Source organism: Acidobacteriota bacterium, from assembly GCA_018001935.1.
Taxonomy (GTDB): domain Bacteria; phylum Acidobacteriota; class JAAYUB01; order JAAYUB01; family JAAYUB01; genus JAGNHB01.
The window spans coordinates 1-57,671 of sequence record JAGNHB010000034.1; the positions used below are offsets into that span (position 1 = coordinate 1).

The window sequence follows — 57,671 nt, forward strand, 5'->3', positions numbered from 1 at the left end:
TTCTGTGATGTTACAGAACCGAACCCTCTTCGACATCAACCGAATGAATGGAAAGAACATCCAGGCAGATAAATCGTCGGGTACCACCCGACAATTTAGTGCTTGACATTACGTGGGAAGTCCAAAGGCAGCTCGAAGATGCGCTGCCGCACTCCGGGGTCACCGGCGGCGACCGCCGCGGGAACCGCTGCTGCTGCCGGAGCTCTTGCGGGAACCGCCGCTGCCGGCCCGGCTGCTCCAGGAATCGTAGCTCTTCGTGCGCTGGGTGGAAGTGGCGCGGGCCTGCTGGTCGCGCTGAAGCTGCTGGGAGTTCCGGGACCAGTTCGAGGACGCCGACGACCGGCCGGACGCACTCCCGGCGGTTGTTGCCTGGGCCCGGCCGGAGGCGGTCGACGTCGTGCCGGCGGACGTCGCCTGGCGCGTCGAGGACGAAGTCGACGTCGTGCCGGCGGACTTCCCCTGGCGCGTCGAGGACGAAGTCGACGTCGTGCCGGCGGATTTCCCCTGGGGCGTCGGCTTGTCGACGGAGTTCCACGACCCGTTGTCGTACGACTGCCACCCGTCGTCGGTCTTCTTGTAGACGTTCCCGTCGTGGGTGGCGTACAGGTCGTCGTTGCGGGTCTGCCGCACGGTGGTGGTGCCGTGGTCCGTGGAGATCCCCACGCCCTTTCCCCCCTGGGAGGTCTCGTAGCCGGCGATGGTGCCCCGGGAGTCGGAGTAGTGGCCGGTCCGGGCCCACTCGTCCCCCTTGGTCACCACCGACTGCCCCCAGTTGGCGTAGGGGGTGGACCGCTGGTAGGTGGCTCCCCCGCGTCCCGTGGTGGGGTTGTAGCCCCGGGCGGCGTAGGCCGCCTGGCCGCCGGGCCCGTAGGCGGCCGCTTTCTGGCCCCAGGCACCGGTGTAGGGGTTGTAGGCCTCGGCGTAACCGCGCCCGCCGTAAGGGCCGTAGGCGGCCGCCCCGCGGGCGTAGGTCCCGGTGTAGGGGTTGTAGGCGGCGGCGTAACCGCAACCTCCGTAGGGCCCGTAGGCGACGGCCCCGCGGGCGTAGGTCCCGGTGTAGGGGTTGTAGGCGGCCGCGCACCCGTAGGAGTACGGGCGGGGGTAGTAGACCGGGTAATGGATGCCCGGCGGGTAGTACCAGTAGGGCGGGTAATGGTAGCCCGTGCCGTACACGACGCAGGCCCCGAGGATGAACGCCCCCATGTAGCCGGCGGTGTAGCCCACGGTGACGGTGCTCGGCGTGGACTCGTACACCGTGACGTAGGTGACGTTGTACTTGGGGTTGCTGGGCGGGATGGTGTAGATCTCCTTCGGCACGCTGTCGGCCACGGTCCAGGGCCCCTTGGGGTCGGCGGCCGTGAACCAGACCGCCTGGTAGCAGGTGTAGTAGCGGGACCCCACCTTGATCACGTCGAAGGCGGTGTTCACGGCGTAAGCCAGGGTGGTCCCCTCGATGGTCTTGAACTGCGGTTCGCCGGAGTAGACGACGTCGACTTTCACCTCGCTGCGCTTGACTTCCACCTTGTGGGGGGCTTGGGCCAGCATGAGGGCTTCCCGGGCCTCGGGCGTCCCCGGCACCGACGCGCGGACGGCGGCCCGGGGGTGGTTGGCGGGGATCTTGGCGAAGTCCGCCGGGAGCTTGTCGCTGGCGAAGGTCCAGGGGCCCTGCGGGGAAGCGGCGCGGAACCAGCGCCCCGAGACCAGGAAGTACCAGGACTTGTCCACGGTGTACACGAAGAGGTCGTTCTCGGTGTTGGACACCCACTGGAGCTTCGTGCCCGTGACGGGCTTGAGGACCGGCGCCCCCTTGAGCAGGATCAGTTCGGCCGGCTTGACGCTGACGTAGACGAGGGGCATTTTCGCCTTGGTGGTGGTCCGGCCGGGCAGGTTTTTCTGGACGTCCGCCCAGTTGCTCTCCTTCGGGAGGCTCCAGAGCCCCTTGGGCAGCTTGCCGGCGGGGGCCCAGGGGCCCGTGGGGGCGGGAGCCTGGTACCAGGTGTCGGTGTTGAGCAAGTAATAGTTCGGCTTACCTTCTTCCTGGAAGAGGTCCCAGTTGGTGTTCACGGCGAAGAGCAGGCCGGTGTCCTTGACGGGGGTGAAGACCGGGTCGCCGTCGAAGAGGACCAGCACCGCCGGGGTCTGGCTGTAGAGGATGACCGGCGGGTCCGGCTGCACGGGGATGGTCCGAACCTCCGGCGCCGGCGCCGCGGGGGCGGGCGCGTCGGCGGGTTCCGTGCCGGCCGGGACGACGTAGGCCAGGACCTCGTCCAGGGAGAGCTTCATCGGCGCCGACTGGACGAGCCCGGTCAGGAGCGTGGACAGCTTCCGGGCGGTGTCCTCGTCCGCGGACGGGAAGTTCACCCGGACGACCTTCTGGTTGTAGACCACCACGGTCCGCTTGGACAGGTCGGTCGTGGTCTCGGCCGTCATCTGCACGGCGGCGGGGATGCCCGCCTTCGCGCCGGGCAGCCAGATCTCCACGGCCACGCGGAAATCCAGCTTGACATAGAAATCCCACTGGTCCACCTGGGGTTGGTGGATCACCACCCGGGTCCCGTCGGGCGCGGTCCGGATCCGGGGCCACCCGGTGTCCCGCGATCCCTGGGCCAGGGCGGTCAGGCCGGCGGCAAACGCCAGGCAGACAATCATCACGGTTTTTGTTTTCATGGGTCCTCCCGCGGTCACTGCCGCTGGTAGTTGTAGTTCTCGATCTTCGCCGAGACCTTCTTCGCCGGGACGTCGATGGTGAGCCGGGCCACGTACTGGGGCCCGCCCTGCACCTGGCCGAATTCCGCGGTGGCCTTGACGGCGTCGCCCTCGAGCTTCGTCTCGAAGACGAAGCGGCGCGGGACCTTGGTTTCCTTGTCGAGCCAGTAGACGGCCCGGTCTCCCGGGTTGATGAAGCCGCCGGCCGAAACCTGGACGGTGCCGTCCGGGGAGGGGCTCAGGGCGGCCTTGGCGTAGAAGTCCAGCATGGTGCCCGGGGAGGGCGCCATGTAGTTCTTCACCAATTCGGCCAGCTTCGCGGCCCACTCCTTGAAGTCCTCGATCTTGTTCGCCTTGATCCGGCCGCGGAGGCCCCGGCCTTTCGGTTCCTCCTGCGGCGCGCTGAGCAGGGTCTTCTGGGGCTTGCCGTCCGCGTCGAAGCGCATCTGGTAGAGCTGGGCCGGCTTGGGCTCGCCCTTGAGGGTGACCTCCACCCGCATCTGCCAGGAATACTGACGCATGACGGTCGCATTCTGCTTGGCGTTGGCGGCGTACTGGCCGGCCATGGCCGCCGGGTCCGGCGACTGGGCCGCTACCAGCCCGATGGACGCGCCCAGGATCGCCGCGACGAGGTTGGTCCGCATTGCTCGTAAGAAGAAGGTCGTCGTTGATTTCATCTCATTACCTCCTGAAAAGTAGGAAGAGGGGGACGCAACGGTTTTTGACGGCGCTTCCCGATCCAGGCCCCGGATCCGGGTCGCATTCATGCGTTCCCCTCCTCCCGGTCACTGCCTCTCGTACTTGAAGTTCTCGATCTTGGCCGACACCTTTTTCGCCGGCACGTCGATCACCAGCCGGGCGGCGTATTGCGGCCCGTTCGGCGCCTGCCCGAAATCCACTTTCCCGCTGACGGCATCCCCGTCCAGAACGGTCTGGAACTCGTAGCGGACCGGGGCCTTCGTCTCCGCGTCGACCCAGAAGGTGACCTTGTCGCTCGGTTGGATGAAGGCGCTCCCCGAGGCCTGGATCCGGCCGTCGGGGCTTTTCGCGTAGGCGGCGCCGATGTAGAAGTCCATCATCTTGCCCGGACTGGGCGCCAGGTAATCCTGTACCAGGTCGACCAGTTTTTCAGCCCACTCCTTCGCGTCGTTGGAGGGTTTCTTCTGGGAGGGTGCGGTCAAAAGGGTTTTCTGCAGCTTTCCGTCGAGGTCGTAGCGCATCTGGAAGAGCAGGGCCGGCTTGGTTTCACCCTTGAGGGTGATCTCCACCCGCATCTGCCAGGTGAACTGCCGCGTCAGGGCGGCGTTCTCCCGCGCCTTGGCCGCGTACTGGCCGGCCATGGCCGCCGGGTCCGCCCCCTGGGCCGCCACCAGCCCGATAAACGCACCCAGGATCGCCGCGACGAGGCTGATCCGCCATGCTCGTGAAAAGATGATCGCCTTGGATTTCATTTGATTTATTCTCCTTGTTTGACACGGCCGAAAAGCCCGGATTCGGATCTCACGGAGGCACAGAGGCACGGAGAAGAATCATAAGGATTGTTGATTCTGTTAAATACGATTTGCATTTCTCCGTGCCTCCGTGCCTCTGCGAGAGAAAAGGTCTTTTACGATGGCGTCAACTTTCATTCGACTTCCCGGCGCTTCTTGCCCTTTCGATGGTTTCGATCCCCGTCGAATCCGAGATGGTGTCGAACCGGATCTCGGGCTTTTCGAGGGACAACTCCAAAATCATGAGCAGGTTGCGGTACTCTTCCGAGCGGAGGTGAAGGTCCAGGCTCTCCTGGGCCCTCCAGACCTGTTCGAGCACCAGGACGTTCCTTTCCCGCAGGTCCCCCAGCAGGTTGCATTTGAGACAATTCGGGTCGTCCCGGCACAGCTCCACGACCCACCCGAGGATTTTCATGACTTCGCCGTTCTTTTCGGGGGGGATGGTCATCCGGATGCTCGCTAGAATCATGGGCTTCTCCAGTTCGTGTGCGGCGGTCGGTTCACGGGTGATCTTGAAGTTCGGGGTGGCATAAAGGCCTTTTTTCGATCAAAAACAAGTCGCTTCGGGCGCAGCGCGACACTCCGGGCCGCGCACGTTTTTCCCGCGGCACGATCGTCCATCGCCCGGAGGGCGATGGTACGCGGACGCAGCGCGGCGCTCCGGGCCGCGCCCGTGTGTCCCGCGGCACGTTCGATCTTTCTGGATGGTTTCTCCCCGCATCACGCCAGGTGATTGCGAAACGCATGCCAGAGGGAAGCCGAAGCGCCCATGGCCTGTCAACTGCCGTTGGGTAATGGGTTATGCCTGGAAATGGCGGGACAGTCAAAACCGGGAGGGGCAGGGTGATGTGTCGAAATATAGACAGAAGACGTTATTTCGACATTGGCTTGTTGGATCGCCGGATCCCCAGTTTTTTCATTTTCGAGAGGAGGGTGGTCCGTTTGAGCCCGAGGGCCTCGGCGGCGCCGCCGGGCCCGGCGATGCGCCAGCCGGTCTTCTCCAGCACGGCTGCCACGTGTGTTCGTTCCATCTCCTGGAGGTTGCCGGGGGCCTCGGCTTCCGGGGAGGCGCTCCGGGGCAGGTGAACCTCCAGGACCTTCCCGTTGCTCAGGATCATGGCGTGTTCGATCAGGTTTCTCAGCTCCCGGACGTTGCCCGGCCAGGGATAGGCCTGCAGGTCCTGCAGGGTCTTCCGGGGGATGCTCTCGATCTCCTTCCCCATCCGCTTCTGGAATTCCTTGACGATCGAGCGGACCAGGGACGGAATGTCCTCGGGGCGCTCACGGAGGGGGGGGATCACGATGGGGAACACGTTCAGCCGGTAGTAAAGGTCCCGCCGGAATTTTCCGTCCTTCACGTCCTGTTCCAGGTCCCGGTTGGTGGCGGCGATGATGCGCACGTCGACGCGCACCGGCTTGGTCGAGCCCAACCGCTCGAAGCTGCCTTCCTCCAGGACCCGGAGCAGCTTGCTCTGGAGTTCGAGGGGGATTTCACCGATCTCGTCGAGGAAGAGCGTGGAGCCGTCCGCCAGCTCGAAACGACCGACCATCCGCGTCAGGGCGCCCGTGTAGGCCCCCTTTTCCCGGCCGAACAGTTCGCATTCCATCAGCGTGGGCGGCAGGGCGGCGCAGTTGACCGTCACCAGCGGACGGTCTTTCCGGGAACTCAGGCCGTGGATGGCCCGGGCCGCCAGTTCCTTCCCGGTCCCGGTCTCGCCCAGGAGGAGGACCGTGGAGCCGGTCCGGGCCACCTGCTCCACCTTGCTCAGGACCTTCCGGATGGCGGCGCTTTGCCCCACGATCTCCGCGTGCTCGCCCAGGAGCCTGATCTCCTCCTTCAGGTAGACGTTCTCTCGTTCGAGCCGCTGCTGGAGGGCGCCGATCTCGTCGAGTTGCGCCTTGATCTGCAACTCGACTTCCTTTTGTTTCGTGATGTCGAGCGACAAACCCATCAGGCGCACCGGCTCTCCGGCCGCTTTCAGGTATCGCTGCCCGTGGGCGGCGATCCAGCGGAGGGTCCCGTCGGGCAGCAGGATGCGGTAATCGCACCGGAGCCGCTCCCCGGACTGCAGGGCCTGCTGCACCTCCCGATCGACCCGCTCCCGGTCCTCGGGGTGGATCACCCGGAAGTAACTCGCGTAGCGGACCTCCTCGTCCGGGGCGAATTGAAACAACTCCCGGCTCTGGGGCGAAACCCAGACCTTTTGGGAGTCGACCTCCAGGATCCACAGGCCGGCCCCCACGGCCTCCGTCGCCAGGCTCAGGCGCGCCTCGCTCTCGCGCAGCGCCGTTTCGGCCTTCTTGCGCACGAGGGCCTGGGTGAACATCTGGGCGACCAGTTGAAGCCGTTGGACGACAAGCTCCGGCCAGGTGCGCTCCTCCCGCATGGTGTTGAAGGACAAGGCCCCGATGATCGGGCCTCCCCCGGCCGACAGCGGGAACGTCAACGAGGTCTTGATGCCGAAGTGTCGCCAGACCTCCCGGTCCCGGGCCGCCTCGGGCGGGAGCGCCTCAAGGGAGGGGACGACGACGGTCCGGCCGGCCTCCACTTGTTGCTGGCACCAGGGGAAATACTCGTGGGTATTCATGGGGTCGGGAGGCGGCGGGCCGCCGAGGGGGCGATAGAGGTGCGTCATCGTTCCGATGCCCGGCGTTTCCGCCTTCCACTGCCAGAGCGCCGAAAGGTCCAGTCCCAGGCACTCGCAGACCCGGCGCTGCGCCTCGACGATCTCGCCGTCCACCTGGTCCGCCGGCAAATCGACGAAATGCGCCGAGGTCTCGGCCAGGAGCCGCTCGAACCGGAGCTGCCCCTCCAGTTCCAGTTGGTTCTCCCGACGTACCAGGGCATTGGCGAAGACCTCCCCCAGCAGGCGCAGCCGGGGGATGTACGCTTCCGGCCAAACCTGTTGCCGGCGGGTGTGGATGATGACGATGGTCCGGGAAACCCTGCCGCCGACCGCCACAGGGATGTTGAGCACGGATTGGTTCCCGATGGCCGCGTGAGACTGCCGGTCCCTCAGGGCATCCGCGGGGTAGTCCTCCAGGCGGCGGACGTTGATGGGCCGGCCCTGGATCAGTTGACCGTAGCTCCACGGGAACAGGTCGGCCAGGTCGATCTCCCCCGAAACCGGCTCGATGCTCTCTCCGTAGGCGGCATGCGTGACCCTGGCCCTGGCCATGTCTTGCCGGATATCAATCAGGCCGCACCGGTCGACCTGGAAAAACGCGAGGATTTCCCCCAGGGCCTGGTTGATTTCGCTGTCGACCTGATCGAAAGGGACGGCCAGGAAACGGGCGGAAAGGTCCGACACCAGGAGTTCGAAACGCAGACGGTCTCCCAGGACCTTTTCGGCCCGACTGCGGGCGAAGGCGTTGGCGAACATCCGCGCGATGATCTCGAAGCTCTTCACGGCCGTTTCCGTCCAGCGCCGTTGCCCGCGGATGAGCGAGAAGGACAGCATGCCCGTCACGGGCCCTTCGCCGACGGACAGCGGCACGACCACGATGGACCGGGCGTCGATGGCGCGAAAACTGTCCCGGTCGCGGCCCGCCTCCGGCGGGAGGTCGGCCAGGTCCTCGACGACGAGCGTCTCCCCGCCGAGGACCTTCCCCAGCGTCCACGGGAAGCGGTCGCCCACGTCGATCCGCTCGGGGTCCTGCGGGCTTTCCGGAAGGCGGTTCATCTTGACCAGCATGATCCCCGGCTCTCCCTCGAGGGCTTGCCAGAGCGTGGAACGGTCGAGGTGGAGGATTTCGCAGATGCGGCGCTGGACGTCTTCGACTTTGCCGTCGATCCGGTCGGCGGGGAGGTTGATGAAACAGGAGGAGATTTCGGACAGCAGTTGCATGAACCGCTGCCGCTCCTCCAGGCCCTCCAGGGTAATCACGGATCGAGGTTCTGCTGCTTCAAGGGCAAACTGCTTGCTCTGATTACGACCCCTGTTCATCGCCTCGCCTTCTCCGGATCAAGCGCAACCCAAGCGTTTCATTGTCAATCCGATTCATCTTATAATAAAGTTCAGAAAAAAAATCAATCCTGACGACCCCGCAAAAAGGCCTCATCCGGCAATCGTGCAGATGAACAGCAGCCGGTTTGCGGGGTTTCTTCCTTGGCGGTGCCAAGGTCTTCGGCCCGGAGGGTCGGAAACAGCCTGGGTCCGACTGTTGCCACAAAGCAAGAACAAACCCTCCGGACAGGTTGTCGGCGATCTCTCGAGACGGCGGCCGGGAGGGGTATTTGCGGCCAAGGCGGTCTGTCTTTGCGAGCGTGGCGCCTTGGCGAGAGCCTATCCGGATCTTGATCTCGCAAAGGCGCAAAGATCGCAAAGAAAACCGGATAGCCAAGGACGCGGCCAAGGGGTACGAAAGCCCTGCGGGCAATCGTTTCGTGATGGGCAGGATGGGATCGACGGTTGACCCACACCGTGGAGCGGAAAACGTATCATCGGCCAGTCAGCGTTCCATCTTTCCCCGCGGCGACTTGCCTGAGGTCGAGACGACCCGTTCGTGTGGTTCGTGGTTCTTTTTCCGGTTCATCCGGGTTGGGGTGTGTAATGTTGATGGCCTTATTCCGGTAGCAGCCCATCCTTTCGAATCTGCTTGCCCACGGCAGCCACCAGCTTCTTCACCTCTTTCCGGATGTCCCCCTGGTCGGTGGTCCGGCTGGCGCCGGCCCAGAGAAGCTTGTCCTCCTCGATGGAATAGACGAGGGTCTCCAGCGACACGACGGTCTGGGAGTAGACGTATCCGGGGGTGCCGACCACCGCCCAACTGTAGTTCCAGTAGCCCCAGAAGGAGGGGTAATAGGGACGTGCGTACCAGGTGGTCCCCGGGACGTAGTTGATCTCCTCCTCCTTTCCCGCCAGCCGGACCATGATGGCGTAGGTGATCCCGACCCTTTTCAGAAACGCCTTGGCGTTCTCCGTGTTCCGGGTCAGCTCGACGGGAAGGACGGTGTATCCGGCGACCCCGTCCACCCCGCGGCTGCGCAACTCGGTCGCCAGGGTCTCCTCCGGCCCCTGCCGCATGGATTCGTCGGCGCTGACCACGAAGACCGCCACCTTTTTGCCGGCCAGCTGCACCTGGCCCGCCAGCGGGCTCTTCCAGCTTTTCAGGACCCGGGTCGAGCCTGCCGGCACCGTGCCGATGGACAGAACAGCCGTCACGATCGTCCAGGCCAATCGATGAGAAATCAGTCGAATCGGTTTCCGAATCATGGGTATCTCCTTTGCGGGTTGTCCTTGAGGGTCGGGGTCAGGGATCCGGTTTCCCCGCGTGGTTCTCCAGGAACCGGATCAGGAGACCCTGGAAGTTCTGCCGGCCTACAGGCCGAGGGCGGACACCAAGGCCGTGAAGCCGCTGAAGTCGAGTTGCTGGAAGCCGTCGGAGAGGGCCTGGGCGGGGGTGGGGTGGACCTCCACCATCAGGCCGTCGGCCCCCGCGGCCAGCGCCGCCTTCCCGCAGGGTGGGAGGATGTCGGTCCGTCCGAGGGCGTGGCTGAGGTCGACGATGACCGGCAGGGCGGTTTCCTGCTTGAGCAGCGGGACGGCCCCGAGGTCCAGGGTGTTGCGGGTCAGCCGCTCGAAGGTCCGGATGCCCCGCTCACAGAGGACGACGGCGCTGTTGCCCCCCGCCAGGATGTACTCCGCGGAGAGGAGCAGTTCGTCCAGCGTGGCCATGAAGCCGCGCTTGAGGAGAACGGGTTTGCCGATCCTGCCGATGGCCTTGAGCAGCTCGGTGTTGTACATGTTCCGGGCCCCGACCTGGAGCATGTCGGCGTGGGCGGCCACCAGGTCGAGAGTGGCGGTGTCCAGCACCTCGGTGACGGTGGCGAAGCCGTGCCGGTCGGCCACGGCGCGCAGGATCTTCAGGCCTTCCTCGCGGAGCCCCTGGAAGGAGTAGGGGCTGGTGCGGGGCTTGAAGGCGCCCCCCCGGAGCATCCGCACCGCGGGGAAGCGCTTGAGGAAGACGGCGATCTCCTCCATCTGCGCTTCGGACTCCACCGAGCAGGGCCCGGCGATGAGCACGGGGGCCCCGGCGCCGAACACGGCGGGCCCCACCCGGATCCCGCCCGACGGGAGGAGGTTGGGCCGGTAGACCTGCATCGCCTGCCGGCGGTTCGTCTCCATCAGGTCGAGGGAGGCGCGGAAGATGGCGGAGAAGATCTCCCGGATCCCCGCCGGGTCGAAGGGGGCGCAGCCGGCGGCCAGGAGGGTGCGAAGCATCTCCTCCTCCCGGCCGGGGTCGTAGCCGTCGAGGCCCTGACCGGACTTGACCCGGTCGATCTCCAGCACCAGCCGGGCGCGCTCCTGCAACAGGGTCAGCAGGTCGGCGTTGACCCGGTCGATCCGTTCGCGGAGTTCCTCCAGGGGGCATCGGCTCACGGCTTCCCCCGCGGGGGGCGTGATCGGCGCCCGCCCTTTTCCCGGCCGGGAGTCGTCATTTCGACCCCTTCCCGCCGGCGGCCTCGACCAACTCCTCCAGCTGTTTCCGGAGACCGTCCATCTCCTCGCCGTACCTGGCCCAGTTCCCCTGGCGGAGGAAGTCCTGGGCGCGGTCGTAGCGCTCGCGGGCGGCCCGGGCGAGGGCGGCGACCTCCGCCGCGGGGCCTGTCGGCGGCGCGGACGGCGGCGGGGTTGCGGCAGGGGTCCCGGCCGGCCCCGCGGGGGGGGCGCTCGCCGCGGCAGCCGGCGCCGCCCCGCCGAACACCTTGTTCAGCGCCTCCTCCAGGGTGGTTTCCATGGACACCCGGTTGCCGTAGGTGACGATGACCCGCTTGAGTTCCGGGAGCTTGCCGCTGGTGGCCTGGAGGTAGATGGGCTGGATGTAGACCACGTCGTCCCGGACCGGGATGACCAGGAGGTTCCCGCGGCTCACGCTGGACCCCTGCTGGTTCCACAGGGTCAGCTGCTGCGAGATCACCGGGTCCTGGTCGATGCGGGCCGAGACCTGCATCGGCCCGTAGGTGAGGGCCTGCTTGGGGAACTTGTAGACCCGCATCTTCCCGTAGTGCTCCCCGTCGGAGCGCGCGCAGAGCCAGGCGATCATGTTGTCGCGCTTGTTGGGGGTGTAGGGCACCATGAGGATGAACTCCTCGCGCTCCGCGTCGGGGAGCCGGATCATGGCGTGGTAGCTCTCCATGCGGGTGACCTTGTCCGTCGCCTTCTCGTTGGCGATGTTCCAGAGGTCCTCCTTGTTGTAGAAGACGTTGGGGTCCTCCATGTGGTAGGCCTCCAGGATGGCGGCCTGGATGTCGAAGAGGTCCTGGGGGTACCGCAGGTGCCGCCGGAGGGTTTCGGGCATTTTGGCCAGGGGTTTGAAGAGCGCCGGGTAGATGCGGGCGTAGAGACGGACGACGGGGTCGTTCGCCTCGTTGATCAGGTAGAAGTCCGTCTTCCCGTTGTAGGCGTCGATGACCACCTTGACCGAGTTGCGGATGTAGTTCACCCGGCCCGCGAAGGGCTTCGCGTAGGGGTAGCCCTCGCAGGTGGTGTAGGCGTCGCAGATCCAGTAGAGCCGGCCGTCCTCGGCGACGAGGTAGGGGTCGTCGTCGTACTGGAGGAAGGGGGCGATCCGGCGGACCCGTTCCTTGATGTTGCGGTGGTACAGGATCCGGCTGCCGGGCGCGATGTAGCCCGAGAAAAGGATGTTGATGTCCGCCTGGTCGATGGCGAAGATGAGGCGGCGGAAGAAGGACCCGATGGAGACGCCGGCGTTTTCCCGGTAGGTGGTGAACTGGTTGCTGTCCCCCACGGGGTAGTCGAATTCCTGGATGTTGGCGCCGCGCACGATCACCGCGTTGTCCGTCTTCTCGCCGAAGTAGATCTCGGGGCGGTCCACCTTCAGGCCCGCGGTGGAGACGGGGGGGATGTCCTTGAGGAAGAACTCGGGAAGGCCTTCCTTCGTCACGACGTTCACCGGGCTCATGGTGACCCCGTAGCCGTGGGTGTAGACGAACTTGAGGTTCACCCAGGTGGCGGCGTTGCCGGGGAGCTTCCCCTGGTCGAGTTCGCGGGCCGCGAGCATCACCTGGCGGTAGTCGCCGCTCGGGAGCCGGTAGCGGTCGATGTCCACGTCCGGGAAATTGTAGTAGAGACGGATCACCTGGAGCTGGTCCAGGGTGCTGGCCAGGGGCCGGTAGTCCCAGAGCATGACGTTCTTCATGGTGGGCGTGTCGATCCGGACGTCCTCGGCGGTGAGGTCTCCCTTGGGGACGAAGGCCTTCTCCTCGATCTTGTCGAGGTCGTAGGCCCGCCGGGTGAACTCCAGGTTGTGCCGGATGTAGTTCGTTTCCTTGCTCTGCTCCATGGGGTCGACCACGAACTTCTGGATGATCGACGGGTAGATGACCGAAACGAGGTGGGCCAGGAGGAAGAGCCCCCCCAGCACGATCACCCCCTTCTTCCGGATCAGGTCGAAACCGAGGGCGACGGCGCCCACGGCGGCCAGGGCCGTGATCAGCGCCAGGGCCGTGGTCATGGGGAGCTGGGCGTGGACGTCGGTGTACCCGGCGCCGTAGAAGCTCCCGGAACGGGTGGAATTGAGGATGTCGTAGCGTCCGAGCCAGTACCCCCAGGCCATCAGGCCGAGGAAGACGGCGCCGAGCACCCCGGCGTGGCGGCGGATCCCGGCCTCGAACTCCGGCGGGCCGCCGTCGAAGCGGATCTTCTGCTTCAGGAAGCCCAGGGCGAGCACCCCGACCAGGGTGAAGGCCGTCAGCGTCATCAACCACTGGCGGACCGCCTGGATGAAGGGGAGCGAGAACAGGTAAAACCCCAGGTCGTGGCCGAAGACGGGGTCCTTCAGGCCGAAGGCTTCCGCGTTCAGATAGACCAGGGCCTCCTTCCAGGTCGACCCCAGCCCTCCGGCCATGAAAATGCCCAGGATCACGGCGACCACCTTGGCGGCCAGCGGGATGAAGCGGTCCACGGTGTCCACGACCTCCTGGATGCGGGGGTCGTCGAAGCGCTTGCCGGGCAGGCGGGCGAGGTGGCGCACGTTGAAGAAGAAAAAAGCCAGGGTGAACAAAAAACCCGCGAACCAGAGGAAGTACTGGGCCTTGTAGCTGGTCCAGAACACGCTCTCGTAGCCGAGTTCCCCGAACCACCACAAGTCGGTGATGAACCCCGACAAGAGGCCCGTCAGGACCAGGAGGAGTACCACCAGGACGCCGGCGCCGATCAACCAGTACTTGACTTTCATGTTTTACTCCCTTCCGGTCCGAGCCGGACCAAGTTCTCAGGGTAACGAAAAAGCCGGGTCATTGCAAGGCCCATCACCGGGCCGTCCGGCTTCAGATGCGGTTCGAAGGGCCGAAGAGGGCCGCGTGGCAGCGCTCCGCCGCCCCCTGCCGGGAACGGGTGACGGATTCAGCCCGTCGGCCGAGGGCGGCGCCGGCGGCGGGGTCCGCCAGCAGCCGGCGCAGGGCCGCTTCCAGCGCGGGGGCGTCGGGGACGACGACCACGGCGTCCTCTTCGCGGAAGGCGTCCAGGATCTCCCGGAAGTTCTCCATGGACGGTCCCACCAGAACGGGTTTCCCGGCGGCGGCGGGCTCGAGGATGTTGTGCCCGCCTCTCGGCGCCAGGCTGCCGCCGACGAAGACCAGGTCAGCGGTGAAGTAGAGGCGGGAGAGTTCCCCGATGGTGTCGAGAACGACCACCCGGGCGGACGGGACGGCGGCGTCGGGGAGCCGGGAGCGCCGGGCCGTGGGGAACCCGGCGTCCGCGAAGAGCCGGGCCACGGCCTCGAAGCGTTCGGGGTGCCGGGGGGCCACCACCCACCGCAGGCGCGGGAAGTCGTCGGCCAGGCGGCGAAAAGGCCCCAGGAGGAGGGCTTCCTCGCCTTCCGTGGTGCTGCCGCACAGCATCACCCGGGGGTCAGGCTCCCCGAACGCGTCGCGCACCCGGGCCGCGAGGGCGTCGTCGGGCACCACGGCCTTCAGGGCGTCGAACTTGAGGTTGCCGCTGACCCGGACGGTTTCGGGGCGCGCGCCGAGGGCGACGAAGCGCTCGGCGTCCCGGGGGGACTGGGCCAGGATCGCGTCCAGCTGCCGGAGGAACGGGGCCATGAAGGGCCGGACGCGCCGGTAGCGCGGATAAGCGCGGTCGGAAATGCGCCCGTTGACGACGGCCACGGGGACGCCCCGGCGGGCGGCGAGGGTGATAAGGTTGGGCCAGAGTTCGGTCTCGGCGATCACGAGCCGGGAGGGGCGCAGCCGGTCCAGCACGCGGCGGACGGCCCCGGGGAGGTCGAAGGGGCAGGCGAGGAGGCGCACCCGGTCGCCGTAGGCCTTCCGCGCGGCTTCACGGCCCGTGGCCGTGGTGGTGGAGAGGTAGATGACGCGACGAGCCGGGTCCGCCTCGATCCGGGCGATGAGGGGGCCCACCATTAGGGCCTCCCCGACGCTGACGGCGTGGATCCAGACCGACTCGACCCCCTCGGGGGGCGGCTCGGGCAGTTTCCGGCCGAGGCGTGCGGCCACGTCGGGGAACGGCTTCCCCCGCACCACCCGCCGGTAGAGGAACCAGGGGAAGAGCAGGGGAAAGGTCAGGTAAAGAAGGACGTTGTAAATGAAGCGGACCGTGCGCAAACGGGTCTCCCCGGCCTACAGCGTCATCGTCCGGGCGGCACGGGTGAGGGTTTCCACCGCCTCCCCCATCCCGCTGGCGGTCCCGACGGCCAGTTTCTCCAGGACATTGAAGAACTTGAGGCACGTCGTGCAGGCCCGGATCTCGGCGCCCCGCTCTTCCATCCCGCGGAGGGCGTCGAGGACGGGAGAACCCTCCAGGGCCAGCTTCACCCCGGCGTTCATGAGCAGCACCACGGCGGGGAGACGCTCCGCGGCGGCCAGGGTTCGGAGGCAATTGACCATCAGGACCCGTCCGAGTTCCTCGTTGCCGCTTCCCAGGGCGTCGGTGGTGATCAGCAGGACCTGCCCGCCGCCGTCATCGTTCTTGGATTCCATTGTTTTTCCCTCCCTGTTTATCGTGAACCAAGTCTATCGGTATCGGGATCGGTATCGGGACCCCTACCGCAACCGGTATCCCAATCGCTGCAATCGCAATCCCAATCGCCCCCGCCTTCTCCCCCCCCCCCCGTCACCCTGACCGTCGCCACTCCGCCCGGCTTCCAAACGGCTGCGAAAAAGCTCCCGAGGCCGCCCCGGGTCGTGGGGGGCCGCGCGGCCCGGTCCTCAGCCCAGGGAGTCCCGCATGCACGCCGCGGTTCGTGCGACGACCTCCGCGGCCCGGGCGGCTTCTTCATGGGTGTTGAAGCGGGAAAAGGAAAACCGGACCGTCCCGTGCAGGATCTCGGGGGGGTACCCCATGGCGTCCAGCACGGCCGAGGGGGCGACGGAACCCGAGTGGCAGGCCGAACCGGCGGAAGCCGCCACGCCCTCGATGTCGAGGGCGATGACCAGGGCGTCCCCGTGCACGCCCGGGAACGCGACGCTGCTGACGTGGGGCGACCGGGGCGCCCCCTGAACGTTGACGACGGCCCAGGGGCACTGCCGGGTCAACGCCGCCTCGAAGGCGTCGCGGATACCGCCGATGGTCCCCCCGAAGGCGGGCAGCGACTCCGCGGCCAGACGGCAGGCTTCGCCGAGGCCGACGATGCCGGGCACGTTCTCGGTCCCGGGGCGGTACCCCTTCTCCTGCTCGCCGCCGAAGAGGGCGGGCTGGAGGGTGCTGCCCGGGCGGATGTACAGGGCGCCGACCCCCTTGGGCCCGTGAAACTTGTGGGCCGAGAGCGCCAGGAAGTCGACGCCGAGGGCGGCCACGTCCACGGGGACCTTCCCCACGCTCTGGACGGCATCGGTGAGGAAGAGGGCCCCCCGCCGCCGGGCGGCTTCCGCCATGGGCCCCACGGGCTGGAGGGTCCCGATCTCGTTGTTGACATGCATGACGCAGGCGAGGACGGTGTCCTCCCTCAGGGCGGCCGCGAAGCCGTCGACGGGCACGACCCCGTCGGGCCCCGGGGCGAGGGCGGTGACCTCGAACCCCCTGGACTCCAGGTGCGCCAGGGTCTTGCGGACAGCCGGGTGCTCGAGGCGCGTGGTGACGACGTGGCGCCGTTCGCCCGCGACGGCGGCGGCGCCCAGGATGGCCAGGTTGTCGGCTTCCGTGCCGCTGCCGGTGAAGAAGATCGTTCCCGCTTCGGCGCCGATCAGGGTGGCGACGTGGCGCCGTGCCTGCTCCACGGCGGCCCGGGCCTGCTGGCCGAGGCCGTGCAGGGAGGAGGGGTTCCCGAAACGCTCGGAGAGGTAGGGCAGCATGGCCTCGACCACCCGGGGGTCCGGGCGCGTGGTGGCGGCGTTGTCGAGATAGATGGACATAACAGGTAATTAGCCTTTTAGACTGAAGGTGTTTAGGTTACAGGGAACGCGGTGCCCGGATTGCCGCCGGCGCCGTCAGCGTCGGGTGGATCAAGGCCCAGGGGCGGCATCCCCGCGAAAAGTGCCATCGCCCTCCTGGCGATGGCTCAAACAAAGGCCCTGAAAACACTTTCCCGTTCGGATATTCGGTCTTTGCGAATCCATCAAGGGTGAATCTCCACATTGCCTCGCCCTACCCCTAAACCCCTAAACCCCTAAACCCCTAAACCCCTACAGCCTTTACTTGCACCCCGCCTTGTCCGCCACGGCCTGGACGGACGGGTTCCCGGGGGCGAGGGAAAGGGCGACGGCGATGCTGCGGCAGGCCTCTCGCGCCATCCCGGCCGAGACGTCGAACTCCGCCAGCAGGAGCCACAGGGAGGGGTCCATGGCCGCCTCCGCCATTTTCTTCAGTGCGGTCCGCCCGGCGGCCTTGTCGGCGTCCAGGGTGATGAAGACCGCGTCCCCGCGTTTGGGGGGGACCATCTGGCCCAGGGTGCGGACTTTCCAGAAGTAACTGCCGCCCGGCTGGAGGATTCCCGGGGAGACCTGGACCTCGGCGGAGTGCACCTCCGTGTCCAGGATGGTCTGCCCCATCTCGTCCTCGATCTCGACCCGGTACTTCTCGACGCCGGTCACGGGGCGAAAACTGAGGATCGCGTTGTCGGCGGGGATGCAGTCTCCGCCGGCGGGGCGGAGGTCCTGGATGGCAAACTCCTCGACCCGCGCGCCCCGGATCCGGGTGGCGGCGTGGTGGCGCCCCGCCTCCGTGGCGATGGGGGCCACGGCGGCTCGGACCGCGACGGGGGCGAGGGGCTTCACCTGGGCCTTGTCGCCCGAGAAGCCGCTCTTGAGGGCGACGACCCGGCAGGGGCCGGTCAGTTCGCAGCGGTTCCCGTCGATGAAGACGACGACGGCCCGGGCCCCGGCCGGCAGCTGGAGGGCGTCTCCCTCGGTCAAGCGGGAGAAGATGGCGGCCTCCGCCGGTTGTTCCCCGGACCGTTCAAGGGTGGCGGCGCCCTGGAGGAAAGTGATCATGGCCGTGGGCCCGGTGGGGCCGCCCTTTGCCAGGGCGGGCACGGAGACGGCGACCAGCGCGAAGGCGATCGATACCAACCGTTTCCTCATTTCAGACCTCCTTGATGACCGTCTCCGTACCGGCGTCGGCGGCTCGCGAGGCCGTGCCGGGAACGCATAAGGCCAGGGGGATGACCGACCGGCCGGCAGGCAGGGCGGACGGAAAAAAGACCCGGTAAACCAGGGCAGCCGCTGCGGACGCCAGCACACCGACCCACGTCGCCGCCACTCCGAGCAACCCCAGGTCGAGGCGGAAAAGGGTGACGGCAACGACACCCACCATTATAACAACGAGAAGAAGAAGGGACAAGATCGAAGACTTCCGGGCCGGCATCAGGACCGCCAGGGCGGAGAGAAGGCAGAAAAACCCGGCGAGCGCCGTGGCGCCGAAGCCCCTGAGCGGCCGCGGGGCGGTGCCGGAAGCCAGGGTTTCCATCTGGAGGGCCTGCAGGACGACCCCTGTCGTCTCCCCTGCGCCGCCGCCGCCGGGGGGCACCCGGAAGATCCGGTCGCTGGACCCGGTGAAGTCGGCCCCCACCAGGACAACCCGGTCCCGGAAACGCCCGGGGTTCTCCCTGACCTCCCGGGCGACGTCCTTCCACGACAGCGTCGGGATCATCCGCTGATCGATGGTGAAGTCGATCAGGCAGGGGGCGTCGGCCTCCGGCCGTTTCCCCGCGAACTGGGCCATCCGGCAGGCGAGGGACGGCCTGCGGACGCCGCGGCGGTCGATGAAACGGGGCGTCATGCGGCGAAAGACCCCGTCACTGTCGGGTTCGATGTTCACGAAGGCGAAGATCCGGTCCTCCCACCCCGGGTAGCGGTCGTTCAGGGCGGCGCAGACCAGGGGGTCGTTCCGGAACACCTCGGGCCCGATCACCCGGTCGCCCTGGGAGAAGGACGCCAGCACCACCCGGTCGGGGTAGCGGAAGACCAGGTCCGTGAATGCCGTCCTTCCCCACTGGTCGGGAAGGAGGATGTCCACGGCGATTCCCCGGGCCCCGGCGTCCAGGATCGCGGTCATGACCTTGCCGGCCTCCTCGCCTTTTTCCGGGAGGGGTGTGGGGTCCGCCTCGAGGGTGGCGTCGTCGAAGAGGACGAGCTGGACGGGAACGGCCGGGGAGCGGGGGGACGCCAGGCTGAAACGGAGGTCCACCAGGGGGTTCTCCAGTTTGCGGCAGAAGGGGGTCTCGACGAGGTGGAGCCAGCCCCACGCCCCCACGAGGGCCACGATCAGGGCTGCGAGCGCGCGGCGCGGGTAGGCCCGGGCTTTCCAGAGCCTCTGCTGAGCGGCCCGGAACGACGCGCGGAGGGCCTCGACGGCGGCGGTCGCCGTGGGGGGGCGTTCCGCGGGGCTCTTCTGGAGCGCATGGAGCAGGGGGGCGTCCATCTCCGGGGGAACGGCGGAGACCGTCGAGGGGGACAGGGGGTCGCCCATGATCTTCCGGGTGATCACCTCGAGGACGTTTCCGGCGAACGGGGGTTGGCCCGTGAAGAGTTCGTAGGCGATGACCCCGAAGGAGTAGATGTCCGAGGAAACCGAGTGCAGGCCGCTGACCGACTCGGGCGCCATGTAGCCGGGTGTGCCGATGCAGGAGTCGGACCGGGTGGTGTCGCCGTCGGGGAAACCCGGCCGGGCAAAGAGGCTGTCGGGCAGGCTGAAGGCTCCTGCGGGGTGAGTGTCGAGGTCGTGGATGTCCCCGCCGCGGGGCGGGGCTCCACCGGTGCCCGGCGACGACGCGTCCTGACGGGGTTCGGAATCCGGGGACAGGATCTTGGCCAGCCCGAAGTCGAGGACCTTGACCTGCACGCTTTCCCCGTTGCCGTCGGGATTGACGAAGATGTTCGAGGGCTTGAGGTCCCGGTGGAGGATCCCCTGGGCATGGGCGTAGTCGAGGGCCGACGCCACGTGCCCCAGGATCTCCATGGCCGCCTCGGGGGTCGGGGGGGGCAGCCGGTTCAGCGGTTGACCTTCCAGGTACTCCATGACCAGGTAGGGGAGGCCCCCGGAACGGGGGTCGATGCCGAAGTCGGTGACGGTCACGATGTCGGGGTGGGCGAGTTTGCCCAGGGCCAGGGCCTCGGTGCGGAACCGGCGGAAGGTTTCGTCGTCGCCGGGGTTGACCCGGCGACTGATGAGCTTGACGGCGAAGTCCTTCCCCACGTGGAGGTGTCTCGCCCGGTAGACGACGCCCATTCCGCCGTGCCCGAGCCGCTGCTGGAGGAGGTACTTCCCGTCGATGCAGGGCGAGCCCTCCTGGCTCGGCTCGAGGGTGTCGCCATGGTCGGGGCACCCGAGGTGGGTGTCCGGGAAACAGGCCCCGCATCGCTTGCATTCTTTCATGGGGCGCTGCCTCGACCGCCCCGGTCACGGACTCGCGAGGTCCGGAACGGGGATCGGCCGTCGCGTCAGGAACTCGGAGGCCAGCCGGCCGGCGGGAACGAAGCTGTACCCTTTCGCGCGCATCCGGTCGATGACCTCGTTGAGCTGCTCCCAGGGGTAGTCCCCCCGGCGCTGGCTCCCGACGTGCATCAGGATGATGGCGCCGTTGGCCCCCCCCTGCCGGCCCAGGTCGAAGCCGATGATGCGGTCCCGGATCTGGTTGGCCGAAAGGTAGCGGCGGGAGGCGGGGTCGGAGACCCAGTCCAGGGTGTCCATGGAGCGGCCCCGGCCGGGGTCGTTCGTCCAGGAGACGTGGATGTAGCCCAGCTCGCCGGCCCAGCCCTCGAGGGTCGGGTTTGTCTCCCCGTAGGGGGCGCGCCAGAGTTTCGCCATCCTCACGCCCGTGATCCGGTGGAAGATCGCCTCGTTTTCCGTCAGCAGGCGGTGGAAACGCGCCCGCGTCATCCCGGGGACCAGGTCGTGGCGCCGGTTCCGGGTGAAGGTGGTGAGGTGGATGTGTTCCCACAGGTGGTTCCCGACCTCGTGGCCGGCGTGGACGATCCGGCGCACCGTGTCGGGGTGGGCGCGGAGGAAGGGCCCCGAGAGGAAAAAGGTCGCCCGGATTTGGCGGGATGCCAGCGCGGCCAGGATGGGGTCGACCCCCCGGTTGTCCCAGCTCCCGTCGAAGGTCAGGCTGATCTCGGAGATGTCCCTGCGACCGCGGACCATGCCGTGGATCCCGTTGGCCTCGGGGGCCCCGTTCTCGACCGCCTCGACGACCTGCTCCGAAAACGCCACGGGGAGGTCCTCCGGCTCCGGGCGCACGGCAAGGTCCCCGGCACTGGCCCGGCGCGAGTGCCCGAGTCCGGTGCCGCCGGCTGGGGCCCCGTTGTCCGGGGCGATTTTCCCGGGCGGTTTCGGGGCGGTCGCTTCGGGTGCGGGCGGGACCGTTTCGGGCGACGGGGCCGGGTGCGGTTCCGGGGCCGGGGGGCGAATGGGCGTTCGACCGGCCTCCGGCGGCGTTTCCGGCAAACCGGCGTTCGTGGGCGGCGTCCCCGGCGCCGTTGACGGGGCCGGGGCCTGGCCGATCAGGGCGAAGAGCAGGCCGACCGCGACCGCCACGGTGAGCACGGCCAAGGCCGCCAGGGCCTTCCGGGTCCGGGGTCGGATGCGGGGCCCTTCGGCATTTCCGGCGGACCGGCAAGGCGGGGGGGCCGGGGGACGGGCGAGCCGGTGTTCGCGCTCCGTGCCGGAAAGGTGGATCCAGGTCCTGAAACAGGGAAGGGAACAGTAGGTGAACGGTTCGAAGGGGCGGCGGTCACCGGGCCGGAGGGGTTTCCCGCAGGTCGCGCAGCGGTGGGAGTCTCCGCCCACCCTCATGACACCGGCCCGGGGTTCGAGGCCCCGTACTGCTCCGCGAGGCGGAGAAGCTCCGGGACGGCACGGGTGGCCTTTTCGACGGTCTCTTCCTTGTTCATCCCGAAGAAACGGCCGTTTCGGAAGACGAAGTCTCCGTTGATCATCACGGTTTCCACGTTGGCGGGCGTGCAGGCCCGGACCAGGGCGTTGGCGGGGTTGGCGGCGAACCCCGCGTGGAACACGTTGGGTTTCAAGATGACCAGGTCCGCCCTTTTGCCGATCTCCAGGGACCCGGTCACGGCGTCCATCCCCAGGGCGCGGGCCCCGTCCGCGGTGGCCATCCGGAGGATGTCGGCGGGCTCGAGGGCCTCGGTTCCCTTCCGCTGTGACTGGAGGGCGTAAGCCAGCCGCATCTCCCCGAAGATGTCGAGGTTCTCGCTGCCGGGGACGCCGTCCGAACCAAGGGTCACCCGGATGCCGTCCCGGACCATCTCGGTGATCATGGCCACCCCGGCCCCCAGGCTCAGGTTGGAGGTCGGGCAGTGGAGGACGTGAACACCCTCCTTCGCCATCAGGGCCATCTCCTCGTCGTCCACCCACACGCCGTGGGCCAGGAACAGCCGGTTCCCGGGCACGCCCTGGGAGAGGAGCGCGGCGATGGTCCGGCGACCGGTCTTCTCCATGCATCGGTGGACGTCTTCCGGGAACTCGGCCCCGTGCATGACGATGGGCACGTTCTGGTCCCGGGCGAGTTCCAGCGCCAGCCGGAAGGCCGAGTCGCCGTCGGCGGGGATGGCCTGGGGAGCCACTGCGAAACGGAGCCGCCCGTCCTCCTTGCCGTCCCACTGCTTGATCAGGCGGAGACAATCCTTGATGGCCGCCGCCGGCTTCTCCCGGAGCGGGAAGGGGAGACCGGGGGAGTCCTCGGGCATGCTCCGGGCGACCACCGCCCGGAGACCGAGGGTGCGCATGGCCTCGAACACCGGGTCCATGTGCCGGGCGGGTTCCATGGTCATCACGGAGGTGGTCCCGCAGGCGATGAGTTCCATGCCGGCGATCATGGCGCCCAGGTAGGCGGTCTCGGTCGTCAGCGCCGCCTCGAGGGCGGTCAGCGTGCGCCGGAGGCCGGCGCCGTGTCGACGCCAGGCGGGGAGGCCGCGGAAAATGGTCCGGCAGAGGTGAACGTGGGTCTGGACGAACCCCGGGCAGACGATCCGCCCGTCGAGTTGGACCACGTTGGACAGGGAGGTGTCGTACTTGCCGATGCCGGTGATCTTCCCCTCCTCGATGAGGATGTCGCCCTGCCAGGTCTCCTGCCGGGCGTTCATCGTGAGGATCTGGGCGTTCTTCAGAATGGTCAGTCGATCTTCCGGGTTCCCTTTCATCGATGCCTCGGTGGACGCAGTCCGAGTCCATTATACTACGGCTTCCGCACTGCATAGCAAAAAATGGTGGTTCGGGCGGGCACCCCGAACGGAACCACGGACCAGCATGGGGAGCATTTCGCGACCGCGTCAATTTTGATGCGTTCGCAAAAAAATCCTTTTCTCTCACAGAGGCACGGAGGCACGGAGAAATGCAAATCGTATTTAATAGAATCAACAATTCTTATGATTCTTCCCCGTGCCTCTGTGCCTCTGTGAGATCAGAATCCGGGCTTTTTGCGAGGATGTCAATTATAATAGGGAAGATGACGGAAGGATTCGATGACGACCGCTACGACGAGCCCGTGGAAACCCGCCGGGGCTGCGGGGGGTGCCTGCTCGCCTTCCTGGCGTTCCTGGCGGGCGTCGCCGTTGGGGGGGTGGCGCTCTTCCTGGCCCTGACCAGCCCCACGGCCGTCAAGCAGGCGGAACGGCTGGGGATCGTGAAGCCGATCCGGGACAACCTGGCGAAGACGGCCCCCGACCCCCTCACGGCCTCCGCGGTGCCGGCCTCCCCGTCGGAGCCCGCCGCGGTGACCGGCACGGAGCCGCGGCGGTGCTCCCGGGAAGGCGTGGACGTGACCTGGCAGGTCCGGGCCCCGCAGGGGGGCGGGCCGCCCATCGTGGCCTGCCGCGTGGTCAACGGGGCGGGCCGCACCCTTCGGGGTCTGGTCCTGGAAGTGTCGGCCCCGACGCCGGACGGGGTCTTCGTGGAGTACGTGGACGCCGTCACCGCCGACGGCCCCGCGTTCCGCGGCCCCCTGTCCCCGGAGAAGGCCCGGGAGGTTGCGTTCCCTCTCGGCCGGGCGCCGGCGCCGACCCCGCCCGCGGCCGTGGTGGTCACGATCCGGTCCGCGGTGTTCGCGGAGACCGGGCGGGGGCGGGCGTCCGGCGGGCCGGCCAGGCCGGCCCCGTGAAGGGCGGGGCGGCGAGAGGCTCGGGGCGCACCGGCCCATCGCCGGCGGGGTGATGGCCGGCAGCCGGAGGAACCCTTTGGATGCGCCCGCAAAAGGCGAATATCGAATAGAAGGCGTTTGCAAAACCGTTGCTTGAGCCATCACCCGGAAGGCGGGGGGGGCTTTTCACGGGGATGACATCCTGGACAGGAGGGAAAGCCATGATCCGAACCATCGTTGTGTTGCTGGGGGTCCTGACGTTCACCTTCCCGGTCGCGGGAAGCGGGTCTGTGCCGGAGAGCGGGATGAAGCAGTACGTATACATCCTGCGGCTCGTGCCGCGCCTGCTGGACGACCAGGCCTGGACCGACAAGGACAACGCCATTGTCGGAAGCCACTTCGAGCACCTCAGGCGTCTGACCCTGGAGGGGACCGTCATCCTGGCGGGCCGCACCCTGGAGGCCACCCCCCTGGGCATCGTCGTGTTCGAGGCCCCGTCGGACGCGGAGGCGAGGAAAATCATGGAGAGCGACCCCGCCGTCGCCGGGGGGATCATGACCGGGGAGGTCCACCCGTTCCGGGTCGCCCTGCTCAAGGGCCTGGAGCCGCCCGTCGCCAAGGCGCCGCGGGAGGAGCCGAACAAGGGGAAGCCCCGATGAACCCCTGAAAAAGTGCGGCCCCACCCGAGGATTCTCTTTCGGAGCGCTTTGAACTTCCGCTATAATGAGGGTCGCGGGAGTTCAGTTTAGCGATGAAAAAGTTTGTTCTGCTATCACTTCTGTGCCTCTGGAGCAGCTCGCAGGCGGTGGGTGCAGCGGTGCGGGACTGCGCGGGCAGCAAGGGCGTGAACATCCTCCTCGTGGACAACTCCCGGTCCGTTCCCCACATGGACCCCACGAAGGACCGCGTCCAGGTGCTCCGCGAGATCCTCGAGCACCTGCGGGGTTACGAGAACCGGATCATCCTGTTCGGCGGGACGCGGGAGATCCTGGTGGACCACCCGGAAGCCTTCCGCAACGACGCCCTGCACACCGACTTCTACGGCGCCCTCGAGGAGGCGGTCCGGATCCGGCAGGAGTACCCCCAGGAGTGCGTCGCCCGTTTCATCCTCATCACGGACGGGATCCTGGACCCCGGCAAGGAGGACTACCCGGGACAGCGGTTCACCCACCCCGACCAGGTGAAGTCGTTTTCCCGCTCCCAGACCCTCGACCTGCTCGAGAAGGCCGGCATCCCGGTCTACTTCATCCTGCTGGGCAGCAACGCGGACATGGAGCTGATCCGGGACATGTCCATCCACGCCAACGGGTACCTCCGGGCCAGTCCGCTGATGGAAAACGCCTCGGCCTTCCTGGGGAACAACGGTTCCCTGTTCAAGCGTTTCATCTTCGTTCACCAGCCGGCGGACGGGATCAAGGGGGTCAACCGGATCCTCGACACGGTGGTCAGCGAGAACCGGCCCTACATCGAAACCTTCCTGTACTGTTTCCCCTTCGCCCTGCTGCTCGCGCTGATCATCCTCGCCATCCGGATTTTCCCCGCCCCCGGCGACACCGAGGAAATCCTGCTCTCCGAGGGCACCCAGGTCTTCATCGGGGCGGACACCGACGACCCCTCCGTCATCGCCAACCCCGCCCACCTGAACCGCAAGCGGGGGCTCGTGTGCGTGTCCAAGACCGCCAGTGCCCACGCCAGCATAGTTCTGCAGCGCCGCCATTTCAACTTCACCTCCCGGGGGCTGGTGGGCCTCGACAAGCTCGACCCCATCTCCCGCCGCCTCCTGGACGAGGACATCACCAAGCTTGGCGAGCGCCTCAAGCAGATGGAGGCGAGCGGGAGGGACGACGAGGTGATCGTCGCCACCGACCTCCGCTACTACTGCTCCAACCTGGAACTCGACAACATCCGGGCCATCCTGCAGGCACGGGAGTCCGACCGGATGGACATCGACTGCAAGGAGTTCCTCCTGGCGAAGGTCTACATCTCCCTCGCCCCCGACCTGCTGGAGGAATTCACCGAGTACAAGGTTTTCCTGACGATCCCGGCGAAGAACATCATCCGGTCCCAGGTCAAGCCCGGGCAAAAGTACCCCGTGGGGCCTTACGTCATGCGCGTCGTCTCGGTGGCCATCGACTCCAGGTTCGATGCCCGGGTGAAGCTGGCCTATCACCGGGCCCCTTCCGCCTTCGGCCTGAAACGGCTCATCCCCGTGCCGGTCCAGAAGGTTCTCCGGCTCCGGCGTTCGAGGAAGAACGTCTTCAATCCCTCCTGAGGCGCACGGGTGGCCGAATGAGCTCGACTCCGACAGCTTCCGCCGGGCCCCGGGTCAACTACCTGCGCGTCTCCGTGACGGACCGCTGCAATTTCCGTTGCCAGTACTGCATGCCGCCGGAAGGGGTCCCCGCCCTTCGGCACGAGGACGTCCTCCGTTACGAGGAGATCCTGCGGATCGCCCGTCTGGCCCTGCGCCTCGGGGTCGACAAGTTCCGGGTCACCGGCGGCGAGCCCCTGGTCCGGAAGGGGATCGTGGGGTTCGTGCAGTCCCTCGGGGAGGTGGGCGGGGTCCGCGATCTGGGCATGACCACCAACGGCGCGCTCCTCGCCCGCTTCGCCGGCCCCCTGCGCGACGCCGGGCTGAGGAGGGTCAACGTGAGCCTCGACACCCTCCGGCCCGAGCGGTTCCGCGACCTGACCCGGGGAGGCCGGCTGGAGGACACCCTGGAGGGGGTCCGGGAGGCGGCGCGCGCCGGGCTGGTTCCCGTCAAGCTCAACGTGGTGCTGCTGAGGGGCTTCAACGACGACGAGGTGCCCGACTTCGCCGCGCTGGCGTGCCGGGAGGACGTCCAGGTCCGCTTCATCGAGTTCATGCCGGTGGGCGAGGCGGGGAACCAGCGGGGGGCGGGGGAGCGCAGCGTCCCCAACGGGGAGGTGATGGCGGCGATCGCGGCGCGCTACGCTCTCGAAGGCCCCGAGGAGGGCCCCGGCGACACGTCGACCGCCCGCACCTACCGCCTCCCGGGGGGGCGGGGAAAGGTGGGTTTCATCAGCCCGCTGTCCAGCCACTTCTGCGCCTGGTGCAACCGGCTCCGCCTGACCCCGGACGGCCGGTTGCGGGCGTGCCTTCTTCACGACGGCGACATCGACCTCCGCGCTCTGCTGCGGGGAGGGGCTTCCGACGACGGCCTCCTGGCGGCCCTGCGGGAGGCCGTGGCCCACAAGCACCGGATCGTCGACGGGTTTCGGGCGGGGTCCTGCCTCCGGAAGTGCACGTCCAGCATGTCCCGGATCGGGGGCTGAGCATGGATTTCCTGCTGGGCGCCCTCCGGGAGGCCTTCCGACTGCTGACGTCCGCGGACCCGGACCTCTGGTCGGCCGTCCGGATCTCCCTGACGGTGAGCCTGGCGGCCATCCTGCTGTCCGCCTCCCTCTGCGTTCCCCTGGCCTGGGGGCTCGTCAACGGGCGCTTCCCCGGCCGGCGGGTGCTGCTGTCGGTTTTTCAGACCCTCATGGCCGTCCCGACGGTGGTGGTGGGGCTCTTCACCTTCACGCTCCTGAGCCGCCAAGGGCCCCTGGGCACGCTGGACCTGCTCTTCACGCCGACGGCCATGACCCTTGCCGAGACCTTCCTGGTGACCCCGCTGATGGTCTCCCTGGCGGCTTCCGCCTTCGCCCAGATCGACGCCCGCTTCGGGGAGGAGGCCTGGTCGCTGGGCGTCCGCGGGCCCCGCCGCCTGGCCCTGATGCTCAACGAGGCGAGAGGGGCGCTGGCGGTGGCCGTGTTCACGGGCCTGGGGCGGGCGATCTCCGAGGTGGGTTGCGCCATGATGGTGGGCGGCAACATCCGCGGCATCACCCGCAACATCACCACCACCATCGCCCTCGAGACGTCCAAGGGCGAGTTCGCCCTGGGCCTGGCCCTCGGGATCGTCCTCCTGGTCGTCGCCCTGCTGCTCAACGTCGCCGTTCGCCTCGTCGCGCGCGGCGGGGGGAGGGGTGCGTGGAAATCCGCCTGAACGACGTGATGATCCGCCGCGATGGCCGGGACCTTTTCCGGGTGGAGCGCCTGCGCCTCGAGCCGGGGTGTGCGGTGGCGGTCCTCGGGGAGAACGGGACGGGGAAGACCACCTTCCTGAGGGTCCTGGCCGGCCTCTCGGCCGACTTCACCGGGGAGGTCCTCTACGACGGCGAGCCGCACGGGGCCTACTTCTCCCCCGGCAACCGACCCTCCCGGGTCCTCCTGCTCCAGCAGAACCCGGTCATGTTCCGGATGGGGGTCGCGGCGAACCTCGTGCTGGGGGCGCCGGCGGCCGGCCTGTCGCGGGAGGATGCCTTGAAGCGGGCGGGGAAGGTCCTGGAGTCCCTTCGGATCGGACACCTCGCGTCGCGTCCGGCCCCCCGGCTGTCGGGGGGGGAGACCCGACTGGCCGCCCTGGCCAGGGCCCTTCTGCCGGAACCGGAGGTCCTGCTGCTGGACGAGCCCCTGGCCGGCATCGACGAGGACAACCGCAACCGCGTCGAAACGGCCCTCCGGGCGCGGGGAGCGGAACCGGGGCGGACCACCCTCTTCTCCACGCACCGGGAGGAGGAGGCCCTGCGGCTTGCCGATCGTCTCTACCGCATCCTGGACGGCCGCCTGGCGGAGTATCACCCCGTCAACGTGTTCCGGGGGGAGTCCTCCCGCCGGGACGACGGCTGGTTCTTCCGCTCCGGGGCCCTCGAGATCGAGATGACCCCACCCGAGGGGAGCCCTTCCATGGTCCACGTCCCGCCGGGGGAGATCGTGCTGGCGGAGGCGGCGGTGGCCACGAGCGCCCGCAACCGGCTGCAGGGCACGGTGGTGTCCATCGTGCTGGCCGGTTCCGACGCGGACGTGACCCTGGACTGCAGCGGGGCCGCCCTCACGGCCCGCATCTCCCTCCGCTCGCTCCGGGAGCGCGGCTGGGGCGTCGGCGACCGGTTGATCGCCGCCTTCAAGGTCCACGCCGTCCGTCCGCTCTGAGAAGGCGCCCCCGCCGGGAGGGCCTCCCCGATGCGTTCCCGCGTATTTTGTCCAACCTTGACGGTGATTCTTCCCGGTTTCAGGGGGGGATTTCTCCGATACCCCGGAACAGGGGATTTATACATTGGCAATTAAGGGAATTCGGGGAGGGGCGGGATTTCACGCGGTCCCAGGCCTCCCCGGTTGCGCCGTCGCGAAACGGGGGACGGGCAGGCGGGCGGGGCGGGAAAAGACAGGATGGACAGGATTTACAGGATTAACGCGATACGCCTCCGACCCCGAAGGGGTCAAACGTGTTGAGCCCGCAAAAAAGTCGCGAAAGGGAGATTTCCCGCGAATCACACGAATATACGCGAATTTATAACACGAATAATATCTATTGATTGTTGATTTCTGATTCGCGTTCATTCGCGTGATTCGCGGGTAAAATGCGACTGTTTGCGGGGGTGTCAAACGTGAATAGAAAGGGGCGACAAGCAACACCCCGACCCCGAAGGGGTCGATCGTGAATAGAACACGACGAGGACCGACCCCCCCGACCCCGAAGGGGTCGAACGTGAATAGGAAAAGGCGCCAAGCGATCGACCCGACCCCGAAGGGGTCGAATGTGCGTAGCGGGGGCGGCGGGGTCGCCGTCCAATCGACCAGAAACCGCATTTCGCAACCTCTTTTTTCTTGGCATGTTGCGAATTTGTTTCTGGAGAGAGGGCGATTCAAATTCGACCCCTTCGGGGTCGGGGGGGTGGAAGGGCGTTTTTTCTATTCACGTTCGACCCCTTCGGGGTCGGACGGCGGGGTGGCGCGCACATTCTATTCACGTTCGACCCCTTCGGGGTCAGGCGGTGTGTGTGGCTCTCTTCCATTCACCTTCGACCTCCTCCGGGGGGGCGGGGGGACGGCGGCGTGCCCCGCCGCGCCGCTCCGGCGGCCTGCGCGGTCCGGGGAAAGCGGCGCTCCGGAAGCCCGGGCCCCCGCCCACTTTCGTCTTGACAGCCTCCCGCCTCCCCGGCACAATCAAGGTGAGGCAAACGGGATGGGGCCGCAAGAAGTACCCTCACCCTCCGGGTGATGTCTCAGAAAAAGTCCTTGCAGACGCTTTTTGTCTGCCTTCCGGTTTTTTGCGAGCCCGTCAAACTCGTTTGCACCGGCCCGGCGGAACGCCGCAAGGGATACCCGAAGCTGGAAGGAGGCCCCATGAAAGTCCGGGAGATCATGAGCATCGACGTGGTGACCGTGGACCGTGACGCCACGGTGAACGACATCGCCCGCCTGATGGACCAGGGAGGGCTCAGCGGCATTCCGGTCGTGGACGGGGCGGGAAACCTGGTCGGCCTGGTGACCGAAACCGACCTGATCGTCCGTAACACCCGCCTCGAGTTGCCGGTTTTCATCCAGATCCTCGACGGCATCATCCCCCTCGAGACGCCCCGGCACTACCAGAGACGGCTCAAGCACATGCTGGGGACCGTGGCCACCGACGTCATGTCGGAAGAGGTGATCGTGGCCGAGCCCGACGACGAGGTGGAGCACCTGGCGGAGATCATGGTCCGGAAACGGTGCAACCCCGTGCCCGTGGTGGAAGACGGGAGACTCGTCGGCATCGTCAGCCGGGCCGACCTGATCCGCATGATGGCCCGGGAATTGAACACCGCTGCCGAGGAAACCGGCCCCCTCGAAACGTGACGTCCGGCGCCGTCCACCCGGCGCGGACCCCGGCGCCGACTGACCCGGCGGTGTCACGAACCCCTTTTCGCCCCTTCTCCTCTCTTTTCCCGGCGACCGCCGGGTTGTGAAAGCTGAATCAATCCGTCCCGCCGATCGTACACTCATCATGGCCCGTCGCCGCTCATCCGCCTGCCGCCACGACCAGCGGGGGGCGCGGCGTAGAACCGACATCATCGGGAAACAGGAGGATGCTGTCATGAAGAGGATTTCCGGCTGGATGGTTCCGCTGGTACTGCTGGCGGGCACGACCCTGGTGCTTGCCGATGACGTGGCGGGGCTTCCCCTTCACGTCCAGAGACTCGGCGACACGGCCATCCGTGTCTGGCTCGGCGATCACATCTCGTCCACCGCCGTCGTGGCGATCCCCACGGCGCAAGGGATCGTGGTGATCGACACCCTGGGCAACCCGGTCCTCGACCGGGAAGTCCGCAAGGTCATCGCCCGCGAGTTGAAAAGAAACGATTTCAAGTACCTGATCAACACTCACGACCACATCGATCACACGGGCGGGAACGGTGTCTATGCCGACTGTGTCATCATCGGTCACGAGCGTTGCGGGGACGCGGTCAAGGCCGCCCTGGAGCGACGGAAGGAAGCCCTGAAGTGGTACGAGCAGCGGCTGCCCGAGCTGGAGAAGGAAGCGGCCGCCAAGCCCGCCGACTCGCCGGAAGGGAAGCGGCTCCGCGAGGAACTCGTCGTCGACCGGCTGCTCTTTGACGCCATGAAATCCGGGGAGGTGCCGCCGGTCCCCACGAAGACCTTCACGGACCGGATGACGCTCGACCTGGGCGACGAGAAACTGGAACTGTACTACATCGGCGGGATGCACTCGGCCTCCGACATCGCGATCTTCGTGCCCCGCCAGGGCTTGCTGATGACCGGCGACACCATGGCGGACATCTGGCTGACGGACACGCCCGGCTGCCTGCAGTCCTTCATGGTCCGCCCCGGCATCCCCCACGACTTCCCCCTCCTGCTGGAGAACTGGACCCTTCTGCTGGCGAAGAAGGACCAGATCAAGGATTACGTCCCCGGCCACTGGAACGGCGACCTGAGCGCGAAGGGGTTCGAGGACCGGGTCAACTACGTCCGGGTCCTGTGGGAGGGCATCAACCGGGACGTGAAGGCGGGGAAGGACCTCGACGCCCTGATGGCGGAATACGACCTCCGGACGAAGTTTCCCGGCCTGGTGAACAGCCCGGGGCTCATCCCCCGGGCCCACAACACCTCCCTCATGGCCATCTGGTGCCTGCTGACCGGGAGCACCTCGGCCGCGAACCGCGTGTACGAGCTGGCCTGCGCCGGGGCCGCCCCGGACGCTTTCCGGGAAGTGGTCGCGGACCGGGGGCGGAAACCCTCCAGGTACTACTTCCTGGAGATGGAGTTCAACGCCCAGGGCTACCGGCTGCTCCAGGAGAACAAGCCGAAGGAGGCCGTCACGGTCTTCCGCCTGACCTCGGAGCTTTACCCCGGGTCCTGGAACGCCTGGGACAGCCTGGCGGAAGGGTGCCTGAAAGCCGGAGACACCGACCAGGCGGTGAAGTTCTACGAGAAGTCGGTGGAGCTCAACCCCAACAACCAGAACGGCAAGGACGCGCTGCAGAAAATACGGTCAGCCAGTCGCTGACGCGGTTCCCACGGTCCGTCCCGGCCCGGGTGGAAGGCGGATGGGCAAGTGGTGCGGGGTTTGGGTCCGCGCCGGGACGGCGCGTACGAACGTCGAGGTTCCCACGGGCCGTCCCGGCCTGGGTGGAAGGGGCATGAGAAAGACGAACGGAGAGTACAACCCCCCGGTGACGACCTGCGGCCCGGTCAGGCCTTCGGAGCGGGTCCCGGTCCTGGACATCGTCCGGGGGTTCGCCATCTTCGGGATCCTGCTGATCAACGTCCAGTTCTACAGCCACCCCGTCCGGGCGATCTTCGACCTGCGGGGCGGCACGCTGAGCCCGACGGATGGCTGGGTTATCTCCATCACGAGCTTCCTCGTGTCCGAGAAGTTCTTCTCGATCCTGGCCCTGCTGTTCGGGATCGGCATGGCCATCACCTTCGATCGGGCCCGGGAGCGGAACGGGCCGTTCCTGTCGCTCTATCTCCGCCGGCTGGCGGGGCTGTTCCTCATCGGGATCAGCCACGCCCTGCTGTTCTACGCCGGGGACTACATCGGCAACTATGCCCTCCTGGGCGTCGTCCTGCTGGCCTTCTGCTACCTCCGCCCCGCCGTGGTCCTGACGGCGGGCCTGGCGGTGCTGCTGGTGCCCGTGCTCATGATGGCGCCGTACGTTCTTCAGCGACCGGCGGCCGGCCCGCCGGCCCGGGCGGAGCAGGTCCAGAAACGGGAGAAGATGCGGCAGGAGCGCACGCGGCAGTACATCCAGGAAAATGTGCAGGTCTACGGGCGCGGCAGCGTGACGGAGATCTTCAGGTTGCGCTATCAGGAAACGATTTCCCAGTACCAGTCCCTGCTGTACGTCGGCTGGAAACTGCTGGCGATGCTGCTGCTGGGCCTCTGGTGCTGGAAGAAGGGCCTCGTGAGGTCGCTGAAGGAGCACCTGGGGCTGGTCCGCCGGGCGATGTGGGTTTCGCTGACTGTCGGCCTGGCGGGAAACGCCCTGAGCCTGTACGGCATCCTGTCTCCGTCCCGGGCGGGGCCTGTTCTGGGACTGCTGGAGATTTTCGGCCAGGAGATCGGGGCCCCCGCGCTGGGCCTTTTCTATGCCGCGGGGATCGTCCTGCTGCACTACGGAGGCCGCTGGAAAACCGTTCTGGGATGGTTCGCCCCGGTGGGGCGCACGGCCATGAGCAACTACATTTTCCAGTCGGTGGTGTGCACCACCCTGTTCTACGCCTACGGCTTCGGTCTGTATTACCGGACGAGCTACGCGGTGAACCTGCTCCTGGCGGTGGCCCTGTTCGGCGCGCAGATCGTCCTCAGCCGCCTCTGGCTCCGCCGCTTCGACTACGGCCCGCTCGAGTGGCTTCTGCGGGCCTTCATGTACCGGGGGGGCGGGGTCGCCGTCCATTCGACCATGAACCGAATTTCGTAACCTTCGCTTTCTGAATATGATGCGTTCGCAAAAAGCCCTTTTCTCTCACAGAGGCACGGAGGCACGGAGAAATGCAAATCGGATTATTGGAATCAACAATCCTTATGATCCTTCTCCGTGCCTCCGTGAGATCACAATCAGGACATTTCACGAGGGCATCAGTATTTATATCTATCTGAATCTATAGGAGTTGGCTGCTGTCTGGCACTTGTTCTCCTCCTTTGCGAGCTTGGCACCTTGGCGAGATCAGGATCCGGATCGGCTCTCGCCAAGTTAAAACCCGCCACAACCCGGGCCTCAGGCTGGAAGGGCCCTGCCCGGGAATGCACTGAGCCAATCAAGAGAATTGCCCTTGTCCCGGAGAGGGTCCGCTTGAGGATCGCCGGAAACCGTCGGACCGGTGATGGTTGCCCCGTTCTTCGCCAGCGGCTTGGTCCGACCGTATCCTGCCGGTGGCTGGAAGACCGTATCGGGGTGATTCGGGACCGAGGGGTGCGCGAGCGCGATCAATGTGTTTCCCAGCTTGTGGTCTGTGCCGTTTTCCGTGGCTGACGAAATTCCCCGGGAGATAAAAAAAGAGGGAAAGAAATCCGGGTTCCGGTGTCAATCTCTTTGACCTTCTGATCCGGGGGCCCGAATGAAAAGACGCACCCTCCTTCTCCTGACCCTTCTCACGGCGGGCCTTTTTCTGTGGGTCCGCCAAGGGACGCCGTTCCCGTTCCTGCCCGAACCCCGGCTGCCCTCCTTGCCCCCGGTCCCGGACAAGGTGTGGGAGGAGACGGCGAAACAGTTGGGGAGAGAGGACTTCGACCCCGCGTGCGGCACGCTGAAGCTCATCCACGCATCGGCCCGGGAGGGGCGGCGGTGGGGGGAGGCGGTGCGTGCCCTGGTGGCCCTCCGGACGGCCGAGGCCGTGAGGTACCGGATGGGGTTCGCCGAGCAGGTCTGCCGCCTCGGCCGGGACGCCGCCGCGGCCCCGGACGGGATGCGCCCCCTCCTGCGGCTGGTGGTGCTCAACTGGCACCAGTCCAGGCTCCTGGAGGTGTTCCAGGACCAACGGAGGGAATCGCCGGGCCGGCGCTTCACCGGCGAAGACCCCCTCGCCTGGGGGCCGGCCCGCTTCTATCGGCACGTTCTCCGGCTGCAGGACGAGCTGCTCCGGGACGAGGACCTGCTCAAGCGCCAGAAGACGGTCGATTACCTCGCCTTTCTTGGCGAGCGCAACGTCGATCCCCGGCTCCTGCCCACCCTGTTCGACGTGGCGGCGTCCCACCTCTTGGCGTTCCACCAGTCGGAATTCACGGTGGCGGCTTACCCCGAGGACCCGGTGGAGGTCCCGGCGGACTCCGACGCCCTGGGCCCGGTGGATCGCTTCCTGTCCTTCGTCCCCCGGGTGACCGATCCGAGCTCCCCGCGGTTCCGGGCCCTCTCCCTCTTCCAGGGACTTCTCCGCTTCCATGCCCGGGGCGGGAACACGGAAGCCGTCTGGAACTACGACCTCCAGCGCCTGAAGTACCTGCGCCAGACGGCGGAGGGGAGCGGTCTCGTCGCGCGTTACCTGGAGCAGTTGAGACGTCTGGTTGCCGTCTCCCGGGGGAAAATCCGGCAGAGGGCCTCCTATTGCCTCGGGAAGGAGCTTTACGACCTGGGCCGTTACGACGAGAGCTTCCGGGCGGCCCGGGCCGGCGACCCCGGATCCTCCAAAGACCGGCCCGGCGGCTGCGAATGCCTGGCCCTCCGGTGCCGGATGCTCGAACCCCGCTGCAAGCTGATGGTGGACCACGTCTGCGCCGCGGACGGCCCCGCCCGTTTCCGGGTGGAACACTGGAACCTGGAGCGTCTACACTTCCGGATCTACCGTGACCGGTCCGCACGGCGGCTGAAGGCGATCGACACGTCGCTGTCCTTCGAGGAGTACCAGGCCCTGTTGCGTCGTCCCCCCGAACGGGCCTGGAGCGTCGACCTCCCCGCGCGCCGGCGTGTGGGCCCCGTCCGGTGCGAGGTGGAGACCTCCGCCCTTCCCCCCGGCCCCTGGCTGCTCTTCGCCTCCACGGACCCGGACTTCCGGGGTGAAAGCGGCATGCCCCTCCGGGCGGAGTTCCAGGTGAGCCGTTTCGTCCTGTTGAGCCGGGACCTGGGCGGCACGGTGGACGGGTACGCCCTCGATATCGGGACCGGGGCGCCCCTGGCCGGGGTGCGGATCGACGCGGTGACGCCGCAGGGCGCCGAGGCCGGCCGGTTCCCGAACCCGGTGGTCACGGACGCCGGGGGGTATTTCGCCTTCCCTGTCCTGCCGCCCGCCAGACCCGTTTCCCACGGCGCCGGCGACCGGGTGGGGGTCCTCCTCCACGCCCGGGCGACGGACGGTTCGGAACTGGTGCAGCTCCAGTCCTGCACCGTTTGCCGCCCGCGCACCCTTCCCCGGAACGTGCCCCGGACCCTCCTCTTCACCGACCGGGGTCTCTACCGTCCCGGGCAGACCGTCCGGTTCAAGGGGATCTGCGTCCACGCCGACCCCGTCGACGGGTCGTACCGGGTCCTCCCGGGGCGGTCAGTGTCGGTCCGCCTCGAGAGCGGCGGGAGCGGGCCCCTCGCAACGCGGTCCTTCCGGACGAACCGGTTCGGGTCCTTCTCCGGCGGGTTCGACATTCCCCCCCACCAGGCGGCGGGGCCGCTATGGTTGGTCTCGTCGGACCCCGCCGGGGAGGTTCGTCTCGCCCTGGACGCGGACCGTCCTCCCACCCTGCGGGTCGAACTGGGGCCCCCCGGCCAGACACGCCTCGGTGAAACCGTCACGGTGCCGGGCCGGGCCGTCTTCCTCTCCGGGGCGCCCGTTGCCGGCGCGTCCGTGCGGTACCGGGTGTTTCGCCTGGATCCCCTCCTTCGGGAGCCCCTGCGTCCCCATCGGCTCGAGAAATCCGACCCGGGAGTGGAAATCGCCCGGGGCGAAGCGAAGACCGACGGATCGGGGTCGTTTCGCGTCCTGTTCCGGGCGGTCCCCGACCATCGGTTGCAGCGGAAGCGGCTGAAATTCTTCCTGTACCGGATTATCGCCGAGGTCACGGCGGGCTCGGGCGAGACCCGGGACGGCGAATGCCGGGTCCGGGTGGAACGGGTGGGCGTGGCGGCGGCCGTGGCGGTGGACGCGCTCCAGGAGACGGGAAAACCGGTCCGTATCACGGTGAGTCTCCGGGATGCCGGGGCAGAACCGGTCCGGGCGGCGGGGACCCTGCGGGTCTCCCTGCTGCGGGCCCCGGCGCGGCCGGTCCCCGCCGAACTCACCGATCTTCCGGAGAGCTTCGAGCCGGAGTTCATCGGCGAGGAGCGGACCGCCCCCGACACCCTGGAAACCGCCGACTGGACCCGCTGGCCTTCGGGGCCGGCGGTGGTCTCCCGGCGCTTTTCGACCGGCACGGACGGGGTGCACGCGGCGGCCGTTGCGCTGCCGCCGGGGGTCTACCGCGCCGAGGTCCGGCTCAAGGACGCGTTCGACGGCCCGGTGACCTCCCGGGCGACCTTCGTCGTGATCGACCCGGCGGCGGCCCGGTGCGCGATCCCCACCCCGTTTCTCGTGGCCGCCGGTCCCCTGCGGGTGGAGGCGGGGCAGACCTTCCGCGCCGTCTGCGCCACCGGTTTCGACCGGGGGCCGCTGCTCGTGGAGGTCCTGCGGGATCACCGGCGCGTCCGGGCCGACTGGCTCGACCCCGGGCGGACCCAGCACGTGGTGGAGTACCCGGTGGGGGCGGCCGACCGGGGCGGGTTCCACTTCCGGGTGACCCTGGTCCGGGACGGGCGGGCTTACCAGGTGGACCGCCGGGTGGACGTTCCCTGGACCGACCGCAAGCTGGATCTTCGGTGGGAACGGTTCCGTCCGGACCTTCAGCCCGGCGGGGCGGAGACCTGGACGCTGAGGATCCGCCGCCCTGCGGGGGCCTCGAAGGACACCGAGATGCTCGCCGTCCTCTGTGACGCCTCCCGGGACCAGTGGGGCGGGCTTCCCCCCCACTCCCTGGCCGACCCGGCGAGCCTGCTGCGTTCCGAGGCTTCGTCTCTCGCCGGGGGGTACTCCAATTTCCTCGACGTGAGCGAGTTCCCGGGCCCGAAACACCACCGGGGCCTGCCCTGGGAACGGATCGCCTGCTGGCTTCCCGGTTTCGGCGAGTTGCGGTGGATCGACCCCCGGGCGGCCCGTCCCGCGGATGTCGTTTACGTTCCGGCCGCAGAACGGCCTTCCGCTTCGGCCGGCCTTCCCACCCGGGTCGTCGACCCCTTGGGGGCCTCCGGGGCTTCGGCCGGGGAAGACGACCCTTTTCCTGCCGGCCTTGCCCCGCGGACGGGTAGAGAGCCCCTGGCAGCCGTTCCCGACCGCACGGTGTTCGGCGAGACGGCCGTTTTCCTCCCCCACCTCGTCCCGGGGCCCGACGGCGTGGTGACGATCCCCCTCCGGATGCCCCGTTCCCACACGCTTTGGCGATTTCTCGGCCTCGCTCACGGGCCCGACCTGTCCTCCGGTCTCCTGGAGGGCACGGCGGTTACCGCGAAACCGCTCATGGTCCAGATCCTGCCCCCGGGGTTCCTCCGGGTCGGCGACGAGCTGGAGATGACGGTGTCCGTCACCAATGCCGGGTCGGCGACCCTGTCGGGGCAGTTGGGCTTCTCCCACGGTTGTTCGGGGCAAGCGGCCCCCCGGGAGGTCTACCCCTTCGCCGGGACGTCCCGCCGGCCTTTCACGCTCCGGCCAGGGCAGACCCGGACCTTCGCCTGGCGGCTGAGGGTACCTGTCGGTGCGGCCGTGCTCCGGTGCCGGGCGAGGGCCATCGCCGGGGCGCTTTCCGACGGCGAGGAGCGGTCGATTCCCGTCCTGCCGGACCGGGTGGACGTGCTGGAGTCGGCGGCCCTGTGCCTCGACGCGCGCGCGGGGCGGACCGTGGCGTGGGAACGCACCCTCTCCCCGACCTTCCAGCCGGTGAGCCTGACCGTGTCCGGAACGTCGAACCCCGCCTGGTGGGCCGTCCGCCTGATCCGCTTCCACGATCAGCCCGGCAAGGACCCCGTCGAAGTGCTGTTCCAGAAGGCGATGGCCTGGCAACTGACCCGGGGCATCCCGGCGTTGGGCCCCCATGTCCGGAGGTGGCTCGGGTCGGCGTCCCCGCCGGACCGTCTCAGCCTTCACCAGGACCTGAAACCCTGTCCCCTTTCCCGGACCCCCTGGGTTTCCGATGCCGCCCTGGACGCCCGTATCGCCCGGGACCTGGCCCTGTTGGCGGATAAAGCGGCCTTGCGGGTCGAGCTGCGTCGCCGGGTGGACGCCGCGAGAACCCCCCCGCCGGCCAAGGATTGGTATGCCCGCTTCCCCCTCGCCGTCGATCGATTACGGGCTTTCGGGAAACTGAAGCAGGCGGGGCTTCCCCGCGAAGCCTGGGAAGCGGCCTTTCCCCTGATCGAGGGGCTGGACCGGGACTTTACCGAAAACTGCCGGCAGTCGCCCGCGGATGCCGCGCTGGAAACGTGGGACATCGACTATGCCCACGCGAGGAGCTTCTTCCTTGCGGAGAAGCCCATGGAGGAGACTGCGATCGCCTTCCTGGACCGGCGCCTGGGGGGACTCCCGGGCAGGGCGCGCCACTTGGCCGTTTACGACGAGACCCGCCTCGCCCGCCTGGCCTCGGCGCTGCACCGGCAAGGGGACAGCCCCCGGGCCCGGGCGGTCCTGGCCCACCTCGTCGGCCGTGGGGTTTACCAGGCCGGACGCGGCCTGACCTGGCCGGGGTTCGAGGAGTGCCGGGCTTCCTGGGTCCAACCCCAGCTCGGGGACTTCGCCGAGGTGGTGGGAGCGATGCAGGAGGTGGGCGGGTTCGAGCGGGAAGTGGTGGCCGCCCGGACCTGGCTCCTCAACGTCCTCCGCGTACAGCGGCTGTGGCAGGCCGAGGACTCGTTGGACCGCGCCTGGGCCCTCACCCGGTGCGGCGGGGACTGGCTCGCCCCGGCGCCGCCCCTGGAGGTGAGCCACAACGGCTTCCGGGTGCCGCCCGGCCTGCCGGAATCGGGAACGGGCCTTTTCGAGAACCGCTTCGAAGGGGCCGCGGTGTGGGCCCGTTCAGAACTGCGCCTGCGGAACGCGGGAACCTTCCCCGCCTGGGCCGCGGTCCACCGCCGGTACCTCGAGTGCTTCAACCGGCTCCGGCCTTACGGCTCCGAAGCACTGAGCGTGCGGAAGAGCCTTTTCCGGGACGGGGCGGGGGGGCTCGTGCCCCTGGAGGGCGACGTGCGGGTCGGCGAGGAGGTGGTGGTCCGGATCGAAGTGACGGCGGACCGCTTTTTCTCCTTCGTCCACCTCACCGACCACGGCCTGGCGGGATTCGAGACGGTGCGCACCGCCCGGGGCTTCGGCACGTGGGACGGGGGCCCTGTCCGGACCTCCCACGACCGGGGCGTCCACGCCTTCCTGGACGGCGTGACCCGGGGGACCCACGTGTTCGAGTACCGTCTGCGGGCGGTCCACCGGGGCCGCTTCACCGGGGGGAGCGCCCACGTCCTCAGTTGGTGGGCCCCCGAGTTCAATGCCCACACCGGCGGGTTGTCCCTGTCGGTCCGTTGAGGGCGCGGCTCAGGCGGGGGGCCTTCCCCGGCGCCACCGCCGGACCCTCCCGAGCGTTCCCGCGACCGCCAGCGTCAGCACGGCGAGGGCGGCCAGGCCGAATCCCGTTCGCAGGGACGCCGGGGCGTAGTGGAAGGTCACCCGGTGCACTCCCGCCGGAACCCGGACGGCCCGGAACGCGACGTCGGCGGGGAGGATGGGCTGCTCCACCCCGTCCACGGTGCACGCCCAGTCCGGGTCGTACAGTTCCCGGGCCACGAGGTAACCGTTCCCCGGGGCGTCCACGCTCAACTCGACCCGCTCGCACTCCCGCCGCAGGACCCGCACGGAACGTTCCGACGGTCCCGGCGGAGGGGCTTCCCCGGCCGGGGGAGGCGAGGCCGGCGGGGGCGGGCCCGCGGCCTGGACCACGGGCCGCTCCACCGACAGCCCCGGGTCCGCACGCAGGGCGTTCCAGGCCTCCCGCGCGGACCCCGCGTGACGGACCTCCGGGTGGAAGGCGTACAGGGGGCAGGCCCGCGGGAGTTCGTAGAGGCGCCAGGGTCCCCGCGCGGACACCGGCCGGAGTTCGGGGTCGCTCAGGGGACGCCTGCTCAGGACGAAGCGCACCGCCAGGAGCCGGGCGACGTCCCGGTCGTCCATCCGCGTGGCCGGCTCGAGCCGTGGCTGGGCCAGCACCGAGGCCATCCGGCCCTTCCCGTAAATCTCGAAGAGGCGCTTGAACCACCACCGGTGGAGCGTCCCCCGGTCGATGACCGTCAGGCTCTCCGCCGTCGGTTCCAGCGTGCCGTACCCTTCGGAGAGGCCGTGGTCCATCCAGGCCAGGAGCCGGAAAGTCCGGGCGGGGGTCAGGGCGTCGTAGCCGTTGACGGAGTGAAAGCCGAAGAGAAGGTTGATCTCGGGGGGGATGTCCGGGGCGAAGACCCGGTAGGGTTGGCCGGTCCCCGGACTGGGCAGGAGCGCCCGAACGTCGTGGAGACCGGGGAGCAGGGCGTCCACCCGCCCGTGTTCGACGAAGTTCCGGTTGACGGGCAGGAAGTCGACGAAGACCAGGGCGGCCAGGAGGCCCGCCAGCAGGGGGCGGGGGAGACGGTGCGCACGGCCCAGGGCCAGGGCCAGGGCGAGGAGCAGGCCGGCCAGCAGGAGCATATTGGCCGCTTGCCACGCCCACAGGTCCAGGGCCCGGGTGAAGGGGAGGACGGCGGCCTGGGCGGCCACGGCCGCGGCGATCATGCCGGCGGACACCCACCCGAGCGTCCGGCGGTCCGCGGCGGAGTCCCACGCGTCCAGGGCCTTCATGGCGGGGATGAGGATCAGCAGGTTGAAGAAGGGGAAGAACTTCAGGAAGCCGGTGGCGCCGAGGGGCGTCAGGTGAAGCAGCCACGTGGTGAGCCCGGGGGGGAAGCGCAGGAAGAAGAGGGCGAACACCCCGATCCCGCCCAGGTAGAACGCCTTTTCCCACCGGGGGCCCTTCCGGAGGACAAAGACGCCGAAGAGGGCCAGCGCGGGGACGCCGGCGTACATGACCATGACCCGGAGGCCGGACAGCCCCCACTCGTTCTGCGCCGCCGGGGTGCCGAAGAAGGCGGGCATGAGCATTTGGGCGAAGTTGGAGAGGGGGCTCCAGGACGCGTTGAACCGGGTCCGCAGGGCGAAGGCCTGGCTGTCGAACAGGTAATCGAGAAAGGGGAGCATCTGGGGGGCCGACAGGGCGAGGGTCAGGGGGAGGAAGGCGAGGAAGCGGAGTGCGTCCGCCAGGCGCCGGCCGCCGAGGGGCCGCCAGGGGTAAAACCACGCGAACCAGGCCAGGACCAGCATGACCGTGGGGAGCCATGTCTGGACCTGCCCGGCGAAGAACTGGAGGGTCAGCGTGAGGGACAGCCAGACGACGGAGCGGAAGCGCCGGCGGTCCAGGTAGTCCACGGTGAAGGCCAGCGCGGCGGGGATGAAGATCTCCGCGCTGCCCAGGGGCCAGCCCAGGAAGGCGATGAAGTGCGGCAGGAAGGCCCAGGTCAGGCTGCCCACGAGGACGGTCCCCGGCGAGAGCCGGAGCTTCCGGAACAGGAGCAGGGCGCTGAGGGCGGCCAGGACGGTCTTCAGCCAGGACTCCGCGAACGAGCCGGGCCCCGGGCCGAGGAAGACCCGCAGCCAGGTGAGGGGGAAGAGCTGCGCGCTCTGGAGGTTGGCGAAGTGCGGCTGTCCCAGCCCGTTGAAGGGGTTCCACAGGCAGAGGGGCCCCTCGGGCAGGTGGTCGCGGAGGAGGTCCTGCCAGGGCAGGAACATGCAGAGGGAATCCGAGGTCCACTCGGTGAGGGAGAGCATGTTCCCCCGTCCGAACGCCGGAAGGAAGAGCTGGATCCAACAGAGGGTGGTGACCAGGACGACGGTGGGGACGGAGCCGATCCGGCCGTGCCGATCCCCCGGACGCTTCCCCGCGGCCCCGGGGCCGCCCCCGCCAGGGCCCGGCCCGACGGGCCCGGGAGAAGGCGCGGGTTTTTCGGTGGAATCCCCGGTCTTCATGGCTGACCCGGGTGGTGTGTCTCGCGCGTGCCCATCGAGGGTCCCCCGGCCGTATTGTCCGGCGGGACGCCCGCGTTCGCGGCGGAAACCGGGGCCGGTCTTCCACCCATGGCGTCGGGGGCCTCCCGCGCTGGCTCGACACCCGAAAATATACCGAAGTGCGATGGTTTTCAAGCGTAATGCGGACCCGGCCGGGACGCGGTCCCCCGGGCCCGGGGTTTCCGGGCCCGCCCGCGAGCGGACGCGCAAGGCCGCCGGTCGTGGGCCAGGGCCCGCGGTTTTGTCGGAATCGTGGGATCGTCATGGTCACCTTTTCCGGCCGGCGCGGATATAATGGGGAGTGTCGGATTCTCAGGGCAAACGGACGGGCGGGAGGGAGCCGGTGAGTCGATCAGTTACCATTTTGCGGCTGATTTTGGGGCTTGCGTTGGCGTGTCTTGCGGTGGAGGCCGCGAGTCCGGGTCCTTCCGCCTTGGGGGGGGCGGCCGCACCGGTCTGCGTGGATTTGAGGGTCCCCTCCGCGGGCACGGGGGTGCCGGGGGGCTCCCTGGCCGTGCGGGCCTGCTTCCCCCCGTCCCGGGGGGAGCGGTACCCGGACGGCTCCCCCGTGGTCGTGGTCGTCCCCGGCGGGGTGGGGGGCAGCAACCTTACCAATCCGTTCCAGTTGAACGCGGACGACCTCGTCGTGGTGAACTTCCTCTTTCCCGGCGGAAACGACCCGTCCCGCCCGGACGGCTCGGACGGGGTGTTCGATTTCCGCGGGGCCGGGACCCTCCAGGCCCTGAGGGACGTGTTGCTCTGGGCCTCGGGCGTCACGGGAGACACTCTCGGGCGGAGGATCTCCGAGCTTTCGCCGGTTCCGGTCCGGTCGGACGACGTCGGCCTGATCGGGCTCTCCAACGGGGGCAACCTCTGCCTGGCCGTCGCCGGCGTGCACGGCGCCGAGCTCGACGGGCACCTGCACTGGGTGGTGCAGTGGGAGTCGCCGGCCTCCAGCCAAGCGACCCTGGCGGACTTCGGCCCCGTGAAGTACCGCCCCGAATTCCCCGCCGGCGGGCCCTTCTTCAACCCCCGGTACCTTGGGTACGCGCCCCTGGTCTGCCCGGCGGATTTCTCGGACCTGGGCTACCAGCCGGGGGCGATCTACCCGGTTTTTCACGACGGGAACCACGACGGCGTCTACACCACCGTCACCCTCCCCGACGGCTCCCCGTCCCCCGATCTCAACGGCGACGGTGTTCTGGGGCTCGACGAGGATTTCCCCCTGTCGACCCTCACCGTCGGAGGCCTCGTGTACCACTCGCGTCCGGTCACCGAGGCCCTGGCAGAGCACGACGTTTTTTCGGGGAACTGGCCCGCTGCGCTGGCCACCCCGTCCCAGGCCCGGGACTTCTGGGAGCTGCGGGAGGCGGTGCGTCACTACGAGAACGCCCTGGAGGCGATCCCCGGTCTGGAAGGGATGGTGCTGGCGTCCGTCAGCGACCACGTTCAGACCGCTCCGGACCGCTTCCACATCCACCAGTTGTTCGACGGGTGGAACGCGAACGGCGCCTGGGTCCGGATCAACCCGGCGAAGGCCTACACGGTCCTGGTGGACCCCGCTCTGGCGACGCTCACCGGGGTGCCGGACAACCCCGCCAACACCCCGCCCGCGGACTGGTCGGGGGCCGATTACTGCATGCCCGAGAGCGTGATCGGGCGGACATACCAGTTGGCCGGGGTTTACGAGATGGCGGACCGGGCCCGGGGCACCGGCCTCGTCCCCGGCGACCTGACCAACGACGGGGCCCTGCGCATCGACGACCTGCTGATTCTGGAACATTTTCTGGCCGGGAACCTGGTGGAGCGGCGGTCGCCCTTCCGGTCCACGGCGTCCAAGGCCGACCTGGACGGCAACGGGGTTGTGGACGGCCTCGACAGCCGGATCCTGGCCGCGACGCTGTCGCGCTGAGGGCCCTGGAAGCGCGCCGGCTGGGGCGGCACCGCCACGAGCGGATGAAAAAAAGGTTGTGTTTTCGGCTTTCCGGCCTATAATGAGCGGTTACGACCAGGCCGTCCGGTGCGCCCCGCAGTGCCGATCGCGTGCGGGCGGCCCAGATTCCGAAGGAGGGTCGCCGTGCCCCAGATCTTCGAAGGACAGCTCAACTCCACCGGCCTGCGGGTCGCCATCGTGGTGAGCCGCTTCAACGACGTCATCAGTTCCCGGCTCCTGGACGGCGCCGTGGACGCCCTCCTCCGGACGGGCGCTGATGACGAGGACATCCACGTTTTCCGCGTGCCGGGGTCCTTCGAGATCCCCCTGGCGGCCAAGAAACTGGCGCTCCAGGGCAAGTGGGACGCGGTGGTCTGCCTCGGGGCCCTGGTGAGGGGGGACACGCCCCACTTCGACCTGATCAGCGCGGAGGTCACCAAGGGCATCGCCCAGGTCGCCCTGGAGACGGGCGTCCCCATGACCTTCGGCGTCGTCACGGCCGACACCGTGGAGCAGGCCATCAACCGGGCCGGGCTCAAGAGCGGGAACAAGGGCTTCGACGCCGCCATGGCCGCCGTGGAACTCGCCAACCTGATGAAGAATTTCCAGACGCCGTGAACGCCGCGGCCGGAGTGTCGAATGGGAGCCCGCAGAACAGCCCGTGAGTGCGCCTTGCAACTTCTCTACCAGGCGGACCTGACGCCGACGTCGGTGGTCCCGCCGGTGGAGCTGTTCTGGGAGCGTCACCCCAAGTCGGCGGATATCCGCCACTACGCCGATTTCCTCTACCGGGGAGCGCTGGAGCACCGGGAGGAGATCGACCCGCTGATCCAGCGCTACTCCGAGCACTGGCGGATCGAGCGCATGGCGGTGGTGGACCGCAACATCCTCCGCATCGCGGTCTTCGAGTTTCTGCACGAGGACGAGATCCCCACGACGGTGGTCATCAACGAGGCGCTGGAAATCGCCCGGCGCTTCAGCACCGAGGAGTCCACCCAGTTCATCAACGGGATCCTCGACGCCATCAACAAGCACTACCTCCCCTCGCGCCCGTGAGGCGTCAACCCCACCCAGGAAGGACACCATGAAGCTGAGCGGACCCGAATCCGAACAGGTCGCCACCCGGAAAACGAAGCTGGAGCAGATCGCCCGCATGGGCGTACCGCTCTACCCCTACCGCTATGAGGCCGCCCACACGGTGAGCCGCCTGGTGGAGCGCTACGCCTCCCTCGATGCCGCCACCCTCGAGCAGGACCCCCCGCAGGTCAGGACCGCGGGCCGGATCCTGGCGATCCGCGGCTTCGGCAAGGCCTCCTTCTGCGCCCTCTCGGACGGTGAGAACCGGATCCAGGTCTACGTGAAGAAGAACGAGGTGGACGAGGCCACCTTCGAACTGTTCGGGAACCTCGACATCGGAGACGTCGTCGGCGTGGCCGGCCCCCTCTTCCGCACCCGGACCAACGAGTTGACCATCCTGGTCAAGGAACTGGCTTTCCTCGCCAAGTGCTTCATCCCCCTCCCCGAGAAGTGGCACGGTCTCACCGACGTGGAGATCCGCTACCGGCGCCGCTACCTGGACCTGATGGTCAACCCGGAGGTCCGCGGGGTGTTCCGGAAGCGGGCGAAGATCGTGAAGACCCTGCGCCGCTTCCTCGACGACCGGGACTACCTCGAGGTGGAAACGCCCATGATGCACCCCATCGCGGGGGGCGCCACGGCCCGGCCCTTCATCACCCACCACAACACCCTGGACATGGACCTCTACCTGCGGGTGGCCCCGGAGCTCTACCTGAAGCGGTTGGTGGCCGGCGGCATGGAGCGGGTCTACGAGATCAACCGGAACTTCCGCAACGAGGGGATCTCCACCCAGCACAACCCCGAGTTCACCATGCTGGAGTTCTACCAGGCCTATGCCAACTACCAGGACCTGATCGCCTTGACGCAGGAGATGATTCGGGACGTCGTGGACGCCGTCGCGGGGTTGCGGCAGCTTCGGTTCAAGGAGCACGTCCTCGACTTCGACGCCTTCACCGTCCTCACCCTTCGCGAGGCCATCGTGAAGTTCTGGGACCGGGGCGGCGAGGCCCCGGCGCCGGCGGACCTGGACGACGCCGAGGGTGTGCGGCGTACCCTGGAGCGGGCCGGGATCGAGGCCGGGGAGGCGATGCCCTACGGAAAGCTGCTGGGCCTCCTCTTCGAGGCGGTGGTGGAGGACAAGCTCATCCAGCCCACCTTCATCACCGAGTACCCCATCGAGCTCTCGCCCCTGTCCAAGAAGTCCGCGAACGACCCCCGTTTCGTGGACCGCTTCGAGTTCTTCATCGCCGGCATGGAGATCGCCAACGCCTACAGCGAGCTGAACGACCCGGCGGACCAGGAGGAGCGGTTCCTTCAGCAGGTCCGTGAGCGGGAGCGCGGCGACGAGGAGGCCCAGATGATGGACGAGGACTACATCCGCGCCCTCAGCTACGGCATGCCGCCCACGGCGGGGGAGGGGATCGGCATCGACCGGCTGGCCATGGTGCTGACCGACTCCCCGTCCATCCGGGACGTCATCCTGTTCCCACTGATGAAGCCGAAGGCGGCGGGGGAACGGGGCGAGGGGGAGGAAACGGAGGCGACGGAGGGCGGGGAAACGGTTGCACCCGTGGTTCCACAGGGTTAGTCAAGGGGTTTGGGATCGGGCTCGGCAGCGCCGTCGTGATCGATGGCCAGATCGATGCCGAAGGAAGAAACGGGAGGCACGCCGGCTGAAGCCGGCGCCACGGCAAACGGGATGCGATTCGAGTTCTTCATCGCCACACGCTACCTCAGGGCCCGCCGGAAGCAGGTCCTCATCTCCTTCATCACCCTCATCTCGGTGCTGGGCATTGCCGTGGGTTGTGCCGCCCTCATCTTCATCCTGTCCATGTACACGGGGATGAGCCAGGACCTCCAGCGGAAGCTCCTCGGCGCCACCGCCCACATCACCGTCCTGCCGGCGGGGTCCCGCGCCATCCCGGACGCCGCGGGCGTGGCGGCCCGGTGTCGGGAGGTGCCCGGGGTCCGCCACGCCGTGCCCGCCGTCTACGTCCACGCCATGGCGGGGTCGGGGGCCTCGGCCACGGGGATGGTGCTCAAGGGGGTCGAACCCTCGACGGAGCGGGCGCTCACCCTTTCCTTCGTTCACCTGAAGTCGGGCCGGTTCGAGGACCTCTCGGGCGGCCGGAAGATCCTCCTGGGGGTCGAATCGGCCCGGCGGCTCGGCGTCGGGCCGGGCGACCCGCTCTCCGTCATTGTCCCGAAGGGCGGCCTGTCCCCGCTGGGGGTGATGCCGAAGATCACCCGTTTCCACGTGGCGGGGGTGTTCGAAACCGGCCTGTTCGATTTCGACAACACCTGGGCTTACGTGGACATCGGCCAGGCCCGCCGGCTCGAGGGGCTCGAAGAAGACGCCGCGGACGCCGTGGAACTCCGGGTGGAGGACATCTACCATGTCGGTGAACTGCGTTCGGCCCTGGAGGCGAAACTGGGAAAGGGGCTGGACACCACCGACTGGATCGAGACGAACCGCCCGCTGTTCGCCGCCCTGAAGCTGGAGAAGTGGGGGATGTTCCTCGCCATCGGCCTGATCGTCCTGGTGGCGGCCCTCAACATCGTCACCACGCTGGTGATGATGGTGATGGAGAAGAGTCGGGACATCGCCATCCTCCGGGCGCTGGGCGCCCGGAAGCGGCAGATCATGGCCGTCTTCATCCACCAGGGTCTCCTGATCGGCGCCGTGGGGACCGTCCTGGGGACCGCGCTCGGGGTGGGCCTGTCCTGGGTGTGCGACCGCTACCGCCTCATCAGCCTGGACGCCCAGGTCTACGCCATCCCCTGGCTGCCCTTCCAGACCCGCTTCCTGGACGTGGCGCTGGTGGCCGCCTCGGCCATGCTGATCAGTTTCGCCGCCACCCTCATCCCCTCTCGGCAGGCGGCGTCCATCGACCCCGTGGAGGCGATCCGGTATGAGTGAGGCCCGGCCGACGACGGTGGACGATTCCCCGGGGGAGGTCTTCCTCGCGGTGGAAGGAATCCGGAAGTCCTTCCCTTACGGCAGGGGGCGTCTGGAGGTCCTCAAGGGGGTTTCCCTGACGCTGGGGCGGGGCGCCTTCGCCTCGGTCATGGGGGTCTCGGGGTCGGGGAAGAGCACCCTGCTCCACGTCCTGGGGGCCATGGAAGCCCCCGACGAGGGGCGGGTCCTCCTGGGCGGCCGGGACGTCTTCGCCGCGTCCCCGGAAGCGAGGGCGGATTTCCGGAACCGCCACGTGGGCTTCGTCTTCCAGTTTCACCACCTCCTGCCGGAGTTCGACGCGGAGGAGAACCTCTGCATGCCCCTGCTGATTCGCGGGGAACGGAAGGCGGCCGCCCGGGAGCGCGCCCTGGGCATTCTCGAGGAGTTGGGGTTGGCGGACCGCCGGCGCAGCCGTCCGGGGAAACTGAGCGGGGGGGAGCAACAACGCCTGGCCATCGGCCGCGCGCTGATCACGGGCCCCGACCTGCTGCTCATGGACGAACCCACCGGCAACCTGGACCCGAAAACCGGCGACCGGGTGATGGAGTATGTATTCGGAATGACCCGGACCCGGCTCACCACCGTCCTCCTGGTCACCCACAACCCGGACCTGGCGTCCCGCTGCGGGACCCGGCTGGTCTTGAGCGCCGGGGAGCTGAAAAATCCTTCCCCGGACTCAATTTTTTGTTGATTTCCTGTTGCATTGCCATTAGACTTCGTTTATCATTTGGTTTTTGATGAAGGCATTAAATTAACTTTTTTAGGAGGTTTTTCATGAAAAAAGTTCTTCTGCTCGCCGTGATCGCGGTTTTCGGCCTTCTGGTCCTGGCCGGCTGCCAAAAGGAAGAGGCTCCTGCTCCTCCGACGGACGTCCCGCCCGCTCCGGTCGTCACCGCTCCGGTTGAGCCCGTGACCCCGCCCGCCACCGTGGAACCCGCCGTGACCCCCGAGCCCACCGTGACTCCGGAACCGGTCAAGGAAGAGCCCAAGAAGGAAGAGGCCAAGAAGCCTGCTCCCAAGAAGTAAGCAAGACTTCACTGACGCGTGAAAGGGAGGCGAAAGCCTCCCTTTTTTTTTATCCGGGCGGGGTGTGAATGACCTCACCCGCCCAAGCCCCCCGCGAAGCAGGCCTCCCGCAAAAGTGCTGAGCTCCGACCCCAAGGACCCGGCCATGACAGCGGGCGGCCCGTTTTCTTTGTTGATCAGCGCCCCCGCTCGAGGAGGGGGACGGAGATTTCCACCTTCCGGCCGTTGCGGTACAGGTTCATCTTGACCGTCTCCCCCGGGGAGAGGTTCAGGAGGTAGCCTGCCAGGTCGGCGTTGGACGTCACGGGGCGACCGTCGACCTGCACGATGAAGTCGCCGTTGACGATGAGCCGCATCCGGCCCAGGAGCGCCCGGGTGTTGCCGCCCCGCACCCCGGCGCGGGCGGCGCTGCTGCCGGGGTCCACGTACTCCACCAGGACGCCGTTCTCCTCCGGGAGGTTGAGGTATCGGGCGAGGTCGGGGGTCACGTCGATCCCGTGGATGCCGATCCACGGCCGCCGGACGCGCCCTTCCCGGATGAGGTCGTTGCCGACGCGCACCACGGTGGCGACGGGCACGGCGAACCCGATGCCGATGTTCCCGCCGTGGGTGGTGAAGATGGAGGTGTTGAGGCCGATCATTTTCCCCTGGGAATCGATGAGCGGGCCGCCGCTGTTGCCCGGGTTGATGGCGGCGTCGGTCTGGATCACCCCGTCGATGACGAAGCCGGAGTTGGACTTGATGCTGCGCCCGAGCGAGGAGATGATCCCGGCCGACATGGTGCGGGAGAGGCCGAAGGGGTTGCCGATGGCGTAGACCTTCTGGCCGACCCGGAGGTTCCGGGACGTCCCCAGGGGGATGGGGGTCAGCAATTCCTTCGGGGCGTTGATTTTCAATATGGCGAGGTCGTTCACCGCGTCGATGCCCCTCACTTCCGCCTTGTATTTCGACTTGTCCGCCAGCGTGACCTGGATGTAGTCGGCGTTCTTGATGACGTGGTGATTGGTCAGGATGTGGCCCTCGTTGTCCATGACGACCCCGGAGCCGGTGCCTTCCTCCCGGGTGGGCTCCAGGAAGAAATCGTAGCTCACCTCCACGGTGGTGATGTTCACGACCGCGTTGCTGAGCTGCTCGTAGACCCGGATCGACTCCTCCTCGTCCGGCGAGAACTTCCGGGGGAAATGGGGCGGGGCCTCGGCGAGGACGGGGGGTTTCGACCCCGCCTCGCTCCCCTGGACGAACCCGAGCTTCCAGAGGACGAGGACCGTGATGAGCGCGCTCCCCGCGGCGGTCAGAAGAAGCATCCAGAAGATCAGGGCCCGGTCGAAACGGTCCGTGTGTCTCATGTCGACTCTTCCTCCCGAAGGATCGCTCCCGCCGGTCTCACGCGGGCGCGCGGCCGGCCGGCTGGAGATGAAAAAATGCCGGAATCAACGGTGAATTCCGGCATTTTAAATCGTCACGCTTCGTTGGGCGGGTGTCCGGGCCGGCAGGGCCGGCGAGGGGCGGCCCAACCGGTCACTTGGCGGGCGAGGCGGTGGCGGTGGCTGCTTCCCCGGCGGCCGCAGGGGGCTTGTCGAAGAGCTTCCACTTGGTCTTCAGCTCCTCGAGTTTCCCTGCGCCCTTCAGCTTGGTGATGGCCTGGTCGATCTTGGCCTTGAGGTCGGACCCCTTGCTCATCACGATCCCGTACTGTTCGGAGGACAGCCGCTCGCCCACCAGCCGGAACTGGTCGTCCCCCGAGCTGTTGATGATGTACTGGAGCGGGGGCTCGTCGCCGATGACGGCGTCGATCTCGTCCTGGCTCAGGTTGGTGTTCATGGCTTCTTCGATGGAGTTCACCGGGACGATCTTGGCGTCGGGGATGTTCTCCTTGACGTACTTCTCGGAGGTGGAATCCTTCTCCACGCCGATCCGCTTGCCCTTGAGGTCGGCGGCGGACTGCACGGGGCTGGCGGATTTCACCGCGATGCGGATGCCGGTGTCGAAGTACGGCACGGAGAAGTCGTACTCCTTCTTGCGCTCCTCGGTGATGGAGACGGCGTTGATGATCATGTCGGCCCCGCCGGCCTTCAAGACCTCGAAGCACTTGTTGAACTCGGGGACCCGGTTCCACTCCAGTTTGTAGTCGCCCAGCTCCTTGGCGATCTCGTACATCAGGTCGACGTCGAAACCGTCCACGCCCGTGCCGCTGCCGGCTTCGAAGGGCATGTTGTTGTCGTGGATGGCGATCCGGATTTTCTTGAGCTTGTCGATCCGATCGGTGTCACTAATCGGCTTCCCGGACCCGCAGGCCGCCAGGAGCGCAAGGACCGAAACCACAAGTCCTACCGTCAGGATCAGTGCCGTTTTCCGTTTCACGGTTTCCTCCTCCAGAGGTTTGTCATGTTCATCGTCAACGATACATCCGCCGGGTCCCCAAATCAAGACAAAAGTTCCCTTCGGGTGTTTTCGTCGAGATTCAGGTGGAGAAGGATGGCGTCCTCCCGGGGGAAGGAGTAGTAGTCCTTGCGGATGTTCTGCCGGGTGAACCCGTGCCGGGTGTAGAACATCAACGCGGGCCGGTTCGAAGGCCGCACCTCGAGGAAGCAGTGCTGCACGTCCTCTTCCTGGAGAATCGCCAGCAGCTTCTTGAGCATCCGCGTCCCGAGGCCCCGCCCCTGCACCACGGGAAGAACGGCGATGTCGTAGATCTCCGCCTCCGGCGGCGTGATCTGGGCGACGAGATAACCGACGGGGAACCGGGACACGTCGGGGACCTGGAGGAACATGACCAGGTAGGCGGGGTTCTCGGTGAGCGACTTCAGGTGGTCCTCGGAGTAGGCCTGGAGCCCGGCGATGCGGGCGATCCGGTTGATCTCGGACAGTTCCGTCGGCTTTTGCGGGTAGATGAACTTGAAAGGGCTCATGGTGTCAACCTGTTTTCGTCGGAGAGGCCGGCTTCCGCCGGATGTCCGGCGGGCGGATGTAGAACGCTTCCGGCATGGTCCGGCCGGGGGCGGCGCGGTCGGGAAAGCGGGCGGCGGCCTGCGCGAGGAGGACGCAGAGGGGCACACAGGTCCGGAGAATCCGCGAGCGGTGCCGTCGCGCGATCTGGGCGAACTCGGGAGGGAGGGTGTCGGTGTCCCCGAGGGCGTTGAAAGGCTCTCCCGAGGATTCCACGCGGGTCAGGAGGGCGTCGAAGTCCGACGGCGTCATCTCGGCGGGGGCCGTCTCCTCCGAACACAGCGGCCCCGCCCGGTTGTAGGTGGCGGCGTAGACGTTGCCCCGGTGGGCGTTGACGAGAGGGCAGAGGAAGCCGTCGGGAACCAGGGGGTGGAAGGCCATCAGCTCCAGGCTGTTGAAACCGGCGACGGGGAGGTCGAGGGCGTCCGCCAGGCCCGCCGCGACGGCCATGCCGATCCGGATTCCGGAGAAGGACCCGGGCCCGGTCACCACGGCGACCCGGCTCAGCGACGGCGCCCCGAACCCGGTTGCGGACAGGAGGCGGCCCAGGTTCTCCGTGAGCGTCTCGGTGTTGGAGGCCCCCGGCCGGATGACCTGAACTCCCGCGACCCTCCCGTCGGAGAGAACCGCCAGCCCCTGGTCGGCCGAGGTGGTGTCGATGGCCAACAGCACCGTCGGGCTGCGCTCCGCCTTTCTCATGGCACAACCCGCAGCCAGGCCGCGCCGACGATCAACGCCGAGAGCGCCAGGCGGTAGACCACGAAGTAGTCCAGGGGGTAGCGTCTGAGCATGCGCAGGAAGAGGCGCACGCACAGGACGCACACCAGGAACGAGGTCACGGTCCCCACCGCCATCAGGGGGAAGTCGTGGTTCCAGAAGTCCGGCCACGCCCCGCCACGGACCCGGGCCGCCGCGTCCCGGAACTTGAGGAGGCAGGCGCCCGCCGTCAGCGGCGTCATCATGAGGAAGGAAAAGGCGGCGGCCTCCTCCCGACGGAAACCGAGGGAGAGCCCTGCGGTGATGGTCACGCCGGACCGCGAGACGCCCGGGACCAGGGCGAGGGCCTGCGCGGAGCCGATGAGCAGGGCGTCCACGGTCCGGATCCCGGAGACGTCCCGCGTCTTACGACCGGCGTGGTCGGCCCAGTAGAGGAGAAGGCCGAACACCCCGAGCGGAAGGGCGGTGTGGAGCGGAGAGCGGAACTGGTTCTCGATGAGGTCGTCGAAGAGGATCCCCAGGATTCCCGCCGGGATGCAGCCGAGCACCACCAGGAGGCCGAGGCGGCGCTGCCGCGCGTCCTCCGGGAGTCCCCGCGGCCGCAGGAAGGCCGAGAGGATGCGCAGGATCTCCTTTCGAAAGCAGGTGACGAGCGCCAGCGTGGTCCCCAGGTGCAGCGCCAGGTCGAACGTCAGCTTGAGGTCCGCCGGCTGCTCCTGCCACCCCAGCAGCCAGGGGATCACCAGGAGGTGGGCGGACGAACTGATCGGGAGCGGTTCCGAGATGCCCTGGACGATGCCCAGGATGATTGCCTGCAGCCATTCCATCGGTCAATTTCCTTTCGGGGCGGTGTTGCGTTGCCGGACACTCTCCTTGAGCTTCCTCACGCCGTCCAGCATCTCCCGGCGGCGCCCGACGCTCAGGCGGACCCCCGCGAAACGGGCTTCCTCGCAGTCGTCGATGATCCGCACGATCTCCCGGATCTCGGCGGGGGGGAAGGCGTTCCGCTCCAGGGTGTCGGTCATCTCGTCCCGGCGCATCTCGAGGATGGAGAGGCCGGTGGACTCCTGGACCAGGCGGACCACCGCGGTGTGGAGAATGTCGAAGAACGCGGTGGAGGATGGGTTCTTCGCGAGGGCGGCCGCCTCGTCGATCAGGCTCTCCACGTCGACGGCGCCCCGCTTCTCTCCCCGGGCCGCGGACCGGCGCCAGCGAACGACGGCCGCCAGGGTGAGGATGGCGAGCAGGGCGATGAACAGGCTGAAGAACACCACCTTGACCAGGAAGGGAATGCGTCCCCTGTCCGGGGACGGTTCCGCGGGTCGGGGGAGCACCTTGAAGGCGAGCGGGGTGGTCCGGACCGTGCGGTAAACCCCCTGGGCGGGGTCGAAGAAGGTGAAGGGGATGGCGGGGTAGGACAGGTTGCCGTCCGTCCGGGCGTACGTCGTGATCTCCCAGACCTTTTCACCCCCCCAGAGGGGTTCCGCCCCGGAACCGGCGTCGTAGGGTTCGAACGCGATCCGCTTCTCCCGGACGGCCACGGTCTCGAAACCGGGGATGACCGGGAGTTCGGGGCGGGCGGGGAGCGTGTAGAGGTTCCCGACCCCCCGCACGGTGAAGAAGAGCGAGACGGCCTGGCCGACGCGGATCTCCGGGGCGGGACCGTTGATCTGCACCGAGTAGATGCCCACGTCCGTGTTGTCAGGGCCAGGCCGGGGAGGGAGGGGTTTCACCCGGAGCGTCACGGGCTCGGACGCCAGCTGCCTTTCCTGGGCAGGGCCCGCACCGGCTTTCACGCTCACCTTCCACCGGACGGGCTCCAGGACCAGTTCGCCGCTCTGGAGGGGGAAGACCACGAACCGGTCCAGGGGGACCTGCCAGACCGGGACCCCTGTCCCGGTCTCGATCCGCGCCATCTCCCTCTCGGGATCGACGTCCACCCGCTTCTTCCAGAAACCCCGGTAGTCGGGCTCCCGGACGAGAACGGCACGGGAATCCAACGGGACCGCCGTCTGGATCTTGTAGGTGACGATGACCTGTTCCCCTTTCCAGGGGTTGGTTTTGCTGACCTCCGCCAGGAGTTTCACCTCGCCCGCGGCTTTCCGGAGGTCCGCGGGGGTGATGGACGGGAAGGGGGAAACGGCGGCGGGCTCGGGCTCGGGGCGGTAGGGGCGGTTGTTCTCCGTTCCGTCCGGGTTGAGGACCTTCACGGAGAAGGATTTGGAAACGAATTCCCGACCGCCGGCCCGGACGCGGATCGGGGGGATGCCGAAGACCCCGCTTCCCCGGGGAATGTAGGAACAGACCAGCCGCACCTGGCGGCTGGGGACCCCCCCCCACGTGGAGTTGATGACGGACCGCTGGAGGTCGACCTGGGTGAACCCGGGGATTTCGGGGAAAACGGGGACGGGATCCTCGTCCCCCGGGGTGCACTGGACCTGGATGGTGACGTTGAGGGTTTCCGTCGGGGCCAGCACGACCTTGTTGAGCACGAACCGGACGGGGGAAACGTCGGGGGCCTGCGCCGACAGGAAGGCGCAGCACAGGGCCAGGGAGAGAAGGGTGAGGTGGTCGAGCCTTCGCATGGTCTCACCAGTACGGGCCCGAGGGCCGGTCCGAGGGGGTGGGCTGCGGCCGGGGGGGCGGGGGCGACTCCCGGCCCTTGATGGAGTCGAGCACCTTCCGGGCGCTCTCCTCGCTGACCCGGTTTTCGCCGGCCGGCGGCGGGGGGCTTCCCCCGCCTTTACCCGGCGGGGGCGGCGGCGGGGGTTGGGCAGGGGGCGGGGGCGGCGTGTCCCTCAGGGCCAGTTCGAGGTTCCAGGCGGCGTCGGGGAGGCCGGGGTCCGTCTCGAGCGCGAGCCGGAAGGACTCGGCGGCGTGAAACCGGTTGCCCGTCGCCAACTGGGCGCAGCCCAGGTTGTACAGGACCGATTCCCGGTGCTCGGGCGAACGGCCCGAGCGCAGGGTCTGGAGGGCCGCCGTGGCGGATTCCCGGGGTTTGCGTGTCCGGAGGAGGGCGTCCGACAGGTTGGCGCCCAGCGCCGGGTAGGCGGGGGTGGAAGGGTCCGCTTCACCCAGGAGGCGGGAGAACCGGGCGGCGGCCTCGGCGTGCCGACCCTGCCGGGCGAGAGCGTTCGCCTCCCGCGTCTGCACGACCATCGTCGAGGTGCAGCCGAGGAGGGCCGGGAGCCCCAGCCAGGGGAGGAGCCGCCGGACCCGGAACGCGGACCGGCGCTCCCCGAGGACCAGGGCGGCCGCGAACAGCGCCCAGGCGGCCCACGCGAAATCCCGCCGGCGGGAAACGGGGGCCTCCTGGTAGGAGTAACGGGAAGGGGTGCGTTCCTGGAAGAACCGTTGCACGATCTGGTCGGTCGTCTCGCCGACGGACTGGAAGGCCAGGTAGCTTCCGCCGGCCTGGGCGGCCAGTTCCTGCAGGGTCGGCTCGGACAGCCGGGAGACGATGGGGCGGCCCGCCTCGTCCGTCAGGGGGGCCGGCCGCTCCGCCCGGGGGTCCGGGATCGCCGTCCCGTTCGGGCTCCCGATGCCCACCACCACGAGCCGGGCGCCCGACCGCCGGAGTTTCTCCAGGCTTTCCGGGCCCGGTTGGTCGAAAAACTCGCCGTCCCCGACGAGGAGGACGGTCAGCCGCCGGTCCGGGTCCGGCTTCGAGAGGAGGGTCGACAACGTCCGGAACAGGTGGTCGGCGCTGGTCCCCGCGACGGGCATGCGCCGGGGGTAGAGGCCGCCGATGAGCCCCTGGACGTGCGGGGCGTCGAAGGTCAGGGGGGAGAGCGGGACCGCGCTTCCCGCGTACGCGACCAGGCCGAAACGGGCCGGCGCCAATTCCCGGATCAGGTTCAGGGCCAAGAAGCCGGCGCTCTTCAGCCGGGAGGGGGAGACGTCGTCGCAGGTCATGCTGAGGGAAGTGTCGATGACGAACAGGAGGTCTTCCCCGTCGATGTAGACCAGGCGGGGGGCCCGGCCCCAGACGGGCCCGGCCAGGGAAAGGAGCAGCAGGGCGAGGCCGCAGACGGTGAGGACGTGGCCGCGGGAGAAGCACAGGCGCCTCGACGGCCCGGCCGGGGCGAACCGGCGACGGGAGCCGGCCCGGGAACGGGCGTGCAGAAAGCACAGCACGACGCCGAGAAGGCATCCCGCAATACACCAGGGCAGGTAGGCTTGTTGCTCGAACACCGCATCCCCTCCGCGCGGAGCTGAAATTCTAACATAGGGGGGTCCCGGCGCGAAGGGAGAATTAAGGCTTGGTGCAACGACGGTTGCAATTTGTATTGACAGAAGCAATCCGGTATTCTAGATTGGGAGTGTTCACGTCAGCCATTCTCCCGCGGAGGGCTTTCATGTTTTTCCGAAAAAGAAAAA

General features: G+C 68.0%; 41 protein-coding genes (1 of these 41 running past the window's edge). 18 read left to right on the forward strand and 23 right to left on the reverse strand.

Features of this window, described 5'->3' with window-relative positions:
- Positions 1-159 precede the first annotated feature (159 nt).
- The 15 genes from KA419_13090 to KA419_13160 form a co-directional block, all read right to left on the reverse strand.
- Positions 160-2,667, reverse strand: a complete 2,508-nt coding sequence (locus tag KA419_13090; protein MBP7866871.1) for a hypothetical protein — start codon at positions 2,665-2,667, stop codon at positions 160-162.
- Between the two features lie 14 nt (positions 2,668-2,681).
- Positions 2,682-3,383 (reverse strand): hypothetical protein, encoded by a 702-nt coding sequence (locus KA419_13095; protein ID MBP7866872.1) that lies wholly within the window; start codon positions 3,381-3,383, stop codon positions 2,682-2,684.
- Between the two features lie 108 nt (positions 3,384-3,491).
- Positions 3,492-4,157 (reverse strand): hypothetical protein, encoded by a 666-nt coding sequence (locus KA419_13100; protein MBP7866873.1) that lies wholly within the window; start codon positions 4,155-4,157, stop codon positions 3,492-3,494.
- A 166-nt stretch (positions 4,158-4,323) separates the two neighbouring features.
- Positions 4,324-4,665: an antibiotic biosynthesis monooxygenase gene (locus KA419_13105; protein ID MBP7866874.1), complete on the reverse strand. Its 342-nt coding sequence runs from the start codon at positions 4,663-4,665 to the stop codon at positions 4,324-4,326.
- A 403-nt stretch (positions 4,666-5,068) separates the two neighbouring features.
- Complete coding sequence (locus KA419_13110) at positions 5,069-8,083, reverse strand: sigma 54-interacting transcriptional regulator (GenBank protein MBP7866875.1); 3,015 nt, start codon at positions 8,081-8,083, stop codon at positions 5,069-5,071.
- Positions 8,084-8,761: 678 nt separating this feature from the next.
- Positions 8,762-9,412 carry a hypothetical protein gene (locus KA419_13115; GenBank protein MBP7866876.1) on the reverse strand — a complete coding sequence of 217 codons (651 nt, stop codon included), beginning with the start codon at positions 9,410-9,412 and terminating at the stop codon, positions 8,762-8,764.
- A gap of 105 nt (positions 9,413-9,517) precedes the next feature.
- The gene (locus KA419_13120) at positions 9,518-10,579 is read right to left on the reverse strand and encodes a bifunctional 3-deoxy-7-phosphoheptulonate synthase/chorismate mutase (GenBank protein ID MBP7866877.1); all 1,062 of its coding nucleotides are present in this window, start codon (positions 10,577-10,579) and stop codon (positions 9,518-9,520) included.
- A gap of 55 nt (positions 10,580-10,634) precedes the next feature.
- Positions 10,635-13,397: a UPF0182 family protein gene (locus KA419_13125; protein MBP7866878.1), complete on the reverse strand. Its 2,763-nt coding sequence runs from the start codon at positions 13,395-13,397 to the stop codon at positions 10,635-10,637.
- Positions 13,398-13,488: 91 nt separating this feature from the next.
- Positions 13,489-14,784: a 3-deoxy-D-manno-octulosonic acid transferase gene (locus KA419_13130; GenBank protein MBP7866879.1), complete on the reverse strand. Its 1,296-nt coding sequence runs from the start codon at positions 14,782-14,784 to the stop codon at positions 13,489-13,491.
- 15 nt (positions 14,785-14,799) lie between these two features.
- On the reverse strand, positions 14,800-15,159 hold the full coding sequence (gene yedF, locus KA419_13135) for a sulfurtransferase-like selenium metabolism protein YedF (GenBank protein ID MBP7866880.1): 360 nt from the start codon (positions 15,157-15,159) through the stop codon (positions 14,800-14,802).
- 228 nt (positions 15,160-15,387) lie between these two features.
- Positions 15,388-16,530, reverse strand: coding sequence for a cysteine desulfurase (locus KA419_13140; protein MBP7866881.1), 1,143 nt, complete (start codon positions 16,528-16,530; stop codon positions 15,388-15,390).
- 279 nt (positions 16,531-16,809) lie between these two features.
- Positions 16,810-17,697, reverse strand: coding sequence for a hypothetical protein (locus KA419_13145; protein ID MBP7866882.1), 888 nt, complete (start codon positions 17,695-17,697; stop codon positions 16,810-16,812).
- 1 nt (position 17,698) lies between these two features.
- Positions 17,699-19,990: a protein kinase gene (locus KA419_13150; protein MBP7866883.1), complete on the reverse strand. Its 2,292-nt coding sequence runs from the start codon at positions 19,988-19,990 to the stop codon at positions 17,699-17,701.
- Between the two features lie 24 nt (positions 19,991-20,014).
- A complete protein-coding gene (locus KA419_13155) occupies positions 20,015-21,409 on the reverse strand; it encodes a polysaccharide deacetylase family protein (GenBank protein ID MBP7866884.1) in 1,395 nt (464 codons plus the stop codon).
- Positions 21,406-22,773 (reverse strand): amidohydrolase, encoded by a 1,368-nt coding sequence (locus KA419_13160; protein MBP7866885.1) that lies wholly within the window; start codon positions 22,771-22,773, stop codon positions 21,406-21,408. Before KA419_13160 ends, KA419_13155 begins: the two co-directional genes overlap by 4 nt.
- 305 nt (positions 22,774-23,078) lie before the next feature.
- On the opposite strand from KA419_13160, the gene KA419_13165 reads away from it, so the two are divergent.
- The 10 genes from KA419_13165 to KA419_13210 all read left to right on the forward strand — a co-directional run bounded on the left by KA419_13165 (position 23,079) and on the right by KA419_13210 (position 40,074).
- Positions 23,079-23,729, forward strand: coding sequence for a hypothetical protein (locus KA419_13165; protein MBP7866886.1), 651 nt, complete (start codon positions 23,079-23,081; stop codon positions 23,727-23,729).
- A 200-nt stretch (positions 23,730-23,929) separates the two neighbouring features.
- Positions 23,930-24,367, forward strand: coding sequence for a hypothetical protein (locus KA419_13170; protein ID MBP7866887.1), 438 nt, complete (start codon positions 23,930-23,932; stop codon positions 24,365-24,367).
- A 92-nt stretch (positions 24,368-24,459) separates the two neighbouring features.
- Positions 24,460-25,980: a VWA domain-containing protein gene (locus KA419_13175; GenBank protein ID MBP7866888.1), complete on the forward strand. Its 1,521-nt coding sequence runs from the start codon at positions 24,460-24,462 to the stop codon at positions 25,978-25,980.
- Between the two features lie 17 nt (positions 25,981-25,997).
- Positions 25,998-27,005: a GTP 3',8-cyclase MoaA gene (gene moaA, locus KA419_13180; GenBank protein ID MBP7866889.1), complete on the forward strand. Its 1,008-nt coding sequence runs from the start codon at positions 25,998-26,000 to the stop codon at positions 27,003-27,005.
- A gap of 2 nt (positions 27,006-27,007) precedes the next feature.
- Complete coding sequence (locus KA419_13185) at positions 27,008-27,721, forward strand: ABC transporter permease (protein MBP7866890.1); 714 nt, start codon at positions 27,008-27,010, stop codon at positions 27,719-27,721.
- Positions 27,706-28,707, forward strand: a complete 1,002-nt coding sequence (locus KA419_13190; GenBank protein ID MBP7866891.1) for an ABC transporter ATP-binding protein — start codon at positions 27,706-27,708, stop codon at positions 28,705-28,707. The genes KA419_13185 and KA419_13190 overlap by 16 nt, the downstream gene beginning before the upstream one ends.
- Before the next feature lie 1,194 nt (positions 28,708-29,901).
- A complete protein-coding gene (locus KA419_13195; protein ID MBP7866892.1) occupies positions 29,902-30,390 on the forward strand; it encodes a CBS domain-containing protein in 489 nt (162 codons plus the stop codon).
- Positions 30,391-30,628: 238 nt separating this feature from the next.
- On the forward strand, positions 30,629-32,059 hold the full coding sequence (locus KA419_13200) for an MBL fold metallo-hydrolase (GenBank protein ID MBP7866893.1): 1,431 nt from the start codon (positions 30,629-30,631) through the stop codon (positions 32,057-32,059).
- 133 nt (positions 32,060-32,192) lie between these two features.
- On the forward strand, positions 32,193-33,476 hold the full coding sequence (locus tag KA419_13205; GenBank protein MBP7866894.1) for a DUF418 domain-containing protein: 1,284 nt from the start codon (positions 32,193-32,195) through the stop codon (positions 33,474-33,476).
- Positions 33,477-34,113: 637 nt separating this feature from the next.
- A complete protein-coding gene (locus tag KA419_13210; protein MBP7866895.1) occupies positions 34,114-40,074 on the forward strand; it encodes a hypothetical protein in 5,961 nt (1,986 codons plus the stop codon).
- 9 nt (positions 40,075-40,083) lie between these two features.
- On the opposite strand, the gene KA419_13215 is transcribed toward KA419_13210, so the two are convergent.
- Positions 40,084-42,594 (reverse strand): YfhO family protein, encoded by a 2,511-nt coding sequence (locus KA419_13215; GenBank protein ID MBP7866896.1) that lies wholly within the window; start codon positions 42,592-42,594, stop codon positions 40,084-40,086.
- A 499-nt stretch (positions 42,595-43,093) separates the two neighbouring features.
- On the opposite strand from KA419_13215, the gene KA419_13220 reads away from it, so the two are divergent.
- The 7 genes from KA419_13220 to KA419_13250 all read left to right on the forward strand — a co-directional run bounded on the left by KA419_13220 (position 43,094) and on the right by KA419_13250 (position 49,628).
- Complete coding sequence (locus KA419_13220; GenBank protein ID MBP7866897.1) at positions 43,094-44,545, forward strand: hypothetical protein; 1,452 nt, start codon at positions 43,094-43,096, stop codon at positions 44,543-44,545.
- A gap of 165 nt (positions 44,546-44,710) precedes the next feature.
- On the forward strand, positions 44,711-45,184 hold the full coding sequence (locus KA419_13225) for a 6,7-dimethyl-8-ribityllumazine synthase (GenBank protein MBP7866898.1): 474 nt from the start codon (positions 44,711-44,713) through the stop codon (positions 45,182-45,184).
- Positions 45,185-45,205: 21 nt separating this feature from the next.
- Positions 45,206-45,622, forward strand: a complete 417-nt coding sequence (gene nusB / locus KA419_13230) for a transcription antitermination factor NusB (protein MBP7866899.1) — start codon at positions 45,206-45,208, stop codon at positions 45,620-45,622.
- A gap of 28 nt (positions 45,623-45,650) precedes the next feature.
- Positions 45,651-47,231: a lysine--tRNA ligase gene (gene lysS / locus KA419_13235; protein ID MBP7866900.1), complete on the forward strand. Its 1,581-nt coding sequence runs from the start codon at positions 45,651-45,653 to the stop codon at positions 47,229-47,231.
- Between the two features lie 54 nt (positions 47,232-47,285).
- A complete protein-coding gene (locus KA419_13240) occupies positions 47,286-48,563 on the forward strand; it encodes a lipoprotein-releasing ABC transporter permease subunit (GenBank protein MBP7866901.1) in 1,278 nt (425 codons plus the stop codon).
- Positions 48,556-49,293, forward strand: coding sequence for an ABC transporter ATP-binding protein (locus tag KA419_13245; GenBank protein ID MBP7866902.1), 738 nt, complete (start codon positions 48,556-48,558; stop codon positions 49,291-49,293). Before KA419_13240 ends, KA419_13245 begins: the two co-directional genes overlap by 8 nt.
- An 83-nt stretch (positions 49,294-49,376) precedes the next feature.
- Positions 49,377-49,628: a hypothetical protein gene (locus KA419_13250; GenBank protein ID MBP7866903.1), complete on the forward strand. Its 252-nt coding sequence runs from the start codon at positions 49,377-49,379 to the stop codon at positions 49,626-49,628.
- A gap of 176 nt (positions 49,629-49,804) precedes the next feature.
- On the opposite strand, the gene KA419_13255 is transcribed toward KA419_13250, so the two are convergent.
- The 7 genes from KA419_13255 to KA419_13285 all read right to left on the reverse strand — a co-directional run bounded on the left by KA419_13255 (position 49,805) and on the right by KA419_13285 (position 57,485).
- Complete coding sequence (locus KA419_13255) at positions 49,805-50,974, reverse strand: trypsin-like peptidase domain-containing protein (GenBank protein ID MBP7866904.1); 1,170 nt, start codon at positions 50,972-50,974, stop codon at positions 49,805-49,807.
- Between the two features lie 172 nt (positions 50,975-51,146).
- Positions 51,147-51,989, reverse strand: coding sequence for an amino acid ABC transporter substrate-binding protein (locus KA419_13260; protein MBP7866905.1), 843 nt, complete (start codon positions 51,987-51,989; stop codon positions 51,147-51,149).
- 62 nt (positions 51,990-52,051) lie between these two features.
- Positions 52,052-52,537, reverse strand: a complete 486-nt coding sequence (rimI, locus tag KA419_13265) for a ribosomal protein S18-alanine N-acetyltransferase (protein MBP7866906.1) — start codon at positions 52,535-52,537, stop codon at positions 52,052-52,054.
- A 4-nt stretch (positions 52,538-52,541) separates the two neighbouring features.
- Positions 52,542-53,273, reverse strand: a complete 732-nt coding sequence (tsaB, locus tag KA419_13270; protein MBP7866907.1) for a tRNA (adenosine(37)-N6)-threonylcarbamoyltransferase complex dimerization subunit type 1 TsaB — start codon at positions 53,271-53,273, stop codon at positions 52,542-52,544.
- Positions 53,270-54,118, reverse strand: coding sequence for an undecaprenyl-diphosphatase UppP (gene uppP / locus KA419_13275; protein ID MBP7866908.1), 849 nt, complete (start codon positions 54,116-54,118; stop codon positions 53,270-53,272). Before uppP ends, tsaB begins: the two co-directional genes overlap by 4 nt.
- A 3-nt stretch (positions 54,119-54,121) precedes the next feature.
- Positions 54,122-55,876 carry a BatD family protein gene (locus tag KA419_13280; protein MBP7866909.1) on the reverse strand — a complete coding sequence of 585 codons (1,755 nt, stop codon included), beginning with the start codon at positions 55,874-55,876 and terminating at the stop codon, positions 54,122-54,124.
- Positions 55,877-55,880: 4 nt separating this feature from the next.
- Complete coding sequence (locus KA419_13285) at positions 55,881-57,485, reverse strand: VWA domain-containing protein (GenBank protein MBP7866910.1); 1,605 nt, start codon at positions 57,483-57,485, stop codon at positions 55,881-55,883.
- A gap of 164 nt (positions 57,486-57,649) precedes the next feature.
- On the opposite strand from KA419_13285, the gene KA419_13290 reads away from it, so the two are divergent.
- Positions 57,650-57,671: the start of an FHA domain-containing protein gene (locus KA419_13290; protein MBP7866911.1), read on the forward strand. The gene runs 1,115 nt beyond the window's last position; only the first 22 of its 1,137 coding nucleotides appear in the window; the start codon lies at positions 57,650-57,652; its stop codon lies off the right edge, out of view.

Coding starts and splice junctions, on each gene's coding strand:
- KA419_13090 (MBP7866871.1), bottom strand. CDS start 2,667: ATGAAAACAAAAACCGTGATGATTGTCTGCCTGGCGTTTGCCGCCGGC.
- KA419_13095 (MBP7866872.1), bottom strand. CDS start 3,383: ATGAAATCAACGACGACCTTCTTCTTACGAGCAATGCGGACCAACCTC.
- KA419_13100 (MBP7866873.1), bottom strand. CDS start 4,157: ATGAAATCCAAGGCGATCATCTTTTCACGAGCATGGCGGATCAGCCTC.
- KA419_13105 (MBP7866874.1), bottom strand. CDS start 4,665: ATGATTCTAGCGAGCATCCGGATGACCATCCCCCCCGAAAAGAACGGC.
- KA419_13115 (MBP7866876.1), bottom strand. CDS start 9,412: ATGATTCGGAAACCGATTCGACTGATTTCTCATCGATTGGCCTGGACG.
- KA419_13125 (MBP7866878.1), bottom strand. CDS start 13,397: ATGAAAGTCAAGTACTGGTTGATCGGCGCCGGCGTCCTGGTGGTACTC.
- yedF (MBP7866880.1), bottom strand. CDS start 15,159: ATGGAATCCAAGAACGATGACGGCGGCGGGCAGGTCCTGCTGATCACC.
- KA419_13140 (MBP7866881.1), bottom strand. CDS start 16,530: ATGTCCATCTATCTCGACAACGCCGCCACCACGCGCCCGGACCCCCGG.
- KA419_13145 (MBP7866882.1), bottom strand. CDS start 17,697: ATGAGGAAACGGTTGGTATCGATCGCCTTCGCGCTGGTCGCCGTCTCC.
- KA419_13150 (MBP7866883.1), bottom strand. CDS start 19,990: ATGAAAGAATGCAAGCGATGCGGGGCCTGTTTCCCGGACACCCACCTC.
- KA419_13155 (MBP7866884.1), bottom strand. CDS start 21,409: ATGAGGGTGGGCGGAGACTCCCACCGCTGCGCGACCTGCGGGAAACCC.
- KA419_13160 (MBP7866885.1), bottom strand. CDS start 22,773: ATGAAAGGGAACCCGGAAGATCGACTGACCATTCTGAAGAACGCCCAG.
- KA419_13165 (MBP7866886.1), top strand. CDS start 23,079: ATGACGGAAGGATTCGATGACGACCGCTACGACGAGCCCGTGGAAACC.
- KA419_13170 (MBP7866887.1), top strand. CDS start 23,930: ATGATCCGAACCATCGTTGTGTTGCTGGGGGTCCTGACGTTCACCTTC.
- KA419_13175 (MBP7866888.1), top strand. CDS start 24,460: ATGAAAAAGTTTGTTCTGCTATCACTTCTGTGCCTCTGGAGCAGCTCG.
- moaA (MBP7866889.1), top strand. CDS start 25,998: ATGAGCTCGACTCCGACAGCTTCCGCCGGGCCCCGGGTCAACTACCTG.
- KA419_13185 (MBP7866890.1), top strand. CDS start 27,008: ATGGATTTCCTGCTGGGCGCCCTCCGGGAGGCCTTCCGACTGCTGACG.
- KA419_13195 (MBP7866892.1), top strand. CDS start 29,902: ATGAAAGTCCGGGAGATCATGAGCATCGACGTGGTGACCGTGGACCGT.
- KA419_13200 (MBP7866893.1), top strand. CDS start 30,629: ATGAAGAGGATTTCCGGCTGGATGGTTCCGCTGGTACTGCTGGCGGGC.
- KA419_13205 (MBP7866894.1), top strand. CDS start 32,193: ATGAGAAAGACGAACGGAGAGTACAACCCCCCGGTGACGACCTGCGGC.
- KA419_13210 (MBP7866895.1), top strand. CDS start 34,114: ATGAAAAGACGCACCCTCCTTCTCCTGACCCTTCTCACGGCGGGCCTT.
- KA419_13215 (MBP7866896.1), bottom strand. CDS start 42,594: ATGAAGACCGGGGATTCCACCGAAAAACCCGCGCCTTCTCCCGGGCCC.
- nusB (MBP7866899.1), top strand. CDS start 45,206: ATGGGAGCCCGCAGAACAGCCCGTGAGTGCGCCTTGCAACTTCTCTAC.
- lysS (MBP7866900.1), top strand. CDS start 45,651: ATGAAGCTGAGCGGACCCGAATCCGAACAGGTCGCCACCCGGAAAACG.
- KA419_13240 (MBP7866901.1), top strand. CDS start 47,286: ATGCCGAAGGAAGAAACGGGAGGCACGCCGGCTGAAGCCGGCGCCACG.
- KA419_13245 (MBP7866902.1), top strand. CDS start 48,556: ATGAGTGAGGCCCGGCCGACGACGGTGGACGATTCCCCGGGGGAGGTC.
- KA419_13250 (MBP7866903.1), top strand. CDS start 49,377: ATGAAAAAAGTTCTTCTGCTCGCCGTGATCGCGGTTTTCGGCCTTCTG.
- KA419_13255 (MBP7866904.1), bottom strand. CDS start 50,974: ATGAGACACACGGACCGTTTCGACCGGGCCCTGATCTTCTGGATGCTT.
- rimI (MBP7866906.1), bottom strand. CDS start 52,537: ATGAGCCCTTTCAAGTTCATCTACCCGCAAAAGCCGACGGAACTGTCC.
- tsaB (MBP7866907.1), bottom strand. CDS start 53,273: ATGAGAAAGGCGGAGCGCAGCCCGACGGTGCTGTTGGCCATCGACACC.
- uppP (MBP7866908.1), bottom strand. CDS start 54,118: ATGGAATGGCTGCAGGCAATCATCCTGGGCATCGTCCAGGGCATCTCG.
- KA419_13280 (MBP7866909.1), bottom strand. CDS start 55,876: ATGCGAAGGCTCGACCACCTCACCCTTCTCTCCCTGGCCCTGTGCTGC.